Here is a 57671-nt window from a genome sequence, read left to right as displayed (position 1 = left end):
GGTGCAGAATCGCGTCACGACGCAATCGCAGTACACGTCTCTGCCATCCGATGCTCTCGAAGAGTATCTGCTGAACTATGGCCAGATCGGGGTGCATGACCTTGAAAGCCATGTTGCGGAATATCCGTCCGAGGGGATCCAGACCTGGCAAGACGCCGAGCGGACCTACAGCCTGATGAACTATGTGTCCAACTCGCTGGGCGTGAACTGCGTGTTCTGTCACAACAGCCGGGCATTTTATGATCCGGCCCAAGTGACACCGCAATGGGCAACAGAAATGCTTGGCATTTCGATGGTTCAGGAAATCAACAACGATTGGCTGGTTCCGCTCGAAGGCCTGTATCCGCCCGAACGTCTTGGTCCGGTTTTTGCCGATGCGCCGAAAGCGGCGTGCAAGACCTGCCACAAAGGCTATCAGCAACCGCTTCAGGGCCTGAATGTCATCGGCGAATGGCCCGAACTCGCCTTGGTAGAGTCTGACTGACCTTTGAAGAATAGCCCGAGCGGACTGCCTCTGCTCGGGTCGCCAGATCCGGTTGCTCTCAGGTTCCCAAAGCGAGAAGCCGGATACGGGGTCCAAAACCCCGGTTCCCTTCCTGTTGGCTACAGGAACTGGCGCCACGTTATCAAGACCTCTTGCTTGCGTGGCGCCTCTCTTACCTCTGGTTCCGAGGAGACGGCCACATGAGACATTCCACAACGCCCTACCTTGATCGCGTCGCCGGACCGGCGGATCTGAGATCGATGGACGACGACACGCTGACCCGCCTTGCCGGTGACGTCCGAACCGAGGTGATAAGCGCCGTATCGAAAACGGGGGGCCATTTGGGATCCAGCCTCGGGGTGGTCGAATTGGCGGTCGCACTCCACGCGGTTTTCAACACTCCGATGGACAAACTCGTTTGGGACGTGGGCCATCAATGTTATCCGCACAAGATTTTGACGGGCCGTCGTGAGGGCATGTCGACGCTCCGCCAAAAGGACGGGCTTTCAGGCTTCACCAAGCGCAGCGAGTCCGAGTATGACCCCTTCGGCGCGGCGCATTCCTCGACTTCGATCAGCGCGGCTCTGGGCTTTGCCGTGGGTCGTGACATGGGCCGTCCGACTGGCGATTCGATTGCCGTGATCGGCGACGGCGCAATCAGTGCCGGCATGGCGTATGAAGCGATGAACAACGCAGGCCATGAAGGCCGCCGCCTGTTCGTGATCCTGAATGACAACGAAATGAGCATCGCGCCACCCGTTGGGGCCATGTCCTCTTACTTGAGCCGGATGTACGCCAACGAGCCGTTGGCCAAGATGGCGTCCCTCGCCGAAGGGTTTGAATCCGCGCTCCCAACGCCGATGCGCGAAGGCGCAAAACGCGCGCGCCAGTTGGTGACCGGAAACCTGCAAGGATCCGGCACCTTGTTCGAAGAATTGGGCTTCGAGTATATCGGCCCGATCAACGGCCATGACATGGCACAGCTTTTGCCGGTCCTGCGTGCCGCACGTGCGCGGGCGACCGGGCCGGTCCTGATCCATTGCTGCACGGTGAAGGGCAAGGGGTATTCCCATGCCGAAAACAGTTCAGACAAATACCATGGCGTGTCGAAGTTTGACGTGGAATCGGGCGCACAGGCCAAATCGAAACCCAACGCACCGAGCTATACCAAGGTGTTCGGTGAAACGCTGACGGCAGAAGCAGCTCGCGATCCCAATATCGTTGGCGTAACCGCCGCGATGCCCGGCGGCACCGGGATCGACATTCTGGCAAAACGCTTTCCGTCCCGTGTGTTTGACGTTGGTATTGCCGAACAACATGCCGTGACCTTTGCCGCAGGTATGGCGGCATCGGGTCTCAAGCCGTTTTGCGCGATCTATTCGACATTCCTGCAACGCGGCTACGATCAGGTCGTGCATGACGTGGCGCTTCAAAATCTGCCAGTGCGCTTTGCCATCGACCGGGCCGGGCTTGTCGGGGCCGATGGGGCGACCCATGCGGGCGCGTTCGATGTCGGATACCTTGCCGCGTTGCCGAACATGACCGTGATGGCGGCTGCGGATGAGGCTGAATTGATGCATATGGTGGCCACCGCAGTTTCGCATGACAAAGGGCCGATCGCCTTCCGGTATCCACGGGGCTCCGGCAACGGTGTGCAGATGCCGGAACGCGGTGAGGTCTTGGAGATTGGCAAGGGCCGTGTCCTGCAAGAGGGCAATGATGTTGCGTTGTTGAGCTTCGGGGCGCATCTGGCCGAGGTAGAGGCTGCGGCACGCCTGCTCGAAAAAGACGGGATCAGCGTCACTGTCGCCGACGCACGTTTTGCGAAGCCGCTGGACATTGACCTTATCCTGAAGCTGGCCCGCGATCATGACGCGCTGATCACTGTCGAACAGGGAGCGCGCGGCGGGTTCGGCTCCATGGTTCTACACGAATTGGCTGACCATGGCGCGCTCGATGGCGGTGTGAAGGTACGTGCAGTGACATTGCCGGATCGTTTCATAGATCAGGCATCCCCCGACGAGATGTATGCCGACGCGGGGATGACCCGCTTTGATCTTTACAAGTTGGCGGTGTCCCTCACCTCCGCCGCGGGAAAGGTTGTGCCCCTGACGCGAGGCGCGTGAGGGTTACACCCAGTCCAGTGCGGTGTCGGCAAGCCCAGTCACGCTGATCGTGAATTCCATGTCGCCAGCCGTGGTCACCATCTCAACGTGATCGTCGATGATCTGTTTGGTCTCAACGACCGAGTCCAATGTACCGTTGTATGTCTGCATCGCGGTTTTGGCCATCGATCCGTTGTTCAGGCCATGAACCACTGCGTAATACGCACCGATCTCTGCCTTGGTTTCAAGGTGTTGTGCATCGGCTTCGCTGCCTGTCGCGGCCTTTGCTCCATCGATCATGGATAGGATGAACGATGCTTGATCCACCGTCTCGGAGTCCAGCGCGTTGACCCAATATTCCAACCCGTCTGTATCCGGGTCGCGACCCAGAACATTCGAGTAGACGGCGGTGACGAAATCCCCGGTATTTTCGATACCATCATAAAGCAAATTGGTTTCCGACGAGGTGTAGAACTGGCGGGCGATGTCGATCATGGACATGCCATCGGCCAGCTGGGACCCCCAGAACAGAAGGCCTGTGGCATCAGGCGCGCGGTTGAAATACGCGACGTATAATTCGCAAAACGCCAGCATGTCGGATTCGGTCAACGTGCTGACGTTGACGAATCTGTGCAGCTCGAACAAGGATCCGCTGAATTCGAGGTTTTCAATACTGTTCAGCGTGTCAATTCCATGGTCGCCGCTGCGGTCCTCGATCGTTATGGAGCCATCGCCGATGGTCAGGCCATAATTCGACATCTCGTTCATGTAGACGGCGGTATCGATGCCGTCGCCGCCGGAAATGATGTCATTCCCGCCAGAACCGGTGATCGTATCATCCCCCATCGTTCCGATAAGGTTCTCTGCTGTTGCTGTTCCCACCAAAAGCGCGGGCGCGTCCGTCTGTCCCGCGATGGTCTCCGGCGCGCGATCTTGTTGGCCTGGCACATCCGGTGTTGTCCGACCGCCGGTCATCGCAAAATTTTGCGTGACCATGACGGAAAAATACGTGCCGGAATCATAGGCAAAGGTGCCCGTCTGGATGCCGATCCCCACGACCTCCAGGTCCGGCCTCAGGATGTTTTCCCGGTGGCCATCGCTGTTCATCAGTGCGACGTGCAGTTCATACACGTCGTCAAAGAAACCTTGGTCGCCCCGCTCGCTCTGGGCGGCGATGTTTTCCGCAGTGCGCCAAGACCCGGAAAGGTCAAACCCTTCGGCTTTCATACGTTCTGTCGGCGTGGATCCGTCCACCCCTGTATGGCTGAAGACATTGGATTTCAGCATCCAATCCGAATGCGCATCGGCAGATGCATTCAACACCTTGTCGAGTACCAGACCATCCAAGCCGCGGCTTGTACGCTCTTCGTTCACAAGGTCCAACATGTACCGTTCCAGATTACTGGCGGTGGCAGCAGACATCTCAAACTCCCCAGTTCGAGCCCCAAATCGAAACTAGGAGGGAACTGGGGCAAGATACAGGAGTGATTGTGTCTAAATTTAGCTAATTAGCGCCAGCAAGCGGTTCAGGACCGTGCCAGGGCGCCGAAAATTTGGGGCGCGTAGGTGTCAAGGTAGATACGCAGCCACGGGGTAAAGCGGGTTGATTCGTTTTCGACTTCTTTGACCAAATCGCCAAATCGCACCCATCGGGTTGCCATCACCTCGTCCGGGTTCAAAGTCATCTCCGGTGTCTGGTCGACATTCGACACGAAGATGTCGACCACCTCGTGTTCGATCAGCCCGCCACCGACATTCGCTCTGTATTCCACACGGTCCCGGTAATCGAGAGCAAGCCCGGTGAGTCCCAGTTCCTCGTTCAACCGTCGTTCTGCGCAGTCGAGACTGGCCTCGCCCCAGTTCGGATGCGTGCAGCAGGTGTTCGCCCAAAGCCCCGGCGTGTGGTATTTTCCCATTGCGCGCTGCTGGACAAGAACGTCATCCCCGCGCAAGACGAAGACCGAAATCGCCTTATGCTTCAAGCCGCGTAGGTGCGCCTCGAGTTTTTCGACCGGCTCGAGCCTGTCACCACGCCATGCGGGGATAAGAGTTTCGGTCATACATGCGTCTCCCTTACCAGGCCAAGAAGGTGGCGCGCGTTTTTGAAGCCGATCTTCATATGCGCCATGGGCCGAGCCTTGACGAGCTTCTTGTTCATATACGCTTCGAAGGTGAGTTTTTGAACATCGACATCGTGACACAGGGAGACGAATCGTTCGCGCCGGGAATCGCTTTTGTAATAGGCGTCTTGCATCTGGCCGAGAACGCGGAAAACTGTCTTGTGTTCGCGCATGAAGAGCCGCCGCGCGAGCGCCAAATCGGTGATCCGTCCGGTTTTGAGCGTCGCTGCACAGGCCATCGCAGCAAAACGACCGCAGATCATCGCATAGTAGATGCCTTCTCCGCTGGACGGCGCAACAACACCCGCGGCATCGCCGGCCAGAACGACGTCACGCGCATTGTCCCAGAAGCGCAGCGGTTTCAGCGGGATCGGCGCGCCTTCGCGGCGAAGGGTTTCACACTCTCCAAGGCCGGACGCCTGACGCAGCGCGGCTGTCGCCTCTTTCAGGTTCACGCTTTGGATATACGTGCCCATCCCAACGGATGTCGTGCCACCATGCGGAAACACCCACCCATAGAAATCCGGGCTAATGGCGCCGTCATAGATCACGTCGCAGCGCATCGGGTCATAATCATCCGTTTTTTCCGGCGCGGCGATGATCTCGTGATAGGCGAAAACCAACGGCACCTTGTCGCCGCCTGGGATCTCGTCGCGGGCCACGCGGGAATTGGCACCGTCCGCACCGATGACCAGCTTGGTGGGCAGCGCGCGTTCTTCGCCGGTTTCCTTGTCTCGGTAGATCACTGACCGCGTTCTGGCTTTCTTGTCGCGGTCGATCCGGACATAGGTGCCGGTGAAGCGATCAGCCCCGGCTGCCTCGGCCCGGTTGCGCAGGAACGGGTCGAAATCCTTGCGATCCACCATGCCGACAAAGCCGTTTTCGATCGGAATATCGACATGGCGTCCAGTCGGAGAGATCATCCGCGCGGTGTTGACCTTGGCGACAAGCTGGTCGTCACCAATGTCGAAATCCTGCATCAGACGGGGCGGGATGGCTCCGCCGCAGGGTTTGATCCGACCTTCGCGATCCAGCAGTGCCACAGTATGGCCGGAGCGGGCCAGATCCTCGGCAGCGGTTGCACCGGATGGGCCACCGCCCACAATAACGACATCATACATGGTTATTCTCCTGCGATCAGTTGCGCATGGCGCGGTGTCCGGCCTTCCATGATTCGCAACGCCATGTAGGCGGCACAGAGGAAGAGCCCGGCTTCAAAGATGAACACGGCCCCGAAAGCGGGTGCGTCGGCGGCCAGGCTGCGCATGATATCCACGGCAGCTGCGCCGGTCAGCCCGCCGAACCCGGCGGCAATCGCCTGGGCAGCGCCCCAGAGGCCCATTCTCGTGCCTTCCCGTTTTTCCCGCCCATCCCCGGCCAACGCCATCATCGAGCCGATAGCCGCCACCGCGAATGTGCCGTTGAAAAAGCCAAGAGCGAACACGGCAGGCAACAACGTCTGCGGCAGGGCGGCACCGCCCAGCATGGCGATCATGCAAAGGCTGGCCGCAGAGCCAAGGCACCCGCCGATCACCCAATTGCGCAAACTGCCGAACCGCAGCGCGGTTGCGGCGATGCCAACGGTCAGCATGCCAAGGAATACGCCGCCATTCTGGATGCCCGACAGCGTGGTGCTTTCGCCCGGGGTGTAACCAAAGACGAGACCTGCATAAGGCTCGAGGATCAGTTCCTGCATGAAATAGGCGGTCATCGACAGGAAGACGAATATGGTGAACATCCGTGCCTTGGGTTCAGCCCATACTTCGGCCAGACCTTCGCGAAATGGAACAGGATCGGGTTCCGGTGCGGCCTCGACGCCACGTTCAATGCGCCAGGTGGCCAGAGCCGTGATCGCCAGTGCCGCCAGAGCGACGCCTGACACGACCCGGATCAGAACCGCCGGTGTATAGGGATCTAGGAGTTGTCCCACGACACCAGCTGTCATGGCGATGCCGAAGATCATCATCAGCCAGGTGATTGTTGCCGCAGCTGCTCTGCGATGCGGGGCCGTTGCCGTCGCCAGCAGCGCGAGGACAGAGGTTCCCGCCGCGCCCGCGCCACCGCCGATCAGCGCATAGGCCGCGACAGACATGAGCAGGCCGAGCCAATAGCTTGTTGCGAGCTGGACCACGCCAAGAGCGGCCAGCACGCCACCGACGGCTAGGATCACCATCCCACGCAGGATCCAGCGCGTGCGGTTTCCGCCCTTGTCGGACAGGAACCCCCAGTTTGGGCGCGTGATCTGAATTCCGTAATGCAGTCCGACCAGAAGGCCGGGCAGAATTGCTGGCAGTGAAAGTTCGACGACCATAAGACGGTTCAGCGTGGACGTCGTCAGCACAATGATCGCGCCAAGTGCCATCTGGACCAGTCCGAGACGGACAATGGAAAGCCAGCTGAGTCCCATCAGAACACCTCTATGGAACGGAGTGCAAAGGCCGACACCATCATGCCGGAGACGTACATCAGGACACCCGTGGCGTTGTACCAGGGGGCCTTGGCCTTGGGGTCGCGCAACAAGACGGACATCGCCCAAATCTGTCCCAAAACCAATGCAAGGATAAGGGCGGCGTGGGTCGGTTGACCCCAGTGCGCCAAGGCAAGCAGGACGAATATCTGGGGCACGATCATCACGATACAGGCCACCCTGGCCGCCCTCTCGGGGCCAAGCGTGACAGGCAGTGAGTTCACTCCCATCTGGGCATCGCCTTCGAGCGCCTTGAAATCGTTGAGCGTCATGATCCCGTGCGCGCCAATTCCATAGAGCACCGCAACCAGGACGATGGGTCCGGAGGGCATTGTCTGGCTCAGAACAGCGGCCCCGGTGAACCATGGCAGCGATTCATATGAAAGACCGACAAGGCCCGGACCAAGCCAGCCTGACCGTTTAAGGCGAATCGGCTCGACCGAATAGGCCCAAGCGGCAATCACGCCGATGACCGTCGCAATGAACCCCCACAGGCCCAGCAGGGCGCCAAGTCCAAGTGACAGGACCGACATGGCCAGCGCGATCCACAATCCCCATTTGCCCGGGATGCGCCCCGACGGGATCGGGCGGTTTGGTTCGTTGATCGCGTCCACATGGCGGTCACACCAGTCATTGGCCGCCTGGCTCATGCCGCAGACCACCGGCCCGGCAAGAATCATACCGACAATCAGAAGCCCGAGATGTTCATTGATCGCCACACCCGACGCGACAGCGCCGCAGGCATAGGCCCACATTGGCGGAAACCATGTCACGGGCTTGATCAGCTCCAGCATGGCCGAAGGGGCGGGATAACGGTTAGTGTGTAAACTTGCGCTGACAGTCATGTGTCAACTAAACACGACAACTCGCGTCTTATCAAGTGAAAGAGGTAGGGCCGAGTGGCATTGTCGCGCAGGGCGTCCGATCATGGCAGAGCGGCTCAATCGGTATCGTTGTCCTTGCTGAGAAGCCCGTATTTGCGAAGCTTGACGTAAAGGCTCTGTCGCGACAGTCCCAGCATCTCGGCGGCTGCAACGCGGTTGTTCCGGGTCAGATCCACCGCGGTTTCGATACACATCTTTTCGACCACATCCGTGGTTTCCGCGACGATCTCCTTGAGCGTGGCGGATCCGACAAGCTCCATCACATTGCGGGTCGAGTCCTCGGTTGCCTGAACCGGTGCTTTGCGCATGGCGTCGGCACGGCTGATGTCGCGGATCACAAACCCCATTGTCGGCTCGCTTTGATCGTCCAGGAAGGTGGCCGACATCTCCACCGGGGTCTTGGCCCCGTAATCGTTCAGCAGCTTGGTCGAATACATGCGCATCTGTCCAGTGCGGCGCGCGTTTTCGACCAGCACGCTCATGTCAATCTGGCCCCGACCCAGAAAATCCGAAAGGCCGCGCCCGCGCACGTCAACCGTGTGGGCCGCATCGACCAGGTCAAGGAACGCATCGTTGCAAACCTCGATCACACCGGTGACCGACGTGAAAACGATCGCGTCGGACCCACGTTCAAACATTGATGCGAGGTTGTGGCTCAGGGTGTCGCCATGGGCCGTGCTGTCCTCGGCAGAGGTCATGCGGCAGATCAGGATCCGCTCACCGCCTGCGCGGAACACTTGCGGATAGATCATGATGCGCTGGCGCGCGCGGCGGGGTTGGACCTCTACGCCGGTGTTGTTTTCCGAAATCGCGGCGTTGATCATGGCCTCTATGAATTCATCGCGGCGCTTTTCGCGGAACTCCTGTGCGAAAGATGCCCCGATCAGGTCCTCTCGGGACGAATGCAGCAAGGCGGCCGCGGGATCGTTCAGATCCTTGATCTTGCCATCGCTCACCGAAATGAAAACGACCGAGTCGCGCACTGTGCGCAAAAGCAGGCGATAGCGTGCATCGAATTCACGACGCGCCTCGTATCCCTGTTCGAGCGACATTTGCGCCTGAACCAGCTGCTGTTGGGTTTCGGCAACGGGGCGCAGATCGCGCCCCAGCATCAGGAAAGACCCGTCCAGGCCAAACGGGTGCAAGCTGTAGCGAACGGGAAATTCCCAGACCGCATTGTCGGAATGGTTCAGCTCGATGGATCGTTTCGGCAGATCGCCCTGTGCCATCGTGGCCATCGCCGCCTCGATCTTCGGACAGCTTTCGCGCGTCAGGAAGTCCATGAGAGGCCGGCCCTCCCAATGGTCCAACTTGCCAAAGGAGGTTTCATTCGGGTTCACGAGAACGGAAAGCACCTTGCCTTGCCGTGACACGACCAAGGCAATATCCGAGGCAACCGCGATGATGCTCGACAGAACTTCAGCGTCGATAATCGGAACGGAGCCACTGCTCCAGAAACTGGAACCACTGCTGTTCATTACGTTGCCGATGACCTGCCTTTTGACTTGCCCTTTTCGCACAGCTTGAGTGCAATCTTCACATCGTTTGTCACCAGGTCGACATCGGTCTTTTCCTTGACGTGGTCTTCAAGCTCGAGAACGATCCCCCCGAGAACGAGGGAGGGTGGTGTTGAGATACCTTCCCGAATGCGTATGACCAATTTTGCGATGGATGCAAGCGCATCCGGACGTGACCCTGAAAACAACACCATGTCGTAATCGTCTTCCGCCACCGCTTTCAGGATCGTCTCGTCGCGGGCGCCGAAGAGGATCCGAACCGATGCACCGGCCCTGCGCAACTGTGCCGTGGCGACATGTGGACCCAAGGTGTGGCTGTCATTCCCTTGCAGGACGAGTAGCACATTTGGACCGTAAGAAACATCCGATAGAGTTGCGGACCAAGGTGGAACCAGAAAGGTCAGCAGGCCTTGTAGCCGCGCGCTGGCGATCGTGACACTGGCAAAGCTTATCGTATCGTCGACCCACATCTGACCCAGATCGCTTGCAGCTTGGGGGATATAGATGTCGACCACCTGTTCGGAATTGATACGTCGGTCGCGGAGACTGTCCAACAGCGCTTCCGGGTCGAACGTACCGGGCTTCAGGACAGCCTCGACGAGCTTCTGGACCACACTGGTGCGGATCGTCTGCGCGCCCTCATCTCCCTTGTCGCTGAGAAACGACAAAACCGTCGACGCCAGGACCGATACTTCCGGGCGTCCCCTTTCGGTTAAAATTCGGTCCTTTGTAAGGTCATTCGCCATATCGTACCCTCACTTCCGATTCCGACCGACAGATGTCAGACATATCAGACAACCTTAGTGTCCGATTCTTAGCGCTTATTGTCAAAGATAATTGACAGTAGCCACTGTTCAGCTTTCCTTTCAACAGGCTAGAGCAGGACAAGTCCAAAGGAAACAGGCATTTCCCGAGGATTCACGAGAATCATGGAGCTTTGCCGGTGCGTGCCAATTGTCAGTTTGAAAGTGTAAGTTTTAGTTGACACTTCGCCCGGGCAGCGTCTATTTTTTTACCAGCAACCAACGGAATCGTGGACATGGCAAAGACGCAGCACGCCCCCAAGACGCCCGTGTTTCTTTATACAGAGGAACAGCGCGCGCGCCGGGACACCAGTATCTGGACGTTCATTCAAGGCGTGCTGGCGCCGTTGCAGTTTCTTGTGTTTCTCGTCTCGCTGGGTCTTGTGCTGCGGTATCTCTGGACCGGGGTTGGATATGACGCGGCGACGCTGTCGATCCTGATCAAGACCCTGTTCTTGCTTGCCATCATGGTGACAGGCGCGATCTGGGAAAAGGTTGTGTTCGGACAATACCTGTTTGCGCCCGCGTTCTTCTGGGAGGACGTGTTCTCTTTTCTCGTGATCGCACTTCATCTTGCCTATGTCTGGACGCTTTGGACCGGTGCGCTGACCCCGGTGCAGGAAATGTGGCTCGCTCTTGCGGCTTATGCTGCCTATGTCGTGAACGCCGGGCAGTTCATCTGGAAGCTGCGCGCCGCGCGGCTGCAATCAGCGACGTCTTCGATGGTCGATGAGGTGCCGGCATGACCGAACGGTTCGCTCCGCCGCCCGCGCATGGGTGCTCCAAGACACCTGTCCTGAAGGAGCGCGGACAGCACGAGGTGTTCTGCGGACTGACCGGGATCATCTGGCTGCATCGCAAGATGCAGGATGCATTCTTTCTTGTCGTGGGCAGCCGCACCTGTGCCCATCTTCTGCAATCGGCAGCCGGCGTCATGATCTTCGCCGAACCACGTTTTGCGACCGCGATCCTTGAGGAAACCGATCTGGCGGGCATGGCCGACGCGCAGCAGGAGCTGGATCGCGTGGTCAGCGAACTGCTCACCCGCCGCCCGGATATCAAGCAGCTCTTCCTTGTCGGGTCCTGCCCGTCCGAAGTCATCAAGCTGGATCTCGCGACCGCTGCCGAACGGATGAGCGCGCAATTTGCGCCGAACGTCCGCGTGCTCAGCTATTCCGGCTCCGGGATCGAAACGACATTCACCCAGGGGGAGGATGCCTGTCTCGCCGCGATGGTGCCGGTGCTTCCACAGACAGATGCGCGCGAACTTCTTTTGGTTGGCGCGCTGCCCGACGTGGTAGAGGAGCAGGCCGTCGGCTTGTTGGAGGCGATGGGCATCGGGCCGATTCGCATATTGCCAGCGTCGCGCGTCAGTGACGAGTATGGCATCGGGCCAAACACCCAGTATGCCCTGACCCAACCCTTCCTGAGCGACACCCACGAAGCGCTGCAACGGCGCGGCGCCAATCATATTGCCGCCCCATTCCCGCTTGGCGAAGAGGGCACTACACAATGGTTGCGTGCGGTCGCTGACCAGTTTGGCGTGTCGGATACAACATTCGCCGACGTCACCGAGGCGCCTCGCGCCCGCGCGCGGAAGGCGGTTGCACAAGCGTCCGAGGCGCTGCGCGACAAATCGGTATTCTTCTTCCCCGACAGCCAATTGGAAATTCCGCTCGCGCGTTTCCTGACCCGTGAATGCGGCATGGACGCGATCGAAGTCGGCGCACCGTTCATCCACAAAGCCGTTATGTCGCCGGACCTGAACCTCTTGGCAGAGGGCCCGACCATCGCGGAAGGACAGGACGTCGACAAGCAACTGGACCGCTGCCGCGCCGCGCGCCCGGACCTGACAGTCTGTGGCCTGGGCCTTGCCAACCCGCTCGAGGCAGAAGGCATGACGACCAAATGGGCCATCGAACTGGTCTTCACTCCCGTGCATTTCTACGAACAGGCGGGCGATCTGGCCGGGCTGTTCTCGCGGCCCGTGCGCCGCCGCGACCTCCTGAAGCTGGAGGCAGCGGAATGAAGCTCACAGTCTGGACATACGAAGGCCCGCCGCATGTCGGCGCGATGCGTGTCGCGACTGGAATGACGGATTTGCACTACGTGCTGCACGCGCCACAAGGTGACACCTACGCGGACCTGTTGTTTACCATGATCGAGCGGCGCAATCATCGCCCGCCGGTGACCTACACCACGTTCCAGGCCCGCGACCTGGGCGCAGACACCGCGTATTTGTTCAAGGACGCTGCGATGGCCGCCTACGAGCGGTTCAAGCCGGAAGCGATGATCGTTGGCGCGTCCTGCACGGCAGAGTTGATCCAGGATGACCCCGCAGGTCTTGCCGAAACGCTGGGCCTGCCTGTTCCGGCGATTCCGCTGGAGCTGCCCAGTTATCAGCGCAAGGAAAACTTCGGTGCGGACGAGACCTTTTTCCAGATCGTGCGGGCTTTGGCCAAGCCGATGGAAAAGACCGCGCGTGTGACCGCGAACCTGATCGGCCCCACCGGGCTTGGATTCCGGCATCGCGATGACATCGTCGAGGTCAGCGGTCTTCTGATGGAGATGGGGATCGAGGTGAATGTCGTGGCTCCGATGCCCGCGTCTCCGTCTGATATCGCGAAAATGGGGCAGGCGCATTTCAACGTTCTGATGTATCCCGAAACTGCAGAGACCGCCGCGCGCTACATGGAGCGCGAGTTTGACCAGCCCTATACGAAAACCGTTCCCATAGGTGTCGGGGCAACGCGTGATTTCGTCAACGAAGTGGCCGAGATCGCCGGGATAGCGCCCGTTCTGGACGACAGCCGCCTGCGGCTTCCCTGGTATTCGGCCAGCGTCGACAGCACCTACCTGACCGGCAAGCGCGTCTTCCTGTTTGGCGATGGCACGCATGTTGCTGCCTGCGCCCGTATCGCCCGCGACGAGATGGGGTTCGAGGTGGTCGGTCTGGGCTGCTACAACCGCGAACAGGCGCGTATGCTGCGCGGAGTCGCCAAGGAATACGGCGTCGAGGCACTGATTACCGACGATTACCTGGAGGTCGAACGCCGGATCGAGGAACTGGCCCCCGAGATGATCCTCGGCACCCAGATGGAGCGGCATATCGGCAAGCGTCTGGGCATTCCCTGCGCGGTGATTTCCGCGCCCGTGCATGTCCAGGATTTCCCGGCCCGCTACAGCCCGCAGATGGGTATCGAAGGCGCGAACGTGATCTTCGACACATGGGTGCATCCGCTGGTCATGGGCCTGGAAGAGCATCTTTTGACCATGTTCCGCGAGGATTTCGAATTCCACGACGATGCCGGTGCCAGCCATCACGGCCACAAGGCCAAGCTGCGCCAGGACGATCGGTCCAAAACAGAAACCCCTGCGCCGGACACTGTGCAGACCGGGACTGGACCGATCGAGATCGTCTGGCTGCCCGCTGCGGAAAAGGAGCTCAAGAAAATCCCGTTTTTCGTGCGCGGCAAGGCCAAGCGCAACACCGAAACCTTTGCATCCGAACGGGGTGTCTCTGAAATAAGCGTCGATACGCTTTACGAAGCGAAGGCACATTATGCGCGATAATTTCGATGAAACCCGGGCGTATAACATCGCCATCATCACCCTGGACAGCCATGCGGCCGGTCCGGTCGCGCGGGCCTCGCTGAACCTGGCCAAGGATTTTCCGGGTCTCAAGGTGACGGTCCACGCCGCTGCTGAATGGGCCGAAACACCCGAATCGCTTGTCGAGGCGAAACAGGCGATTGCCGATGCGGACATGATCGTGGCAAACCTGCTGTTCCTTGAAGAGCATATCCAGCCGGTTATGGACGACCTGCGCGCCGCCCGCGATCGGGTTGACGGAATGATCGGGGTTATCGCCGATGCCGAGATCATCAAGCTGACCAAGCTGGGCAAGCTCGACATGTCGAAGCCCGCGTCGGGCTTGATGAAGATTCTCAAGTCGCTCAAGCCGAAGTCCGACGACTCCGAGGTCGAGAAGGGCGAAAAGCGGATGCAGCAACTGCGCCGTCTGCCCAAGTTGCTCAAGATGGTGCCGGGCAAGGCCCAGGACCTGCGGTCGTGGTTCCTTGTCATGCAGTACTGGTTGGGCGGGTCCGATGACAACATCGAACAGATGGTGCGTTACCTCTTGGGCAAGTACGCCAAGGGCCGCGAGGAATGGCTGGGGGCCGAGGCGCAAGCGCCCATAGAGTACCCGGATGTAGCTTTGTATCATCCTGACCTGCCCCGGCGCATCACGACCGACATCTCGGATATGCCGCGCCCGCAAGAAGCAAAGGCCACCGTAGGCCTGTTGATGATGCGATCCTATGTCCTTGCTAATGACACGGCGCATTACGATGCCGTAATCCGTGCTTTCGAGGCCAAGGGTCTGGCGGTCCGTCCCGCGTTTGCCGGCGGTCTTGATGGTCGTCCCGCGATCGACGCGTTCTTTCGTGAAAACGATGGTACGACCATTGATGCCATGGTCTCCCTGACCGGTTTCAGCCTTGTTGGGGGTCCTGCCTATAACGACAGCGATGCGGCCGTTCGTGTCTTGCAAGACCTAGATGTGCCTTACATTGCCGCCCATCCGCTTGAATTTCAGACCCTGGGCCAGTGGGCCAATGGCGATCAGGGTCTTGGACCGATCGAAACCACCATGCTCATCGCGTTGCCGGAGCTGGATGGCGCGACCTGCCCGACCGTGTTTGGCGGTCGCCATGGACCTGAAGGGTGCAACGGATGCCAGCACCAATGCCCGTGTGACACGCAAACCAAGGCGATGTCCCCGTGCCGGGAGCGGATCGATAGCCTGGCTGAAAAAACCCTCCGGCAAGCGACCCTGCGGCGGACGGAAAACGCGGACAAGAAAGTCGGGATCGTCCTGTTCGGCTTCCCGCCCAATGCGGGTGCGGTCGGTACGGCAGCGTACCTGAACGTCTTTGAATCGCTGTTCAACACATTGCACCAGATGAAGGCGGACGGGTACGACCTCGAGCCACCCGAGACCGTCGATGCCCTCCGCACCGCCGTTCTTGAGGGTAATGCCAAGCAATACGGCCAAGAGGCCAATGTCGCGGCCCATGTGAGCGCCGACGAAATCGTGCGCAACACACCGCCTCTAAAGGCAATCGAGGCGGTTTGGGGGCCGGCCCCCGGCAAAATTCAATCCGACGGCCGCGGTGTCTTCGTGCTCGGTGCGCAGTTCGGCAAGGTCTTTGTCGGCGTGCAGCCCACCTTTGGCTACGAAGGCGACCCGATGCGGCTCTTGTTCGAGAAAGGCTTTGCGCCGACCCACGCGTTCTCGACCTTCTACCTTTGGATGCGCAACATGTTCAAAGCCGATGTTGTGTTGCATTTCGGCATGCACGGCGCGCTCGAATTCATGCCGGGCAAACAGGCTGGTCTGGGCGCCCGAGATTGGCCGGACCGCCTTATTGGCGAGATGCCGAACGTCTATCTCTATGCGTCCAACAACCCGTCCGAAGCGACGCTGGCCAAGCGCCGCTCCGGTGCAGTGACGGTCACGCATTTGACGCCGCCGCTCGCGCAATCGGGTCTCTACAAGGGTCTGCAAGAGCTGAAAGACAGCCTCACGCGCTGGCGGACCCTTGATCCGCAAAGCGACAAACGCGCCGAGTTGGAGACGCTTATCGCAGAACAGGCCGAGGCTGTGGACATGGGTGGACACCCGCCCGACGCGCTCTGGCTCAAGCTGCTTGAGACCGAAGATGCGCTGATCCCCGATGGCTTGCATATCGTCGGCAAGACGTTCAGCGATGATGCACGCGCCGACTACCTCAACCTCATCGAGGACGCGGATGACGAAACCCGCGCCAAGGTCGATGCGCTCTTGCAGCAAGAGACTGAGTTGGACGGGCTGATGCGGGCGTTGCAAGGCCGCTACACCGCGCCGGTGCCGGGTGGTGACTTGATCCGCTCGACCGACGTTTTGCCGACAGGACGGAATATCCACGCGTTCGATCCGTTCCGGATGCCGACCGAATACGCCTGCCGCGATGGTGCGAAACAGGCCGACCTGCTGCTGGCCACGCATGACACACTGCCGCGCACCGTTGCGTTGGTCCTGTGGGGATCCGACAACATCAAATCAGACGGTGCGCCGCTGGCGCAGGCTTTGGCCCTGATCGGCGCGAAACCACGCTTTGACAGCTTCGGCCGGATTTCCGGCGCGGATCTGATCCCGCTCGAGCAATTGGGCCGTCCGCGTGTGGATGTTGTGATGACGCTCTCGGGCATTTTCCGCGATCTCCTGCCGCTGCAGACCCGCATGCTGGCCGAAGCGGCGAAGAAAGCCGCCGAGGCGGATGAGCCGTTGGAGCTCAACTACATCCGCGCCCATGCCTGGGTCTATGCGCAGGAAAACGGCGTCGATCTCGAAACCGCTGCACTGCGTGTCTTCTCCAACGCCGAGGGGGCGTATGGGTCGAACGTCAATGCGTTGGTCGATAGCTCTGCTTTCGGGGACGAAGACGAACTCGCCGATGCCTACGAGACGCGCAAGTCCTTTGCCTATGGCGTGAATGGCAAGGCGTCCGCGAACCACGAACTGCTGCAAGAGACGCTCAAGACCGTCGACATTGCCTATCAGAACCTCGAATCTGTCGAGTTGGGTGTCACAACGGTCGATCACTACTTTGATACGCTGGGCGGGATCTCGCGCGCGGTGAAACGCGCCCGCGGTGGCCAAGAGGCGGCGATCTACATCTCCGACACCACGCGCGGTAACGGCAAGATCCGCAGCTTGCAGGACCAGGTCGCGCTTGAAACCCGGTCGCGCAGCCTGAACCCCAAGTGGTTCGAAGGCATGCTCAAGCATGGTGCCGAAGGTGTGCGCCAGATCGAAGCCCAAGTGACCAACACGATGGGATGGTCCGCGACGACCGGCAAAGTTGAACCGTGGGTCTACCAGCGCCTGAGCGAAACCTTCGTCCTCGATGACGACATGCGCGCCCGCCTTGCAGACCTGAACCCGACCGCGTCCAGCCGTATGGCAAACCGCCTCCTGGAAGCACACGATCGTAACTACTGGCAGCCCGACGAAGACACTCTGGCCGCGTTGCAAGACGCGGCGGACACGCTCGAAGATCGCCTTGAGGGGATCGCAGCCGAATGAGCGCGCAACACATGGATTGGAGCCTGACATGAGCCCACTGGACGCAAAAAGCCCACCCGCCGCCCGCGCATCTTTGCGTGAAGCAGCTGGACTGGAAAAACGAGGCCTCGGCGCGCCGCCCGTTCTGAAAGGACAGGACGGCGAAGGCTCGGTGCAGGTGCATCAGGACAATTCGATGAAAATCGAGGGAGCCAAGGTATTCGCTGTATACGGCAAAGGCGGTATCGGGAAATCGACCACCTCGTCCAACCTGTCCGCCGCGTTTTCCAAGCTGGGCAAGCGCGTGTTGCAGATCGGCTGCGACCCGAAGCATGACAGTACATTCACCCTGACAGGGCAGCTTCAACCGACGGTCATCGATATTCTCAAGGATGTCGATTTCCACGCCGAGGAACTGCGCCCCGAGGATTTCGTGGCCGAAGGGTTCAATGGCGTGAAATGTATCGAAGCCGGCGGCCCCCCCGCCGGGACCGGCTGCGGCGGCTACGTGGTTGGTCAGACGGTGAAACTGCTCAAGCAGCATCATCTGCTCGAAGATACCGATGTCGTTCTGTTCGACGTGCTGGGCGACGTGGTCTGCGGCGGGTTTGCCGCGCCATTGCAACACGCAGATCGCGCAGTGATCGTGACCGCCAATGATTTCGACAGCATCTATGCAATGAATCGCATCATCGCCGCCGTTCAGGCCAAGTCGGCCAACTACAAGGTGCGTCTGGCCGGATGTGTTGCGAACCGGTCCAAGGACACCGACGAGGTTGATCGCTTCTGTGATGAGGTTGGGTTCAAGCGGATCGCGCATATGCCCGATTACGACGCCATCCGCCGGTCCCGGCTCAAGAAAAAGACACTGTTCGAGATGCCGGACGAAGAAGACATCGTCATGGCGCGGAAGGAATATGTCCGCTTGGCCGAGGCAATGTTCAACGGAACCGAGGCTATGACGCCGAAGCCGCTGGAAGACCGTGATATCTTTGAACTCCTAGGGTTTGATTAAGTGACCTACGAACTCACCCGCGACCGGGTCGAACATTATTTCGACCGCACCGCCACCAAGGTTTGGGAGCGGCTGACCTCTGACGCGCCGGTGAGCCGTATTCGTGAAACCGTGCGCAAGGGCCGGGACAGGATGCGGGACACTCTGTTGTCGGCTCTGCCGACAGATTTGAGGGGCGCGCGCATTCTCGATGCAGGCTGCGGCGCGGGTCAGATGACGCAAGAACTGGCCCAGCGTGGCGCGGATGTGGTGGCTGTCGATATTTCGCCATCGCTTGTGCAGATTGCGGAAGACCGTTTGCCGAGCGCGCTGCATTCGCGCGTTACCTTTGCCAGTGGCGACATGTTGTCAGCAGACCTCGGCGCGTTCGACCACGTGATCGCAATGGACAGCCTGATCTACTACACCGAGTCCGACATCCGCCGCGCGCTGGAAAACTTTTCCGGGCGCACCGATGGTTCGGTGGTTTTCACCGTTGCCCCCCGGACACCGATGCTCATGGGCATGTGGTACGCGGGCAAAGCGTTTCCGAAGTCGGACCGATCGCCCACGATGATCCCGCATGGGCCGTCGCGCTTGTCAAAAACGGTTTCTGATATAGGGCGACTGACCGATTTGGGACGTGTGAATTCGGGCTTCTACATCAGCCAGGCACTGGAGTTCCGTCCATGATCGTGACGCGCTCTCAGGTCAAGTCTCTCGGCACGCGGCTGCTTCCGTTCTCGGATGCCGCATCGGATGACTTGCCTTTGGGCCAATTGCTTCGACTGGCGCTGTTCCAGGTGTCGGTGGGCATGGCGGGCGTCATGCTTCTGGGCACGCTGAACCGCGTGATGATCGTTGAACTCAGCGTGCCGGCCACGCTGGTCGCGATCATGGTCGCACTGCCGGTTCTCATCGCGCCGTTCCGCGCGTTCCTTGGCTTCAAATCCGACAATTACCGCTCTGCGATCGGATGGAAGCGCATCCCCTATCTCTGGTTCGGTACGCTGTGGCAGTTCGGTGGTTTGGCCATCATGCCCGCTTGCCTTCTGGTGCTGGGAGGTGATGTCACGCATGAGGTTCCGTTCGCCGGAGAGGTTCTGGCCGCCCTCGCATTCATCATGACCGGTCTCGGCATGCACATGACCCAGACAGCGGGTCTGGCGCTGGCTGCCGATCGTGCTACTGACGAAACGCGCCCTCGTGTCGTGGCGCTGCTTTACGTGATGTTCCTGATTGGTATCGGGCTGTCGGCAATCGTGATTGGCTGGCTCCTGCGCGATTTCACGCCGCTGCTTCTTATCCAGGTGGTGCAGGGCACGGCGGTTGTCACCATCGTTCTGAACACCGTCGCGTTGTGGAAGCAAGAACAGGTGAAGCCGCAATCCAACAAGGATCACGATGCCTCGCAACCGTCGTTCAAGGACGCCTGGGCGGACCTGACCAAGGGCGGGACCGCGGGTCGGCTGCTTGCCGTCGTGTTTCTCGGCACGATGGCGTTCAACATGCAGGATATACTGCTGGAGCCTTACGGGGGCGAGATCCTCGGGCTCAGCGTGTCGGTCACGACGCTGTTGACCGCGACTTGGGCCGCCGGCGCTCTGATCGGATTTGCTATTGCCGCGCGCGTCTTGGCCAACGGCGGCAACACCTATCGCATGGCGTCCGTTGGTCTTCTGGCCGGGATCGCAGCGTTCTGCATCGTGATCTTTGCAGCGCCGATGAACAGCACCGCGCTTTTCTTCGCGGGGGCGGGTATGATCGGGTTCGGCGGCGGCTATTTCGCCATATCGACGCTGACTGCCGCGATGACATTACCTGCCGAAGGGCTTGCCGGTCGCGGCCTTGCGCTGGGCGCGTGGGGTGCGGCACAAGCCACCGCGGCGGGTCTGTCCACGCTGATCGGCGGCGCAACACGCGACAGCGTCAATATGATCGCCATGTCCGGTGCGTGGGGTGAAGCCTTGCAGACGCCCACCACCGGGTATTCCGTTGTTTACCATCTCGAAATCGCGCTTTTGTTCGCGACGCTCATCGTCTTGGGCCGTCTCGTCAGCCAAAGCCGGAGCGCACCAACACTTAACCAGAAACCGACAGGGCTGGGCCTTGCCGATTTCCCGACCTGACCAAGGCCCATCAAGGAGAACTAAAGATGACCGAAGACTATATCCTTGGAAACCTAGACCTGGCGAGCATTTCGCTTTGGTTGTTTTTCATCTTTTTCGTAGGTCTCGTGATCTGGATCCAGCGCGAGAACCAGCGTGAAGGCTATCCGCTCGTGGACGAGGACGGCAGCCAGGCGGATGCCGGCAGCGTGTTCCCGAACCCGTCGGACAAGACGTTCAAGCTGCCGCATGGGCGGGGCGACTATACCGTGCCGTCGGGCCAGACGGCTGAACGCACAGATATCGATGGCAAGCTGACCAAGGAGTTCGACTCGGGCGGCTTCCCGTTCGATCCGAAAGGTGATCCGCTGGCTGACGGTGTCGGACCGGCAAGCTGGGCTCCGCGCCGCGATGAGCCGGAGCTGGACGGGCACGGTCATCCCAAGATCATCCCGATGTCGGGCAGCGAAAGCTTTCGCGTCTCTGCCGGGCGCGACCCCCGCGGTTTGCCTGTCGTTGCCGGCGATGGCGCGATCGTTGGCAAGATCACCGATATGTGGGTCGACGAGCCGGAACAGCTTGTCCGGTATCTCGAGATCGAGCTGGACGCGGAATACGGTGGTGGATCCCGGCTTGTCCCGATCACCTTCACACGCATTTGGGGCAACCGGGTAAAGGTTCGGTCGATCTTTGGTGAACATTTCGCCGGTGTGCCAAAGCTCGCGGCGGCGCAGCAGATCACCAAGCTCGAGGAAGACAAGATCAGTGCCTATTACGGCGGCGGAACGCTCTATGCGAGCCAGGCCCGTCTGGAGCCGCAGATCTGATTCGACCAGCCAGACCGATAAGGGGAACCACGATGCCACATGACGATTTTCAGGTAGAGCCGGTCAAGGGATTGCCAGAGACGCCGCCAGACGGAGAACAGATCCTCTGGCAAGGGAAGCCGGATTGGTGGGCCTTGTCGAAGGAATCGCTGAACCTGCTTTGGGTCGCGGGGTATTTCGTTTTCCTCGCCGGTTGGCGCTTCGTGGCCGTGGTGGACCTGATGCCCTTGGGACAGGCCATCTGGGCCTCGGTGCCGTTCCTGTTCCTTGGTGCCATCGTGTGTCTTCTTCTCGTGGCGATTGCCTGGGCGCAGGCGCATTACACCGTCTACACGGTTACCAACCGCCGTGTCGCGATGCGAATCGGTGCGGCGCTGACGGTAACGCTCAACCTGCCCTACACTCAGATCGGGTCTGCCAACCTCGATCTGCGCAAGGGCGGCACCGGGACAATCGCATTTGGCCTGCTCGGGGACACGCGGATCAGCTATCTTGTTTGCTGGCCACATGTGCGTCCCTGGAAAATCTCGCCGACGCAACCGGCGTTGCGCTGTATCCCGGAAGCTGAAAAGATCGCGGCAATGATTTCGGATGCCGCCGAAGCGCGTGTGTCCATGCCACAGGTCGAACGCCAAGGCGCCGCGCCCACGGCTGTCGCCGCGGAATAGGGAGGGGTCGAGATGCAAATGCAAACCGCAGACAAGGCGCGCATCCATGCCACCGAACGCGAACTGGTGCCGCGCATCTTTGTGCGGGCCATGTTCGGCATGGTGATGATTTGCCTTGCGATGGTCAGCGCCTATCGCTGGATGGATGGCCCGGTGCAATACACCGCCCCTGACTCACCTGTTGTCATAGAGCGGACGCTTTTCCTCGAAGGCGCAATGAGCGGCGCGGCCTCGGTCTATGACGCGGATCATGCGCTGATCGCTGAATACACACCGGAAGAGGGTGGGTTCCTCTCCGGTATGTGGCGCGTCCTGCAACGGGAACGCACCAAGGCACGTGTTGATCTGGATGGTCCGGTGATCATCCGCGCACGTGAAAACAACCGTTTTGAGATCTTTGATCCCAGCACGGGATGGGGGGCCGACCTCATGGGGTTCGGCGCCGACAACTCGGCAGCTTTCGCCAAGCTGCTGAAATAACCGAGAGGGAATCGGACTATGGGTTTGTTGACCAAGGATATCGAAAGGGCGCCTTGCACGGTGGAGATCAGTCATTGTTTCGAGAGCCTGCACGCGCATGTGCGCTTCAACAACGGCGCGGTGATCTATCCCGGTGACGAAGTAAAGGTTGAAGGGCCCGAGATAATGGCCCCGTTCGGAGAGATTGTCACCGAAGACCGCGAGGCCGTGATCGTGCGCGCATCCAAGCTCGAACAGATCTGGACCCGCATGACAGGGGATTTCGAGGTGATGGAGCTGTGTGAGTTCTCGTTCTCCGAGGAGGTGACGCTATGAACGTTCAGTCCAAACACACCGCCGACGCGACCACCGCAGAGGAGAGCTTTGCCATCCAAGAGGAGCAGGCAAAGTTCGATAGCAAGGCCGCGACCGACCTGGCGATGCAGAACACACTTCTGACGCCGCGATTTTACACCACGGATTTCGACGAACTTGATGCGATCAATGTCGACGGCATTCGCGAGGAATGGGACCAGCTGATCGACCAGATGGTTGCCGACCCCAACAAGGGCCATTTCAAGAAGAACGAAGACTGGGATCATGTCGATTGGGAGAACATGGACCCGGAGTTGAAGAAGGAATTCATCGACTTCCTGATTTCGAGCTGTACTGCCGAATTCTCCGGCTGCGTGCTTTACAAGGAGATGAAACGGCGCGGCAACAACAAGGACATCACCCAGCTGTTCCAGCTGATGGCGCGCGACGAGGCGCGTCATGCCGGGTTCATCAATGATGCGCTGCGCGAAGCGGGTGTGGCGGTGAACCTTGGGTTCCTGACGCAGAAGAAGAAATACACTTACTTCCGCCCCAAGTTCATCTACTACGCCACGTATCTGTCCGAAAAGATCGGCTATGCGCGCTATATCACGATCTTCCGTCACCTGGAGGCGCATCCGGAACACCGCTTTCACCCGATTTTCAAATGGTTTCACGAATGGTGCAACGACGAATTCAGCCATGGTGAGGCGTTCGCTCTGCTGATGAAGACCGACCCGAAGCTGACATCCGGCAAGAACGTCTACTGGATCAAGTTCTTCCTGACGGCCGTTTTTGCGACGATGTATGTCCGCGACCACCAGCGCCCCGCCTTTCACAAGGCGCTGGGTGTTGATCCAGACTGGTACGCGCATGAGGTCTTTACCAAGACGTCCGAGCTGACCAAGCAGATCTTCCCGATCACGCTGGATATCGATCACCCGCGCTGGCAATCGACGCTGGAGCGCCTGCAGCGTGCCAATGTCGAGATCGCCGATGCCAAGGCCGAGGGCGGGATTGGCGGCAAGTTGAAGGAGTGGGCCGGGAGCGCCAAGGCGGCGCTGTGTTTTGCGTCGCTTTACACGATCCCGGTAAAAAAGCACGAGGTCCCCGCCGTCACCCGTCTGGTGCCGTCGTACTAGGGATGGTGCCCGTTTGGGGGGCCAACCCCCCAGGCAGCGTTGATGAATTGCAACCAGAAGAAGGACAAACCCCGCGTGTTGAATGACCCTTGGATCGCTTCCCTTGTGGCGCTTTTTCTCTGGTGGTTTTCCACCGGGGTTATCCTCATGGTCGTGAAACACGCGGACCGTCGCGGACTGCGGTGCGGGCAAATCCTGACGCTGGCGACGTTTCCGGTTTTCCTTGTGGGGGCGTATGGCATCTGGGCCAGCGCGGGCGGTACGGATGTCCGGTCCGCGTATTTCGCGTTTCTTGCGGCGCTGGCCCTATGGGGCTGGATCGAACTGGCGTTTCTGACCGGGACGATCACCGGCCCGAACCGGCTCGTCTGTCGTGAGGACATTCCGGAATGGGAGCGGTTTCTCCGCGCCTGGGGCACGATCGCCTATCACGAGATACTCTTGGCAGGAACGCTGGTCGGGATCTGGATGTATACGTTCGGGGCAGAGAACATGTTCGGGTTCTGGACCTTTGCCATCCTTTTCTTTGCCCGTGTCTCGGCCAAGCTGAACCTGTTTTTGGGTGTTCCGAAGATCAATACGGAATTCCTGCCGCGTCCGCTTTCGCATCTGCCAAGTCATTTTCGCATCGCCAAGATGAACTGGCTGTTCCCGGTGTCGGTCACGGCGCTGACCTTTGCCGTCGCGTGCTGGCTGGAGCGGATTTACGCCGCTGGTTCACCAGGTGAGCTTGTGGGATTTGCCTTGCTGGCTGCCATGACGGCCCTTGCGCTTCTGGAGCATTGGTTCATGGTTCTGCCACTGCCCGATGAAAAACTCTGGCGCTGGATGTTGCCAGCGCCCAAACCAGAAAAACAAGACAAGACGATACGAACGGAGGACGCCCATGGACTTTGACAGCTTGTTCAATGCCCAGCTCGATACCCTGAAAGACGAGGGTAATTATCGTATTTTTGCCGAGTTGGAACGCAAGTGTGGCGCGTTTCCGAAGGCCAAAAGCCACGATGAGGACTGCCCCGAAGAGGTCACCGTCTGGTGCTCAAACGACTATCTTGGCATGGGCCAGCACCCCAAGGTGATCAAGTCCATGCAGGATGCGGTGGCCGAAAACGGCTGTGGTGCAGGTGGGACGCGGAATATTTCCGGGACCAACCACCAGCACAAGCTGCTCGAAGCCGAGCTCGCCGACTTGCATGGCAAGGAAAGTGCGCTGCTGTTCACCTCTGGCTACGTGTCGAACTGGGCTGCCTTGTCGACGCTGGGATCGCGCCTGCCCGATGCGGTGATCCTGTCTGACGAGTTGAACCATGCCTCGATGATCGAGGGCATCCGCCACGCGCGCTGCAACAAGGTGATCTGGAAGCACAACGATCCCGAGGACCTGGACCGCAAGCTGGCCGCTTTGCCATCGAATGCGACCAAGATCGTAGCCTTCGAATCGGTCTACTCGATGGACGGCGATATCTGTCCGATGCAGGAAATCGTGGAGGTGGCCGAAAAGCACGGCGCCATGACTTATCTGGACGAGGTTCATGCCGTTGGTATGTACGGTCCGCGCGGTGGCGGCGTGTCGGAACGCGAGGGGCTGGCCGATCGCATCACCCTGATCGAGGGCACGCTGGGCAAGGCCTTCGGGGTGATGGGTGGCTACATCACCGGATCCGAACCGATGTGCGATTTTATCCGGTCGTTTTCCAGCGGATTCATCTTCACCACTGCGTTGCCCCCTGCGGTTGCGGCGGCGGCGCGGACCTCGGTCGCGCATCTCAAGCAAAGTGACCAGGAGCGTGCAAACCAGAAAATCCAGGTAGAGCGGCTGCGCAAGCGGCTGGATGATTTCGGGATTCCGCATCTGGAGAATCCCAGCCATATCATCCCGGTGATGATAAAGGACCCGGTCAAATGCCGGATGCTCGCGGATATTCTGATGCAGGATTACGGAATTTACGTGCAGCCCATCAACTATCCGACGGTGCCCAAGGGAACGGAGCGCCTGCGCTTTACGCCGGGGCCGTTTCATTCCGATGGTGATATCGAACATCTTGTTCAAGCACTTGCGACCCTCTGGAAACAATGTGCCATTGCCCATCAGGTCGCTTGACTTGAAGGCAAACGCCGTTACGTTCCGCTAAAACCACTGGTCTGTTGATGGGTTTGCCTTTCAGAGACAAGACAGTGTTTTGATGAACACGATAGAGGAGTTCAGCAATGAAGTTGATGTTCGCAACCGCGGCCACGGCACTCACCCTCGGCGGCGCTGCGCTGGCGCAAAGCGACGGTGATGCCGAAGCCGGTGAAAGAGAATTCAACAAGTGTAAATCCTGCCACATGATCGTGGCTGATGACGACACGACGATTGTCCGGGGCGGCCGCACGGGTCCGAACCTCTACAACATCATCGGCCGTCAAGCCGGGTCCGTCGAAGATTTTCGTTATGGCGATAGCCTGGTCGAGGCCGGTGAAGCTGGCCTGGTCTGGGACGAAGAATCCTTTGTCGCATATGTTCAGGATCCAAAGGGATTTCTGGCCGAGTATCTGGATGACAGCGGCGCGCGATCCAAGATGTCGTATCGCCTGCGCAATGGCATGGAAGACGTCTATGCCTATCTCCTGACAGTCAGCCCGGATGCCGAGGCGAATATGGACGAGTCCGAAGCGGACTCCTGATCGCCGAAGACGGCAATCACCAGACATTGAAGGGGCGCGCTGTCACAGCGCGCTCTTTTCTTTTGAGGGCTCCAGGCTGAAGAGTTGACCGCCCCTGTTCGCTCACGCAAAAGATCAGCATAGCCGAAGGGGCAGTATTATGAAGATTGCAATGATCGGGACCGGGTATGTGGGTCTTGTGTCTGGCGTGTGTTTTTCCGACTTCGGCCACCACGTCGTGTGCGTCGACAAGGACCAGCGCAAGATCGATATGCTGGAACGTGGCGAGGTCCCCATTTTCGAACCGGGACTTGATGTTCTGATGTCAAAGAATGTCGAGGCCGGCCGGCTCGAGTTCACCCGTGATTTGCAGGCGGCGATTGAAGGGGCCGAGGCGGTTTTCATCGCCGTGGGCACACCGACGCGTCGGGGCGATGGCCATGCCGATCTGACTTATGTGATGGCTGCCGCCGAAGGAATCGCGAAGGCGTGCAAGGATTACGTCGTCATCGTGACCAAATCGACCGTGCCCGTCGGGACCAATCGAAAAGTATGGGAGGTGGTGGCAGCGGCGAATCCGGATTTGGATTTTGACGTTTCGTCGAACCCTGAGTTTCTGCGCGAAGGCGCAGCGATCGACGATTTCATGAAACCCGACCGCGTCATTGTCGGGGTAGAGACTGAGCGGGCCGCAGCGGTGATGTCCGACATATATCGCCCCCTCTATCTTCGAGATTTTCCGGTTGTCACAACCGACCTCGAATCCGCCGAGATGATCAAATATGCTGCCAATGCATTCCTGGCGACAAAGATCACGTTCATCAACGAAATCGCGGCGCTGTGCGAAAAGGTTGGCGCGGATGTGAAGCAGGTGTCCAAGGGCATGGGTATGGACAACCGGATCGGGAACAAGTTCCTGCATGCCGGGCCGGGATACGGGGGGTCGTGTTTTCCCAAGGACACAAAGGCGCTGGCACGGATTGGGCAGGAACATGCCAGTCCCATGCACATCACCGAAGCCGTGATTGCGGTGAACGAAGACATCAAGCGGCGCATGGTCAACAAGCTGCTTGACCTGTGCGATGGCTCCTTCAACGGAAAGACCGTGGCTATTCTGGGTGTTACGTTCAAACCCAACACGGATGACATGCGCGATGCGCCCTCCCTGACAATTGTGCCCGCGCTTGTCGGCGGCGGGGCCAAGGTGCGTGTTTGCGATCCTCAGGGGCGCCACGAAGGCGAGGCGTTGCTGCCCGGCGTTGAATGGCAGGAAGATCCGTATGCTACAGTCAGGGACGCTGACCTTTTGGTGTTGCTGACAGAATGGAACGAATTCCGCGCGCTGGACCTGTCACAGATCGCAGACAGCATGGCGCGCGCTGCCATGGCGGATTTACGCAACATCTACAACGCCGATTCAGTGCGCGACGCGGGTTTCGTCGCCTATGAAAGCGTTGGGCGAAACGGGTACTCCTGATTCTGTCATCGCGGCGCGGGGGCCACGCGTTTGTGGCGGGAATGCGGCAAGAATTGGACGGCGATTGCCGCAGAATCCCCGGCCATCGCGCAGATTGTTCGCGAAATGCCGTCATATTGTGGAAAAATGGCAAAAAGATTGGTGTGCCGCCACATTTCTGCCAAACCCGAAGCAGTCGGGCGGGGGCTCGATCACAGGTGCGCCCATGCGTCAGGTCTTCGACACTGTCAGTCTCGCTGCTTGCTCACGGGCACCGCGTCTTGCGGGGTCAAGATGCATGGCGACCGCACCCTTGCAGCGCAGGAGCTTCGAACCTAGTCACATTCCGGCATGCGTTTCGGCGTCGATTGGCAGCTACAACCAATCCAAGAGGTGAAGCCCTGAGTGCCGTGTGAGCGTCGGGGGGCGCGTTCGAACCTCCTGCCTGCCGTGGGTATGTACCCTGAGATGGGCCCTGAGGCCGGCCTCAGCCGGCGGTGTCCTGTGCAAGGATCGTGCGCAGAATGGCCTTGGCATTATCCGAGGCCCAGTCCGCATCGCCGCGCATCCGGGCCAATTCATCGCCCTGCGGGTTGAGTATCACGGTGATCGGCAGGCCCAGCACACCCATTTCCCGCGCAAGCCCCGATGTCGGGTCGCGGTGGAGCGGCAGGTTGTCGACGCCGATCTCGTCGAAGAAGGTTTCCATCGCGGGTGGCGGGTTCCGACCGGCAGCAACAGTGACCACGTCAAACTCCGGACCGCCAAATTCCGCCTGCAACTCGGACAGCATGGGCATTTCCTTGCGACAGGGGGCGCACCATGTGGCCCAGAAATTCAACAGCACCCATTTGCCCTCGTATTCACCAAGCGACAGCGGCTCGCCGTCGAACGTGATGAATTCCGTTGTGCCGGCGGGTTTCGGCTCGCTGTGGAACGTCAGCTTTTTCATATCCCCGTCGCGCATCGCCTCGGCTTTGGCGAGATCGGCAAAGGCCGGGTTTGCAAGCGCAACGAGGCCCGTATAGAGGATGGCGGCGAGTATATTCTTCATTTTCCCTCCGAAGGGCTAAGACCATGTCCGACAAATCCTCGAACCAGATGTGGGGTGGCCGCTTTGCTGCCGGACCCGATTCGATCATGGAGGCGATCAATGCCTCGATCGGGTTCGACAAACGCATGGCGGCACAGGATATCGCCGGTTCGAGGGCCCACGCCGCGATGCTGGCCGCGCAAGGCATTGTTACACCTAGCGATGCCGAGGCGATGCGGGAAGGCTTGCTCACCGTATTGTCAGAGATTGAAACAGGCGAATTCACGTTTTCGACCGAGTTGGAAGACATCCACATGAACGTGGAGGCGCGTCTGAAAGAGGTGATCGGAGAGCCGGCCGGGCGTTTGCACACGGGCCGGTCGCGTAACGATCAGGTTGCCACGGATTTTCGCCTTTGGGTCAGGGATCAGTTGGACGCAGCGTCTTCGGGTCTCACGGCTCTCATTCGGGCGCTTCTCACCCAAGCCGAGGCGGGCGCGGATTGGGTCATGCCGGGCTTTACCCATCTGCAAACGGCACAGCCGGTCACATGGGGCCACCACACGATGGCCTATGTCGAAATGTTCGCCCGCGATCTGAGCCGGGTCGAAGACGCGCGCAAGCGCATGAACGAATCGCCCCTGGGGGCGGCGGCGCTGGCAGGCACGTCCTTCCCGATCGACCGGGAGATGACGGCAGAGGCGCTGGGCTTTGACCGACCGATGGCGAATAGTCTGGATGCGGTGAGCGATCGGGATTTCGCGCTGGAATTCCTGGGCGCTGCGAGCATCAGCGCGATGCACCTGTCGCGGATGGCTGAAGAGCTGGTGATATGGTCTTCAGCGCAGTTCCGCTTTGTCACGCTGTCGGACCGGTTCTCGACCGGGTCGAGCATCATGCCGCAGAAGAAAAACCCCGATGCCGCGGAGCTGATCCGCGCAAAGATCGGGCGGATCTTCGGGGCACAAGTCGCGCTTATGATGGTCATGAAAGGGCTGCCTCTGGCCTACTCCAAGGACATGCAGGAGGACAAGGAACAGGTCTTCGATGCGGCCGACAACTGGATCCTCGCACTCGCGGCAATGGAGGGAATGGTCAAGGACATGACGGCGAACAGCGAAAACCTGGAGGCTGCGGCCTCCGCCGGGTTTTCGACCGCAACCGACCTGGCGGACTGGCTTGTGCGGACGCTCGACCTACCTTTCCGGGACGCGCATCACGTGACGGGGTCACTGGTGGCCTTGGCAGAAGAGAAGAAATGCGATTTGCCGGACCTGAGCCTGGAAGACATGCAAACGGTGCACGCGGAGATCACCGAGGACGTGTTCGAGGTGCTCGGCGTGCACAACTCGGTGGCCAGCCGGACAAGCTATGGAGGAACGGCTCCGCAGTGTGTGCGCGAACAGGTCGCTCGTTGGAAAAAGGTTATCGGATGAAGCGTTTCGTTGTGATCCTGGGACTGTTCACGCTGGCGGGATGCGGCGCGGACGGACCGCCCGTCACGCCGTCGCTCAACAGTTCCGTTTCGGTCGGCGCGGATGGTTTGCATAGCTCGACCGGTGTTTCGGTCAGCACCGGTCCCGTAACGGTCGGAGCGAGGTTCTGATGTCGGTCATGCGCTGGATTTACCTTGCCCTCGCGGTCTGGGGTGCTGTCCATCCGATGTATTATTTCGTGTCGTGGTTTCAGGAAAACGGCTGGAACCTGGGTGCGATGATCGATGCGTGGTACGTGAACGATGCGACCACGGGCCTGACCTGGGATCTGACCATCGCGGCGGTTTCGCTGACGATCTGGATTCTTGCCGAGGTTTTCGTGCGACGCAATTGGCACGCGCTGATTGCCATTCCGGCCACCTACTGCATTGGAGTCAGCTGCGGTTTGCCGCTTTACCTGTTCCTGCGGTCCAAACCGATTACCTGACCAAGCGGCGTGGGCGTGTCGCCCACGCCGGATATCTCGGCTGCGCCTCGCGAGGGATCATTGGGCGGGTGCGGTCCGTGTATCGGGGGGGGGAGCGCGCAGCGCGACGGCATGGCGTGGCATATTTTTAAAGAGAAGAAGCCGGGGGGTGGCACATACCCTGATGCTGCGCTACTGCGGCGCGGTCTGGTTTGGAGGCTGTCTTGGACCATTTTTTGTATCGTGATGGCGCACTTTATGCCGAGGACGTGCCGGTTGCAGAGATCGCGGCCTCGGTCGGCACGCCATTTTACCTGTATTCCACAGCGACCCTGACGCGGCATTTCCAGCTGTTCGACGAGGCGCTCGAGGGTATGGATCACCTGGTCTGCTATGCGATGAAGGCCGCGTCGAACCAGGCGATCCTGAAAACGCTGGCAGATCTGGGCGCTGGCATGGATGTCGTGTCTGGTGGAGAATACGCGCGGGCCAAGGCTGCGGGCGTGCCGGGCGAGCGGATCGTGTTTGCCGGTGTCGGCAAAACCCGCGCCGAAATCCGAATGGCCCTTGAGGGCGGGATTCGGCAGTTCAACGTCGAGAGCGAGCCGGAATTGCGGGTAATTTCGGAGATGGCGACGTCGCTTGGCACCGTGGCGCCGATCACGGTCCGGGTGAACCCGGACGTGGACGCCAAGACCCATGTCAAGATCGCCACAGGCAAGGCAGAGAACAAGTTCGGCATCCCGATTGGCAAGGCGCGCGAGGTGTACGCAGAGGCGGCGGCCTTGCCGGGGATCAAGGTGATCGGGATCGATGTGCATATCGGATCGCAGCTGACCGATCTGGAACCCTACGAGACGGCCTATCGCAAAGTCGCGGAATTGACCGAGCAATTGCGCGCGGACGGGCACAGCATCTCTCGGCTTGATCTGGGTGGCGGTCTGGGCATTCCCTATGCACCGTCCAACGAAGCGCCGCCGCTGCCGTCGGAGTATGGCGCGCTGATAAAGCGTACCGTGGGGCATCTGGGGTGCGAGATTGAAATCGAGCCGGGGCGCTTGATCGCGGGCAACGCGGGTCTTCTGGTGAGCCGGGTGATCTATGTGAAACAAGGCGAGGGCCGGCAATTCCTGATCCTTGATGCGGCGATGAACGACCTGATCCGTCCAGCGATGTATGATGCGTATCACGACATCGTGCCAGTGATCGAACCTGACGCCGGCGCCGAGCAGCAGCAATTTGATGTTGTCGGGCCGGTCTGCGAATCGGGTGACACCTTTGCCAGGGCGCGCATGATGCCGCCGGTCGAGTCGGGTGAACTTGTGGCGTTCCGATCGGCCGGGGCGTATGGCGCTGTCATGGCCAGCGAATACAACACCCGCCCTTTGGTGCCCGAAGTTTTGGCAAAGGGCGATCAATTCGCTGTCATCCGCCGCCGACCCGACTTTGACGAAATCATAAACCGAGATACCATCCCCCCATGGCTGTAGGGCGTCTCCTTGCGGTCAGACAACCGGGAGACTGGAATGACCGCACGGGATGACCTGCCCCAAGAAATCGACACTGCGCTGCGCTGGCCGCTGTTGCTGACCCGTTTGGGCATGGCTGCAGAGACAACGGTGCGTGCGTTCTGGCCGCTTTGGTCGATTGTTTTTGCGAGTCTGGCGTTCTTGATGCTCGGGCTGCACGATCTTTTGCGCATCGAAGTCGTCTGGGCAGTTGGTGTCGTTGCCATTTCTGGCGGCCTTTGGGCGCTTTTCCGCGGAAGACGGCTGTTTTCATGGCCCACCCGGACCGGCGCGCTTGCACGGCTTGATGCGACGCTGCCTGGCAGTCCGATTATGGCGTCGATGGACCGGCAAGCCACCGGGGCCGGCGATGAAGCTTCCTCTGCGGTATGGGCCGCGCACCAAGCGCGGATGGTGGCGCGGTTGAAAGAGGCCAAGGCGGCTGAGCCTGACTTGCGGGTGTCGCGCGCGGACCCCTTTGCACTCCGATATGTTGCTGTTCTTGCCCTGCTTGTCGCTGTTGTGTTCGGATCGGTCCTGCGGGTCCAGACGGTATCGGCAATGGGACCGGGCGGGTCGGACCTTGCTTCTGGGCCGGCATGGGAAGGATGGCTCGAGCCGCCGTATTACACGGGGCTTCCGGCCATATATCTCAACGACATCAAGAGCGCGCGTCTCGAAGCGCCCGAGGGCAGCCGGGTTACTCTGCGGTTTTACGGCGAGGTCGGGGCCTTGGGTGCGACAGAAACTGTCTCGGGCGCCGCGCCCTTGGAGGATGAGCCGGAGGATCTTGTCGCGGTATCGACGAGCACGGCGCAGGAATTCGTTGTCCGGCAATCGGGGCGGTTGGAAATCGACGGTCCGGGCGGCCGTGCATGGGACATCGTTGCGACACCGGATCGCGCGCCAGAGGTGGCGCGAGACGGTGAGATCGACGTGAGCTATGACGGGGAAGCGCAGATTCCCTTCGAGGCCCAGGACGATTACGGCGTGGAAAGCGGCACAGCGAGACTCAGTCTCGATGTGGATGAAGTGGATCGGCGCTACGGGCTTCGGATGGAGCCTGAACCGCGCCCGGCGATCGAACTCCCTTTGCCCATGCCGATTGCGGGCGACCGGGCTGAATTTACCGAAACACTGATCGACAATTTCTCACAGCATCCATGGGCCAATTTGCCGGTCACCATCCGTCTTTCCGTAACGGATGCGGCGGACCAGACGGCTCAAGCGCCAGTTGAAAGTATCAATCTTCCCGGTCGGCGGTTCTTTGACCCAATGGCGTCTGCCCTGATCGATCTGCGCCGGTCGCTGTTGTGGAACAGGGAGAATGCCGCAGACATCGCGCTTTTGTTGCGTGCGGTCTCGCATCGGCCGGATGACGTGTTCCGGTCCAGTACCGATTACCTGCGCATACGCACCATCATGCGGCGGATCGAAGCGTTGTCCCAGGTGACAATGACCGATGACCAACAGGCCGAGATTGCGCAAGCCATGTGGGATCTCGCACTCCGGTTCGAAGAAGGCGACCTGGACGACGCCCGTGAAAGGTTGCAACGGGCGCAGGACCGTTTGTCCGAGGCAATGCGCAACGGCGCGTCGGACCAGGAGATCGCGGAGTTGATGCAGGAGTTGCGCGAGGCGACAGACGACTACCTGCGCCAGCTGTCCCGCCAGGCGCAGCAGGAGTCGGAGCAGAACCCGGATCAGCAGATGAGCCAGAACCAGAACACGATGGAGATGAGCCAGAACGATCTTCAACAGATGATGGACCGAATCCAGGAGTTGATGGAAGAGGGCCGCATGGCCGAGGCGGAGGAGGCCTTGGAACAACTGCGCCAGATGATGGAAAACATGCAGGTGACCGAAGGGCAGGGCCAGCAGGGCCAATCGCCCGGTGAACAGGCGATGGAGGGGCTGGCCGAAACCTTGCGCGACCAGCAGGGTCTTTCGGATCAGGCGTTCCGTGACTTGCAGGAACAGTTCAATCCCGGGCAACAGGGCCAGCAAGGCCAGCAGCCCGGTCAGCAACCGGGCCAACAAGGTCAGGGCCAGCAGCAAGGGCAAGGCCAACAGCAAGGACAAGGCCAGCAGCCGGGTCAGGGCCAGGATGGGCAAGGGCAGAACCTTGAGGACAGTCTTGCGGATCGCCAGCGCGCGTTGCGGCAGGAATTGAACCGGCAGTCACAGAACCTGCCTGGTGCCGGAACCGAGGGCGGAGACGCGGCTCGTGATTCATTGGACCGTGCAGAAGACGCGATGGAAGGGGCCGAACAGGCGCTGCGCGAGGACGATCTGGCGGGGGCGATCGATAACCAGTCAGAGGCAATGGAGGCCCTTCGGGAAGGCATGCGCAACCTTGGTGAGGCGATGGCGCAGCAGCAGCAAGAAGGCCAAGGGCAGCAAGGTATGGCCGAAGGCGCCGATCCCGGTCAGCAACGTGATCCCTTGGGCCGCAGCGCTGGATCCAATGGTCAGATCGGGTCGAACGAGAACCTGTTGCAGGGCGAAGATGTATACCGCCGCGCGCGCGAGCTGCTGGATGAGATACGGCGTCGCTCGGGCGAGGGTGAACGCCCCGAAGACGAGCTGGAATACCTCGAACGCTTGCTGGATCGATTCTGATCGGACGAAACAGGGAGGCGCTGCCCAAATCCACGCGCAGCGTCCCTGTCAGGTTTCAGGATCGACTTTCCCGCGGAGCGATTTCACCTCGCCACGGACCTTCTTGGCCTTCAGGCGGCGCTTCTTGGACCCAAGCGTCGGCTTTGTCGCGACACGGCGTTTGCGCGGCGACAGCGCCTGAACGATCAACGCTTTCAGTCTGTCCTGCGCGATATCGCGGTTGCGGGCTTGTGACCGCGTTTCGTCCACCTGCAGGACAACCGCACCATCCTTTGTCCATTTCCGCCCCGCGATCTTTCGAAGGCGGGACTTGACCGGATCGGGCAGGTTGGGCGAGCGATCCGCCTCGAACCGAAGTTCCACGGCCGAAGACACCTTGTTGACGTTCTGCCCGCCAGGACCTGAGGCGCGGATGAACTGTTCTGTCAGCTCCCAGTCCTCGATTGTGATGCTATCCGAGATCTTGATCATACCCTGCACGATAGCGCCGCAGTCCGAATACAAAAAGGGTCGCCTCATGGGCGACCCTTCGAGACTTACGGAGGTGGGGTCCGGTTAGGTTCCACACCAATTCGATGGGTTCATCACCCAGGGACTGCCCTAGATGCGCGCCTCTCGAACTGTTCCGACACCTCTCTCCAATACCTCTCTCGACACTGGATCACCTCCTTTCAGCTGTTAAAAACGCACCACCAGCGTGACACGCTGAGCGCAGGAGGCAACACTTTTCTTACGTCACCGCTGCTTTTTCGCGAAATCGCAGCACGATGAGTCGGAAGGGAACCAATGCGATCAAGGCCAGCGTGATCTTGACCATCCAATCGGCCACGGCCAGCGAGACCCAAAGCGGCGATATCGGCCCCGCGCCCAGAAGTGGCAGCATCTCGCCGGCCCAGGACACGTCGTTTCCGGGCTCAAGAAAGGTCAGCGCGCCGGAAAATGCGATGGTGAAGAAAAGTGCCGTGTCCACCGAGGCCCCGATCAATGTCGAGGCCAGCGGTGCGCGCCACCAACGACCATCGCGCAGCTTGTCAAAGATCGCCACGTCAAGAAGCTGTGCCACAAGAAACGCCGTACCCGAGGCCATTGCAATGCGGAGCGTGACAAGCGGGCCGAAGTCACCCTGGATCTGCGTGCCGATCAGGGAACAGATCACGCCCACGATGAAGCCGGCGAAAACGACTTTTCGCGCTGGGCCGGGGCCATAGAGCCTGTTCATGAGGTCGGTTACAAGGAACGCGAACGGATAGGTGAACGCCCCCCAGGTCAGCCAATTGCCGAACAGGAACTGGACGAGGATGTTGGAGGCCAAAACAATGATGGCCATGGCAATAATGCCAGGAATATGTGCGCGGGTCATAAAGACTCCCGTTTTGCCAAGGTTGCGGGGACTTGATTCCCGATTTTTGGGAATGGCGCGACGGATATAGCGCGGCCCGGAAACAGGCAAGTCAAATGCCCACCGCGTACTCCACGATCTCGGTGCGCTGAAAAAAGAGGAAATTGTCGTCTGACACCATGGTCAGGCGCAATGTCCCGTCGTTGGCCTGCCAAACCGAGATCCCTTCGAGGTTGTCATGCCGCAGGATTTCGGTTCTCAGAAGGGTCTCACCCGTCACGGCACCCTTGCCTGTCAGATCAAATCGCCTGACCCGGCTATAGAACCCGAAGCCGGCAAATCCGCGTTCAAGCACATAAAGCCGTCCATCAGGCCCCACATCGGCGCCGACCGGCACGTGACCCTGGGTGCGTGTGATCGACATCGGTTGGTCCCAGCCCGCATCCGACCGGTAGCGAAACACAGGAAAGGGATCCAGCAACCCGTCAGACGATTCGGGAAGAGCATAGATCGTTTCGTCCGGAGCGATGGCGACCGCTTCGAGCCCCTTGTTCGGTGGCAGAGCGTCTATTGCGGGAAAGGGCGGAAGGATCGACCAGTCGCCGTCTTTCGTTCGGGAAATGATCCGGTTGTCGGATTCCAGCGAAATGTATATCCGCCCATCCCGGTCTCGGGCCAGCCCTTCTGTATCGCCGTGCGATTGTCGGCCAAGCAGTGCGTCCGGAATGCGGATGGGCTGAATCTCGCCGCTCCGTATGCCGATGATGCGCCCCTCGTGGCGGTGGATGGTCCCCTCGACCAGATGGGTCCGATCACTCATCATCACAAAGCCGGCCCCCTCCGGCGACAGGAGAATGGCGGAATAGCCGCCAAACCCGTCCCTGTCGCTTGTCCAGTGGTAAGAGGACAGGAACCGGGTGGCTGTTGCCGTCGGGACCACGTCGCGATCAGTGCTCAAGCCGAATCAATTCGATGACAGCACAGCGGCGCATTGTGCCGGAAGATCACCCATCGTCAACTCGGACCGCGGCGTCGGCGGTGGCGCGGTCGGATCGGGCGGTGGCGGGTCAAGGATGTTGTTCACCCAGGCCTGTGCATCGTCACACCCATCTCCGCGCGGTACGGGATCCTGATTGACGCATCCGCGCATCCCGTCCGGGCAGGTCAGACGCACATGGAAATGATAGTGGTGTCCCCACCACGGCCGAATTTTGCGCAAGTAGCTTCGATCTCCGGTCTCGGCGTTGCACATATCCACTTTTGCCCCCGGAAAGACAAAGATGCGGGCCACCCGGGGGTCACTTGCTGCCGCCTTCAGGATATTGCGGTGGGCCTGGGTCCACTTGCTGTTTACGAACGCGCCTTTGGACCGGCGCATCGACGTCGAAGACATGGTCTCGCGTTCGGTGCGGGTCAGGTTCAGCCGATCTGCGGGGCGCATCCAGATATCGGCATCCAGACCGTTTTGATGACTGCGGTGCCCGGTCAGCATGGGCCCGCCGCGTGGTTGGCTCAGATCGCCGATGTAGATGCCGTCCCAATCCGGCTCGCGCGCCGCAGCGCGCGACAGGTCCTTGAGGTAATCGATTGTGACCGGCAGGGCCCAGTTGCGGTTTCGGGACAGGCGCATCGCCTGCCATGTCGGACCTGTTTCCTCCAGTTGCACAGACCCAGCGGCACACCCCTTGGCATACCCACCATAGGCCGACGGGGATTGGCGCGATCCGGCCTCCAAGGCACCAAAGAGCTGTTTTGCCTGTTTTGTGCTCAGGATCCCTGTCACACGCGGGCTGGTCGCCGCGGAGTTGCTGTTGCCCGGGCCTTCAGCCCCGCTGCACGCACCCAAGAAAAGCGCGACCGCCATGCCCAGAGAAAACCGCTTCATACCGCTGCCCGCTGTCCGTTTGGTTTGACCCAGAGTAACAACACAAGGCCGATCAGGAAAAGGCCAATAACAGGGCTTACCCCCAGTTGCTGTGAGCCGGTCAGGTAGGTCGTCACCCCGATGAGCAAAGGAGCGAGGAAACTCGTCGCCTTGCCCGACAACGCATAAAGACCGAAGGCTTCGGTCATGCGGGCGGGATTGGCCTGACGCACCATCATGGTCCGGCTGGCCGATTGCAGAACACCGCCCGCCGCACCGATCAGCGCACCAATCAGATAGAACGCAATATCCGGCAGGGCCGAATCCGGCGCCAATGGCACCCCGAACATCGTCTCGCGCGAGATCAGGACAATCGAGACACCAACAAGGGTCAGAACACCGATACAGGTCACGATCACGGGCTTTGACCCGAACCGCGAATCTGCCATCCCGCCGAACCACGCCGCCACGGCCCCTGCGATTATTGCAATGATGCCGAAAATGCCGACATTTTGCACATCCCACCCAAGAACGCCCGCCGCGTAGATGCCGCCAAAGGCATACATGCCGTTGAGCGCGTCGCGGTAGAACATCGCAGAGCCAAGATAGGCAAAGAGCGACCGGTCGTCTGGCAGGTGGCGCAGTGTGGTTTTGAGCCCGATCAGGGCAAGCGTGACAGCGCCTTTCGGGGTCTTTTGCGCTTTGGGATCCCGCACGAACAGAAAGAACGGCACCATGAATAGCGCATACCAGATCGCGGTCAGCGGCCCGACAAAGCGGGTGCCTTCCCGCGCCTCGGCATCAAGCAGGCCGAAAGCGGGCTTCAGCCCGGCAAGAGTGCGCCCGGTGTCAGCGTTGTCTGCAAAGACGATCAGCATGATCACCAGGGCAACGAGACCGCCGGCATAGCCAAAGGCCCACCCGTTGCCGGAAATGCGGCCGATCTCGTCATGGGTCCCGAGATCCGGGAGCATGGAATTGGTAAAGGTTGTTGCGAACTCCATTCCGATCATCCCGATGGCAAAGAAGGTCAGGATCACGATCAGGTTGAAGTCGCCGGGCACGGCGAACCAAAGCCCGGCCGCTCCCACCACGTACATCAGGGAAAATAGCCATATCCATCGCAGACGATTGCCGCCTGTATCCGCCAGCGCCCCCAGGACAGGCGCCAGGAGCGCGATAACGACTCCGGCCGCGCCAATCCCGAACCCCCAAGCGGTTTGCGCCGCCGTGCCGTCACCCAACAGCTCCTTGACATATGGCGCAAAGATGAAGGTGATCAGCAGCGTGTTGTAGGGTTGGCTGGCCCAGTCGAAAAAGAACCATCCCCATATGCGCTTGCGCAATGTGCTGTCCGCCATGATGCCCCCTGCAACCGTCGGCGCGATAAGACCGTCAAAGCGGCCCGGTGGCAAGCAGTCGACCTGCTAGATGTCATCCTGCATGGGCGGCCATGGGCGCGCGGTCTCGGCCTCGAGCCAGAGTGCCACCCATTCGGGCATTTCGGGCGACGACCTGTCGTCCATCCCCATCGCGGCGATCACCTTTTCTGTGGGCACAATCCCGGTCTTGTCGGTGACAGCCGACCGATAGACCGCGTGATTGGCACAGTCTCCTGACTGCTTCCACATCGACTGTTCGATATAAAGGAACCTGTCGTCCCAGCAAATCAGCCTGCTGCGCATCTCGAAGGGCTCGAACGTACGGATGCGGCGCCTGTACCGTACAACAACCCCCGCCATTGTCAGGCCCCAGCGTTCTTTCCGGATCATGGCAAGCATGCCGTTGACCTGCGCCAGGGGGATGCGCCCCAGATCGTAGAGCGTCAGGGTGCGTCCGTTGTTCAGCTCCATCCAGATGTCGATGTCCCACGGCCAGCACCGGTGCCGGGTCACGAAGGTGTCGAACGGTCCAAGCTTCGGGGCAGAACGGGCTTTCCACAGCCCAAGGCCCATTCGGAAAAAAGGGTACATCACGTCTCTCCTTCATGCGGCAAGGTTGACCTGCGAGGTTCTTGCGTCAACCGCGACCTCGCGGAAGGCGCAGCACCTTGTTCTTGGGCGCAAGAGCGCCTAGGTCTTTGCGGGAAACGAAATTGGAAAGTCCTGCCGATGCAATCGCTCTACCAGATCCTCATGCTGCTTCTCGACGTGGTATGGTTCTTTATCATTGCCCACGTCATCATGAGCTGGTTGATCAATTTCCAGGTGCTCAATCTGCGGCAACCTCTGGTGTCACAGATATGGGACGGGCTGAACCGGATCCTTGAGCCGTTGTATTCGCAGTTGCGCCGGATCATTCCGCCGATGTCGGGGATCGACCTTGCGCCGCTGGTGGCGCTGATCGGCGTGTATATCCTGCGCATCATCCTGTCGAACAACGCCGGGTTCTTTTACGGCTTCTGATGTGTCGTGTCCTTGACGCGGCACATATGCGCTATCTGTGTCGCCGAAGGGCCAATACAATCTTGTTCACGCATCCTTAGTATGAGACTGTCAGGCCAAGAGCAGATATAGTTAAAAACCTGACAGGGTTCTCATGCCGCGCGATATGACCGACGCAGACACGATCCTGCGCGATGTCTTTGGATTCGACAGTTTCCGCCCCGGCCAGTCCGAGATCGTGGAGGCCGTGGCGCAGGGTGAAAACGTGTTGGCGATCATGCCGACAGGTGGCGGCAAATCGCTGTGTTTCCAGCTCCCGGCGCTGGTGCGTCATGGTGTGACGGTGGTGATATCGCCGCTCATCGCCCTCATGCGGGATCAGGTGCGCGGTTTGCGCGAAGCGGGTGTGGCTGCGGGGGCCCTGACTTCGGCCAATACCGAAGCAGAGAACGACGCGGTCTGGGACATGCTCCATTCCGGCGAACTGAAGCTTTTGTACCTCGCGCCGGAACGGCTTGCCTCTGGGGGCACGCAGCGGATGCTGCAGCAGGCGGGCGTGTCGCTCATCGCCGTGGACGAGGCGCATTGCGTCAGCCAGTGGGGCCATGATTTCCGCCCCGATTATCTGCGCATCGGTGAACTGCGGCGCGCGCTGGATGTGCCCCTGGCTGCCTTTACCGCGACGGCGGATGCCGAAACGCAGGAGGAAATCGTCACGCGGCTGTTCGATGGCGCCCCGCCGCGCGCATTCTTGCGGGGGTTCGACCGGCCCAACATCCACCTTATGTTCGCACCCAAGAACAAACCGCGCGACCAGATCATGCAGTTTGCCGCGTCGCGCAAGGGCCAGTCCGGGATCGTCTATTGCGGCACCCGAGCCAAGACGGAAACGCTGTCCCGCGCGCTCAATGGTGAAGGACATACAACTTGTTTCTATCACGGCGGCATGGAGGCCGAAGCGCGCCGCGACGTCGAATCCCGCTTCGCGACGGAAGATGGGCTCATCGTGGTGGCGACCGTCGCCTTTGGCATGGGGGTGGACAAGCCCGATATCCGTTGGGTGGCCCATGCGGATCTGCCCAAATCCATCGAAGCCTACTACCAGGAAATCGGCCGCGCCGGGCGCGATGGTGCACCGGCCGAAACGCTGACGCTCTATGGACCGGACGACATCCGCCTGCGCCGAACCCAGATCGACGAAGGTCTGGCCCCGCCGGAACGCAGGCAGGCGGATCATGGACGCCTGAATGCGCTACTCGGTCTGGCCGAGGCGCAGGAGTGCCGGCGCAGGACGCTGCTTGGCTATTTCGGAGAGTCCGACACCACATGCGGCAATTGCGATCTGTGCGACACTCCGGCAAAGGTCTTTGACGGCACTGAGGCGGTCCGCAAGGCGCTTTCGGCCGCGCTGCGCACCGGCGAGAGCTTTGGCGCCGGGCATCTGATCGACGTTCTGCTGGGCACGAAAACCGAAAAAGTCCTGCAACGCAGCCACGATTCCCTGCCGACCTTCGGTGTGGGCAAAGACCTGAAGCGCGGTGAGTGGCAGGCGGTGTTTCGCCAGATGATGGGCTTCGATCTCTTGCGTCCCGATGCCGAACGGCATGGCGCGCTGGTGATGACCGAAGCGGCGCGGCCCATCCTGCGGGGTGAGGCGACGATATCTCTGCGCCGCGATAGTATCGAGGCGGCCGGAGAGCGGCGTCCGAAAGTCCGCGCCCTGGTCAATGACGAGGATGCACCACTCATGTCGGCGCTGAAGGCGAAGCGGCGCGCATTGGCGGAGGAGCAATCGGTTCCCGCCTACGTCATTTTCCCGGATCGCACGCTGATCGAGATGGCCGAAACGCGGCCCAAGACACTGGATGATCTTGCACGCGTTAACGGAGTGGGGGCCAAGAAGCTCGAACGCTATGGCCGCGCCTTTCTTGAAGTCATCTCGGGGGATATGCCCGACACGCACCCTGCGCGGCGCAAACTGGCCACTGGTCAGTCGGGCGGGCTTTACGATGCGCTTTTGGCGTCGCAGGCGGACTTGGTGCGCGGGAATTGCGGAACGCTCAAACCGATGTCCTGCGAGGCGGGGCAATTGGCAAAACTGGCCCAGACCAGACCGAACGACGAAACCGGGATTGCGCGGATCATTGGCGACCGCCGGGCCGAACGGTTCGCCGAGAGGTTTCTGGACGTTTTGAGCAGGGCGGACTAAATCAACATCACCGCCAATTACCAAAGGTGCTGCCATGCTTGTCGTGATTTCCCCGGCCAAACGTCTGGACTGGTCAGAGCGCGATGTGACGATGACGCAACCGGTCTTCCAGGACGAGGCCAACCGTCTGGCCACGACCGCGCGCAACCTGACGCTCGGCGATCTCAAGGCTTTGATGGGTCTCAGCGACGATCTTGCCAAGCTGAACCGCGACAGGTTCCGCGACTTTGACGATACGCCCGGCGAGGATGATCTGCGCCCGGCCGCGCTGGCCTTTGCGGGGGACACCTACCAGGGGCTCGAAGCCGAAACGCTGGATGCGGACGAGATGCGCTGGGCCCAGGACCATCTGCGCATACTGTCCGGACTTTACGGTGTGCTGCGGCCGCTGGACGGGATCCAGCCGTATCGGCTGGAGATGGGCAGCCGGCTGAAGACGCGCCGCGGCGTGACCCTCTATGATTACTGGCGCGACCAGATCGCCAGGGCATTGCGCGATCAAGCCGATGCGGTGAACACCGACACCCTGGTCAACTGCGCCAGCCAGGAATATTTCGGCGCGGTGCCGCCAAAGGCGCTGTGCCTGCGGATTGTCACCCCGGTCTTCATGGAGGACAAGGGCGACGGCAAGGGACCAAAGATCGTCAGCTTCTACGCCAAGAAGGCACGCGGCGCCATGGCCCGGTTCGTGGTACAGAAGCGGTTGACCGACCCGGAGGGGATCGTGGAATTCGATCTGGGGGGATACGCCTATCGTGAAGACCTGTCGGAGCCACAGAAACCCGTGTTCGTGCGGTCCTACGACGCCAACTGACAGCGCGGGCAATAGAGCTCCAGCTTTTCCAGCAACGCGTCCTTGCGCAATGGCTTGGTAAGGTAATCTGTCAACCCGGCGTGCAGGATCGTATCGCGATCGCCATCCATCGCGTGCGCCGTGACGGCGATGATGGGAACCGGCGGTCCCTGGGTTTCCATTGCCCGGATGCGCGCGGTGGCTTCTTTGCCGTCCATTCCGGGCATGGAAATATCCATGAAAATCACATCGGGGCGATCCGCCTCGAAGGCTTCCACCGCTTCGAGCCCGTCATTGGCGACGCGCAGATCGATATCGAGTTTTCCGACCATCTTGCGAAACACGAGCTGGTTGGTGCGATTATCCTCGGCCAGAAGGATCTTTGGTGAAGTTGACCTTTGCGCCGGTGCGGCCGGATTGCGCGCCGCGCGCCGGATGGCGGTTGTGGTGATCGCCTCATGCAGCGCGGAGCGCGTAAACGGGCGTTGCGCCGTGTGGAGATTGGCCAGCCCCGATTTGGCGATGCGGCCTGGATCGTGGGACAGGGACAACACTGGCGCGGATGGCGCAATCGATTTCAAGGCGCTCGTCGCCAAATCGAACAAGGGGCTGCCGGGTTCGGGACCCAGGACGATCAGGTTGTAGGACGCGGCCTGTTCAGAGGTGAGGGTGGATGGATCCGTGCAGAGCACCGGTTTGCCGCCAAGCGCGCTGATCTGGTTGCGGAGCTGTATGGTGTCGGACGTATCGCAGGTGTCGATCACAAGCACATGCTGAAGCTCGGGATCGAGCCTTGGTGCCGCCTCGGTCTCGGTTCGATCCACAGGCAAGGTGATGGTAAAGCCGAAACAGCTTCCGACGCCTTCTTCGGAGTCGACCCAGACAGTGCCATCCATCATCTCGACCAGCCGCTTGGTGATGGCAAGGCCCAGGCCGGTTCCCTCGAACTGGCGGTTGCGGTCATCCTCGACCTGGTTGAACTCGCCGAACACGTGATCGACCTTGTCCGCCGCGATGCCGATCCCGGTGTCTTCGACCGTGATTCTCAGTCTGACGTTGTCCTTGTCTATCTCGGTCCCGAGCACGCGCAGGAGGACCTGCCCCTCCAGTGTGAACTTGACCGCGTTTCCCATCAGGTTCGTCACGATCTGGCGGATCCGGCCAGGGTCCGCCACGAAACGGGTAGGCTGTAGAATGTCGTAGTCGATCCGCAGTGCCAGCCCTTTGGCGCGCGCGGTGGGTTGCAAGAGCAGCACCACCTCGTGCAGGGATTTCTCAAGGTCGAACGGTTCGGGTTGCAGGACCAGCTTGTCCGCGTCGATCTTCGAATAATCCAGAACGTCGTTGATGATCACCAGAAGCGCCTCGCCGGAATGTTTGATAGTCTCGACAAACAGTCGCTGTTCGCTGTCCAATTCGGTTTCGGTCAACAGTTCGGCCATGCCGACCACGCCGTTCATCGGCGTTCGGATTTCGTGACTCATGTTGGCAAGAAAGGCGGATTTGGCGCGGTTCGCCGCCTCGGCGCGTTCCCGGGCATCTTGCAGTTTCTCCGCGTAGCGCACGCTTTCGGTGATGTTCAGCGCAAGGCTGACCACGTCGCCGGACGGGCCACGCCTGTCGATGATGCGGATATGTTGGCCGTTCCAGAGCGCGATCTCGACCGGTTCGGGGTGATCCTGCTGCCAACGGTCCTGCATCCGCGCGCGCCATTTTGCCGGGGCTTCGGAGCCGATATCGACGATGCCTTCTTCTGTCAGAAGTTGCAGGATGCGGGGATAGGTGATGCCTGGCTGCACTTCTTCGAGGTCGTCGAACACGGCCAGATAGGCCCGGTTTGCCACGATCATGCGGTTGTCGCTGTCGAAAAAGGCGAAGCCGTCCTGTATCGTTTCGATGGAGTGCCACAGGCGGCGTTCGGCAATCTGGATCTTTTCGTTGGCAACACCCAGTTCGGTTTTCACCCGCTGGTTTTCACCCCGTACCATTGCCACCTCGGCACGGGTTTCAACGATTTCATTGCTGAGTTGCTGGGCATGTGTGCCCAGTTTGCGATTGGCGGCAAACAGTTCTGCCTTCTTGAGTTCCAGCAGACGCTCCGCCGCCAGCCGCGCGCGACGTTCCTCGGCCATCTTGTTGGCGAAACTCATCCAGACCTCCGTCGTTCGTGACGGGGACTGTCGATGACCATGGTGAAAAAGGGATTAACCCGGCCATGCAAGCCTGGCCGGGTTTCGTTGTGCGTCAGAGTCGTTCGATTGCCAATGCGATGCCCTGACCGCCGCCGATGCACATGGTAATCAGCGCCTTGGATCCGCCGATCCGCTCAAGCTCGTAGAGCGCCTTGATCGTGATGATGGCCCCGGTTGCGCCAACCGGATGGCCCAGCGCGATGGCGCCGCCGTTCGGGTTGACCTTGACCGGGTCGAGACCAAGACCCTTGTTCACGGCAAGAGCCTGTGCCGCGAAGGCCTCGTTGGATTCGATCACGTCGAAATCGCCGATCGACAGACCGGTCCGGTCAAGCAGTTTTTCGACCGCTGGAACCGGGCCGATCCCCATGACTTGGGGGCGGACGCCAGAATGGGCATAGCCCAGGATACGCGCCTTCGGCTTCAATCCGGCCTTCTGGGCGGCCGAGGCCGTCGACAGCACCATGGCCGCAGCCCCGTCATTGATGCCGGATGCGTTGCCTGCGGTGACGGTGCCGTCCTTCTGGAACACCGTTTTCAGGCCGCCCAGCGTCTCTATCGTTGTTGCCTTTGCATGTTCATCGGTGTCGAACGCGACCATGTCGCGCTTTTTCCGGACCTCGATCGGCACAATCTGGCTTTTGAAACGCCCCTCTTCGATAGCATTGGCGGCGCGGGTCTGGCTTTCCAGCGCGAAGGTATCCTGCGCATCGCGGCTGATCTCATGCTCGGTCGCGACGTTTTCCGCGGTCACACCCATGTGCCCGGTGCCGAAAGGGCAAGTCAGCGCGCCCAGCATCATGTCCAGCGTGCGGACATCGCCCATCTTGGCGCCCCAGCGTTGATCCGGGACGATAAAGGGCGAGCGGCTCATGGATTCGGCGCCGCCGGCCAGGGCGTATTCGGCATCGCCCAGCATCAGGGACTGGATCGCTGACACGATGGCCTGCGCGCCCGATCCGCAGAGGCGATTCACATTCATCGCGGGCGCTGTGTCCGGGATCCCGGCCTGAATCGCGGCGACGCGCGACAGGTACATATCGCGTGGTTCCGTGTTGATGACATGGCCAAAGACGACATGGCCGATCTGCCCGCCCTCCACGCCCGAACGCTCCAGCGCCGCCTTGGCAACCTCTGTGCCGAGGTCTATGGGCGGTGTCGCGGCAAGCGATCCGCCGAATGTGCCGATTGCGGTGCGCGCACCGCCAAGAAGGACTATGTCGTCTGCCATGTGGGATTCCCTTTACTGTAGTGTCCGCAGTATGCGTGACCGAACCCGCGTTGTCAGCCGCAACCTGTCATCAGTCGGCGGGCCAGTTCGTCGACAGTTTCGACCCTTCGAGAAGTTTGACCTCGCGCTGCGGAAACGGGATCGAGATTCCGTTGTCCTGAAACGCGTCCCACAAGGCGAGATACACATTGCCCCGGATATTCGTGAGACCGCCGGAAGGGTCGCGAATCCAGAAGCGGAGGACATAGTCGACCGAGCTGTCGCCGAAGCCGACGATATGGCACACGGGCTCCTTGAAGCTGAGTACGCGGTCTACCGATGATGCCGCGTCTATGGCGATTTTTCGGACCTTGTGCGGATCATCGCCATAAGCGGTGCCGAAATAGATATCGAGCCGTACGAATTCGTTGGAATGGGACCAGTTCACCACCTGTCCGGTGATCAGGTCTTCATTCGGGATCAGGTATTCTTTCCCGTCGCGTGTGACGACGCTGACATAGCGCGCGCCCAGCGAATTGATCCATCCGAACGTGTCGCCCAGAGAGATCACGTCGCCGGGTTTGATCGATTTGTCGAGCAGGATTATGATCCCGGATACGAGGTTCGACACCACTTTTTGCAGCCCGAACCCAAGGCCAACGCCGATGGCGCCGGACAGAACGGCCAGCCCTGTCAGGTCCACACCGACAAGGCGCAACCCGAGAAAGAAGGCCGTTCCGAAAAGAGTGACTTGCAGGAACTTGATCGCCAACACCTGCATCGAGGGCGAGATGTTTTTGTTCTGGCGGATGGTGGCGGCCGTCGTGGCGGTGATCAGCCGTGCAATGGTCAGCAGCACCGCGACGATCACGACGGCCTGGATCAAAAGCCAAAGCGACAGGCGCGTTTCTCCGATGGTGATGGCGACACTGTCGAGAAGCAGTCGACTCTGTTCTGCCAGCCCCGTGATCGACAGCGTGACCCAGATCCAGGCGCCGTATCGCACGATGCCGCGCAGCAGCGTGTTCTGGATCAGCCGCGTGACGAAGGCGATCAGCAGCCATGCGGTGGCAAGGTTTGCGATGATCGACAGCAGGTAGGACCGGGATGGCCATGTCACCTCTTCCATCACGATGACAACGGTCCAGATCAGCCCGACATACAGCACCAGGCGCAACCGGCGGTGCAGCATCACCAGCACGCGCATCCGCCATTTCACCCACCCTTTTCGGGAGTGCATCCAGTTGTGCATGCGTGGTTTGACGATCACCGCAAGCAGGTGTGCGATGATAAAAAGGCCCAAAGCGATCAGGACCTGATAGACATTCCATGGCCGTATCAGGGTGTCGAGAAAGGCTTGCGCCCAAACCAGAAAACTGTCGGCGACCTGTGCCACGGCTTCGGGAGAAACGACTTCTGGATCCATCTTGCGTCCAACCGGGTGTTTTAAGTCAGCGTTACATCCCGCCGCTGCCAGTGCAACCGCTTGCGAACCGGTGAAAGGCAGGACCACTTGCGCCAGCCCCCTTCGGGCATCAGCCCCCGAAACGGGCTCGATCATGCCGTCGAACAGAGAAGTGATCATATCCACACCCGAACGATTTTTCCCGGGTTTCCCGCCTTGCGCCAGATCGTGGGTGGATCACATGGTGTTTCGCCGGGACGCGTTGGCCTTGCGACGGGGCCAATCGATGATGTATGATAACCGGATGGAAATGGTTTTTGATCTCGATGACCGCGCCCGCTTGCGGGAACGTTTTTTCGGCGTGACACACACCGTGCTCGCGCGGCTAAACCGGTGCGCCTGAGCCCGACCGTCACCACCATTACATCACCACAGTTCAGGGAGAGGACATATGTCCCCCAAAACGCTCTATGACAAGATCTGGGACGCCCATCTTGCCCACGAAGCCGAGGACGGCACCTGCCTTTTGTATATTGACCGTCACCTCGTTCACGAAGTGACCAGCCCACAGGCGTTCGAAGGGCTGCGCTTGGCCAAAAGAACAGTGCGCGCGCCAGACAAGACCATCGCGGTGCCCGACCACAACGTTCCGACGACGCCCGGTCGCGAGGACCCCAAGAACATGACCGAAGACAGCGCCATACAGGTGGCGGCGCTGGACAAGAATGCCAAGGATTTCGGAATCCACTATTACCCGGTTTCGGATGTCCGTCAGGGTATCGTGCATATCGTTGGCCCGGAACAGGGCTGGACGCTGCCGGGCATGACCGTGGTCTGCGGTGACAGCCACACCGCAACCCATGGTGCCTTTGGTGCGCTGGCGCATGGAATCGGAACATCCGAGGTGGAACACGTTCTGGCGACGCAGACGCTGATCCAGAAGAAGTCGAAGAACATGAAGGTGGAGATCACCGGCAAGCTTGCTCCCGGTGTGACTGCCAAGGACATCACGTTGTCAGTAATCGGCGAAACCGGGACCGCCGGTGGCACCGGCTATGTGATCGAGTATTGCGGTGAGGCGATCCGCGATTTGTCGATGGAAGGGCGCATGACGGTCTGTAACATGGCCATCGAAGGCGGAGCCCGCGCCGGTTTGATCGCACCGGACGAGAAGACCTTCGCATATGTCCAGGGCCGCCCGCATGCTCCGAAAGCTGCGCAGTGGGAGGCCGCGATGGCGTGGTGGAAAACCCTCCACTCGGACGAGGACGCGCATTGGGACAAGGTGATCACGATCAAAGGTGAGGATATCGCCCCTGTCGTGACATGGGGAACGTCACCCGAAGATGTTTTGCCGATTACCGCTGACGTGCCTGCCGCTGACAGCTTTGATGGCGGCAAGGTCGGGGCAGCCCAAAGGGCCCTGGAGTACATGGACCTGACACCGGGTCAGAAATTGTCGGATATCGAGATCGACACCGTCTTTATCGGTTCCTGCACCAACGGCCGGATAGAGGATTTGCGCGCCGCGGCCGAAGTGCTCAAGGGCAAGAAGATCGCCGTGAAACGGGCGATGGTCGTGCCGGGCTCCGGACTCGTAAGGGCGCAGGCTGAGGAAGAAGGTCTGGCAGATATCTTCACTCAAGCGGGATTTGAATGGCGCCTTGCGGGATGTTCCATGTGCCTTGCCATGAACCCCGATCAGCTTGCGCCCGGTGAACGCTGTGCCGCCACGTCGAACCGCAATTTCGAAGGGCGTCAGGGTCGGGGTGGCCGCACGCACCTGATGTCGCCGGCGATGGCGGCGGCGGCGGCGGTGACCGGAAAGCTGACCGATGTGCGGGACATGATGTAGCGATGCCGATGCAACCGGACACCGGCGGCGCGCGTTTCTCTTGCAAACCCTGTTTGCAAAAGGAGCTTTGGCATGGCCAATCGGATTCTGATGATAATTTCCGGCATCATCCTCATCACCGGAGGTGTGTTCGCGTTGCTGGCCCCTGTTCTGGCGTCGCTGACGGCAACGCTCATCGTCGGCTGGACATTTGTCTTCGCTGGGCTGTTGCACATCGTCCAGGCCTTTCGGTCCGGCGAAGACAGGTGGTGGAACGCGGGGTTCGGCCTGCTGGGATTGCTGCTGGGGGCGTCGTTCATCTTCAATCCGCTTGGCGGCATGATATCGCTGACGATTGTTCTGGGCGCGGCCTTCTTGGCGTATGGTCTCATGCAGCTTTATCTTGCCTGGAAGCGGCGCTCGATGGATTCTGTATGGATGCTTGGCCTGTCCGGCATCGTTTCGGTGGCCTTGGCGCTCGTGATCGCGTTCAACCTCTTTACCGCCTCGGTAACGGTCCCGGGCATCGTTCTCGCCGTCGAACTGATCTCCACCGGCGTGGCGTTGTTGCTCTTGAAACCGCGTTCGGACAGGGTGTCGTCCACGGGCGATACTCCCCCTGCAGAGCAATCGGCCTGAACGCATACGACCGTTTGCGTCGGCACCCCAACATCAAGAAAATGAAACACGGCCCCCGTTGTCCGGGGGTCGTTTCGTGTGAAGCAACCTTGCCCAACGGCAAGGGACATATGGGCGCGCGCTGACGCCACGAAGGAACATGAACATGGAAAAATTCGAGAAAGTCACCGGGATCGCGGCCCCCATGCCGCTTGTGAATATCGACACGGATATGATCATTCCGAAGCAGTTTCTGAAAACGATCAAGCGGTCCGGGTTGGGCGTGAATCTCTTTGATGAAATGCGGTATGACGACAACGGAAACGAGATTCCGGATTTCGTTTTGAACAAACCGCAATATCGCGACGCCGAGATCCTGATCGCAGGCGAAAACTTCGGTTGCGGATCGTCTCGGGAACACGCGCCCTGGGCGCTCAAGGATTTCGGTATACGCGCGGTGGTTTCGACCTCGTTCGCCGAGATTTTCTACAACAACTGCTTCAAGAACGGCATCCTGCCCATAGTTCTGCCGCAAGAGGCGGTGGATGTCCTGATGAAGGATGCCGAAAAGGGATCGAACGCGCGGATGACCATCGATCTGGAAAACCAGGTCGTGACCAGCTCTGATGGGGAAGAGTTTTCCTTCGAGGTCGACAGCTTTCGCAAGCATTGCCTGATGAACGGTCTGGACGATATCGGACTGACTTTGGAAAAAGCGGCGTCGATCGACAGTTTCGAGGCGAAGGCAACGCAGGCCCGTCCCTGGGTTTGAGTCCTTTGACCAGCGAGTGATAAAGGCCATCCGTCGGGGTGGCCTTTTTCATCCTTGGTGTGTTTAGATTTTACCCTACCAAATGTTGTGGTGCGGTTTTGCGCTGCCTCATTTATGCACGCTGCCTGATGTAATCGCGCACCAGTGTTTCCGCCAATCCAATGATTTCACTGGGATAAGGCAGAACCACAGTTGAGTGGCGGTCCGAACTTGGGCAAAACTGAGGCAATAATGAGGCAGGCCGTCATCTCCCGACGGCGCAAATACGGAACAAGGTCGCGGCATCGTATCGGGTCCGTCCGGTTTGAAGGGAAACCAGAGTGGTCAAGCGGATCATGGGATCAGCTGTGCGCGCCCTGTTGATGGCGATTATGATGGCGATACCGTCGCTCGTATTGCCGGATACGTCCAGCGATGCCGCGCAATTGGCCGCACTTGTTGCGCTGGTCGCGGCAGTGGTCACCTTCTCTGAATATTTCAGCGAATATCCCACCTTTCTTGAATTTCGCAACGCGCCGCCGTTCAACCGTTTGCGGTTCCTGGCGCTGTTCTTTTGTCTCCTGTTCGCTTCGATCCTGGTTGCCTCGGAAACCCGCCATGCGGATCTGCCGCCCATTTTGCTTGAACGCCTTGCCACCGGAGCACACGCCGTGCTCGACGTCCCGTTTTCCCCCGTGCGGCTGATGTCGATCGCGCTCGCCGAAGCGCCGGGATGGTTTGACCCTGTGGGTGCAACCCGGATCGCCAGCCTGCTGTTGACGGTGACCATGATTGCGTTCTTGCTGTTCTGGATACATGCGCGCTTTATTTTTTGGCCGATCCGTAAGCGGGCGTTCAATTTCTGGATCAACCTGCCGCTTTTCGATCCGACATCGGGGCGCGATGTGCTCTATCGGCTCAAAAGAGACGCACATTTTAACCTTGCCTTAGGATTTTTGCTGCCATTCCTGATCCCGGCCTTGTTGCGCTTCTGGATCAAGACATTCGATGCATCGCTTCTGGCCACCTCGGAAACCTTGATCTGGGTGTTGTGCGCTTGGGCGTTTTTGCCACTTACACTGATGATGCGCGGGGTCGCTCTTTTCCGGGTGGCGGCGCTGATCGAAGAAAAACGCCGCCGCGCCTATGCCCAGGACGACGATTTGCAAATGGTGTGACGGCAGGGCTATTGGCTCTGTCCGTTTTCGCGAACTCGGTGGCGGCACAAGACCTGCGGCTGGCCTTGTGGCATGTCCCGCTGTCGCGCAAAGGTCCTGGGCTTCTGCTGCGTGATCTGCAACGGAAAGAGCCTTCGCTTATGGCCATTGCGCAGGCGCTCCGGTCAGCGGATGCGGATATCATTGTCCTGACAAAGATGGATTATGACGCAACCGGCGCGGCCGTGACCGAACTTTCGAAAATGGTGGATGGGGGGTATACCGACGTCCTGCCATTGCGGTCCAATGCGGGCCTTCCGACCGGACTGGACCTGGACGGCGATGGACGTTTGGGAGAACCAGAAGATACCCAGGCATTCGGTTGGTTTCCGGGGCAGGAAGCCCTTGCCGTGTTGTCGCGGTTTTCCCTTTTGCGAAGCGAAATTCGGTCCTTCAATGAACTTCTTTGGCGCGACATTCCCGGCAGCCATGCTGAGCAAGTGGATAGCGGGCTGGGCGTGCAGCGTCTGTCGAGTGGCGGACATTGGGTCGTTCCCGTTCGGGTCCCGACAAATGCCGGTGGTGACCGGGTGTTGACCCTGTTGATCGGCCACGCCGGACCGCCGGTGTTCGACGGGCCGGAAGACCGAAACGGGCGCCGCAATCTTGATGAGCTGCGGCTGTGGCAACAAATCATGCACGGTGCGCAGGGGCCAGCGCCCGAGCCACCTTTCGCTTTCATGGCCAACACCAACCTCGATCCCGAGCGAGGCGAGGGCAACCGCTCTGCCATGGCGGAATTCCTGGCTGATCCCCGCGTCCAGGATCCGTTACCTGGCCAAATCACGGCTGAATGGGACAGGCCCGGGCCTATGCGGGTGTCCTATCTTTTGCCGTCCTCCGATGTGGGCGTCCGCGCCGCCGCCGTCTGGCCTTCGCTGCCCGAGGAGCAGCATCGGCTGATTACTCTGGACATCACTCTTCCCAACCGGCCCTCACCTTGACCCTAGAGGGCTGTGGCAGTAGCGAAGCATAACCCAATTGATCAAAGGACCCTGATGATGACCAACGCTTCGCTTTTGATATTGCCCGGTGACGGGATCGGCCCCGAGGTGATGACAGAGGTGCGCAAGGTCATCGATTGGTATGGTCCCAAGCGCGGCCTGACCTTCGATGTCAGCGAAGACCTTGTCGGCGGCGCAGCCTATGACACGCACGGCACGCCGCTGCATGATGATACGATGGCCAAGGCGCAAGAGGTGGATGCTGTCCTGCTGGGAGCCGTGGGGGGACCGAAATACGACGTGCTCGATTTCAGCGTGAAACCCGAACGGGGCCTTTTGCGCTTGCGCAAGGAAATGGACCTGTTCGCCAATTTGCGACCGGCCCAATGCTTCGATGCCTTGGCCGATTTTTCATCCCTGAAAAAGGACGTGGTCGCGGGCCTCGACATCATGATCGTGCGCGAACTGACGTCTGGTATCTATTTCGGAGAACCGCGCGGCATCATCGAAGAGGGGAATGAGCGCGTCGGCATCAATACACAGCGCTACACCGAGAGCGAGATCGACCGCGTCGCGCGCTCTGCGTTCGACCTGGCCCGCAAGCGGGGCAACAAGGTCTGTTCGATGGAAAAGGCGAATGTCATGGAATCCGGCATCCTCTGGCGCGAAGTGGTGCAACGGGTACATGACGAGGATTACCCGGATGTCGAGCTGTCGCATATGTATGCGGACGCCGGTGCGATGCAGCTCTGCCGCTGGCCCAAGCAGTTCGACGTCATCGTGACAGACAACCTGTTCGGAGACCTTTTGTCGGATGCCGCTGCGATGCTGACCGGCAGCCTAGGGATGCTTCCGTCGGCCAGCCTTGGCGCACCCATGTCCAACGGCCGCCCGAAAGCGCTTTATGAACCAGTGCACGGCTCGGCCCCGGATATTGCCGGTCAGGGCAAGGCAAACCCGATTGCCTGTATTCTCAGCTTTGCCATGGCGCTGCGCTACAGCTTTGATCAGGGAGAAGAGGCCACACGTCTCGAGGCCGCCGTCGAAACCGTTCTCGCCGATGGCGCGCGGACTGCCGACCTGATGGGACCGGATGGCGGCACGCCTATGTCGACCGCCAAAATGGGCGATGCGATTGTGGCGGCCCTCGACGCCAGCTTGTAAACCACCGGAAAGGGCCAGCAATGTCTTCGAATGTCAAAGGCGCGATGCTGGCCCTGGTCGCCTTTGGTCTGTTTGCCACCCATGACGTCTTTATCAAGACTCTGGGCGCCATCTATTCGCCGATCCAGATCGTGTTCTTCAGCGTTCTGCTCAGCTTTCCGCTGGCGACGCTCATGCTGATGCGCGACGGAAAACCCGGCACCCTGTTGCCTGTGCACCCATGGTGGATGGCTGTGCGGACCATCGGTGCGGTTGTGACCGGTGTTTCGGCATTCTATGCCTTCTCCAATCTTCCGCTGACACAAACCTATGCGATCCTTTTCGCGACGCCGCTCCTGATCACGGTGCTGTCGATCCCGATTTTGGGGGAAACCGTTCGCCTGCCCAGGTGGATGGCGGTGCTCGTCGGGTTCGTGGGTGTGATGGTTGTCCTGCGGCCCGGCACAACCGGACTGTCTCTGGGCCATGTCGCGGCAATTCTTGCGGCCATTGGCGGCGCGTTCGCCTCCATCGTCGTACGCAAGATCGGGGCCGAGGAACGCACCGTGGTGATGCTGCTCTACCCGATGGTCGCGAATTTCGTGGTCATGGGTGCGGCGCTGGCCTTTGTCTACAAGCCGATGCCGATCGAGCATCTCGGGCTTCTGGCGGTCATATCGCTGATGGCCTGGACTGCGGGGCGTGTCATCATCGCGGCCTACCAGACTGGTGAGGCGGCCATCGTCGCCCCGATGCAGTATTCACAGATTATCTGGGCGACCGGCTATGGCCTGATCTTTTTCGGCGAGACAACGGATCCCTACACGGCCATCGGCGCGGCAATCATCATTGCCTCAGGCCTTTTTATCGTGTTCCGCGAAAGCCGGGGAGGGGGGTCCAAGACCACGCCGGTTCTGCGGACGCGCAGCCGGATCGGAACACCATCGACCCTCCGCCTGAGCGGATTGATGACCTCGGGCCGCTTTCGCGACAAGATAAAGGCGCTACAAGAGCCGTCCTGATCGCGGGCATACCGACTTTCGGCAAATGAAGGCTTGTCAAATCGTCTGACGAGAAGTAGGTCCCCGTGCACGGTCGGGCTGTAGCGCAGCCTGGTAGCGCACCTGCTTCGGGAGCAGGGGGTCGGAGGTTCGAATCCTCTCAGCCCGACCAATTTCAAAAATTTGACCCGAGCGGGTCTGAGGCTTCACCCAGATTGCGCATCACGACGGTTGCGGGACGTGGATCACTCCGTTTCGGCGGCGGCCACGCCTCTGGAGGCGAACACGGGAACATAAGCCCCAAGCGCCAGCGCCTTCTCCGGGTTCGACGCTGTGCCGTCAAGCGCACGGCGCTTGACCCCCTGCAGAATCGCGGCCATCCGGAAAAAACTGAAGGCAAGATAAAAACCGAACTGCGTGATACCGGGCAGACCCATGCGCGCGCAATAGGCATCCAGGAACGCGTCATCTTCGGGGATCCCGAGTGCGCGCCGGTCGACGCCCTGCAATCCCCGGCCGGCCTCACCGGGGGGCAGGGACCATTGCATGATCACCGCCGCGAGGTCGGCGAACGGATGGCCCAGCGTGGATAATTCCCAATCCAGAACAGCAACACACCGCGGATCGTTTTCCGCAACGAGCAGATTGTCGATCCGGTAGTCTCCGTGGACAAGGGTCACCCACCCATCATCCGGCGGCATGTTGGCATCGAGCCAGTCGATGAGAGCGTCCATCTCCGGGATCGTTTCGGTTTCGCTTGCGTGATACTGCTTGGTCCAGCGGCCGACTTGCCGTTCATAGTAATTCCCGTGGGGGCCATAATCGGACAGGCCGGTTGCCACCAGATCGACCGAATGGATCGCCGTCAGACCGCGGTTCATGTCATCGATCAGCGCAGCTCTACGGTCGGCAGACAACCCCGGCAGGCGCGGATCAAGAAAATTCCGGCCCGGCACGTAATCCATGACGTAAAACATCGACCCGATGATGCTGTCATCTTCGCAGAGCGCGTGCATCCGCGCGACCGGAACATCCGTCGAGGCCAATGCCCGCTGGACCCGGAATTCACGATCCACGGCATGCGCAGATTTGAGCAACTGACCAGCCGGTTTGCGCCGCAGGACATAGTCTCCGGACCCGGCCTTCAGCCGAAACGTCGGGTTGGATTGCCCGGTCGCAAATTTCTCGACCGTGATCGGGCCGCGGAACCCCGGTACATTCGCGCCCATCCATGCTTCGACAGCGGTGGGATCAAAGGCTGCTGTGGTCATGCGTTGGTGTATTTGCGCAGTTCCGTGCGCGCGACCTGCCGGCGGTGGACCGCGTCCGGACCATCGGCAAACCGCAAGGTGCGCAGATGGGTCCACATCCGCCACAGCGGTGTGTCCTGGCTGATCCCCGTCCCACCGAAAACTTGCATCGCCTCATCCACGACACTGAGTGCCATCAGAGGTGCTACAACCTTGATCTGGCTGATCCAAGGTTGCGCGGCGCGTGTGCCCTGCGTGTCCATCACCCAGGCCGCCTTGAGACACAAAAGGCGCGCCTGTTCGATGTCCATGCGCGCGTTGGCGATGATGTCATAATTCGCGCCCA

At 60.2% G+C, this 57671-nt stretch carries 52 protein-coding genes and 1 tRNA gene (2 of these 53 running past the window's edge); 34 read left to right on the top strand and 19 right to left on the bottom strand.

Annotation, left to right across the window (positions count from 1 at the left end):
- Together pufC and dxs are read left to right on the top strand one after the other, a co-directional pair.
- On the top strand, positions 1–484 hold the 3' end of the coding sequence (gene pufC, locus LCF59_RS00520) for a photosynthetic reaction center cytochrome PufC (RefSeq protein ID WP_292284565.1). The gene continues 587 nt to the left of window position 1, outside the view; 484 of the gene's 1071 nt are visible here — the last part of the coding sequence; its start codon lies off the left edge, out of view; the stop codon is at positions 482–484.
- A 200-nt stretch (positions 485–684) separates the two neighbouring features.
- On the top strand, positions 685–2610 hold the full coding sequence (gene dxs, locus LCF59_RS00515) for a 1-deoxy-D-xylulose-5-phosphate synthase (protein ID WP_292284563.1): 1926 nt from the start codon (positions 685–687) through the stop codon (positions 2608–2610).
- 3 nt (positions 2611–2613) lie between these two features.
- On the opposite strand, the gene LCF59_RS00510 is transcribed toward dxs, so the two are convergent.
- From LCF59_RS00510 to LCF59_RS00480, 7 genes are all read right to left on the bottom strand, one after another.
- Positions 2614–4011 (bottom strand): DUF4214 domain-containing protein, encoded by a 1398-nt coding sequence (locus LCF59_RS00510; RefSeq protein ID WP_292284561.1) that lies wholly within the window; start codon positions 4009–4011, stop codon positions 2614–2616.
- 104 nt (positions 4012–4115) lie between these two features.
- A complete protein-coding gene (gene idi / locus LCF59_RS00505; protein WP_292284559.1) occupies positions 4116–4649 on the bottom strand; it encodes an isopentenyl-diphosphate Delta-isomerase in 534 nt (177 codons plus the stop codon).
- Complete coding sequence (locus LCF59_RS00500) at positions 4646–5830, bottom strand: geranylgeranyl diphosphate reductase (protein ID WP_292284557.1); 1185 nt, start codon at positions 5828–5830, stop codon at positions 4646–4648. Before LCF59_RS00500 ends, idi begins: the two co-directional genes overlap by 4 nt.
- Positions 5831–5832: 2 nt before the next feature.
- Complete coding sequence (locus LCF59_RS00495; protein WP_292284555.1) at positions 5833–7116, bottom strand: BCD family MFS transporter; 1284 nt, start codon at positions 7114–7116, stop codon at positions 5833–5835.
- Positions 7116–8021: a chlorophyll synthase ChlG gene (chlG, locus tag LCF59_RS00490; protein ID WP_292284554.1), complete on the bottom strand. Its 906-nt coding sequence runs from the start codon at positions 8019–8021 to the stop codon at positions 7116–7118. Before chlG ends, LCF59_RS00495 begins: the two co-directional genes overlap by 1 nt.
- A 95-nt stretch (positions 8022–8116) precedes the next feature.
- A complete protein-coding gene (ppsR, locus tag LCF59_RS00485; RefSeq protein ID WP_292284552.1) occupies positions 8117–9538 on the bottom strand; it encodes a transcriptional regulator PpsR in 1422 nt (473 codons plus the stop codon).
- Complete coding sequence (locus LCF59_RS00480; protein ID WP_292284550.1) at positions 9538–10323, bottom strand: hypothetical protein; 786 nt, start codon at positions 10321–10323, stop codon at positions 9538–9540. Before LCF59_RS00480 ends, ppsR begins: the two co-directional genes overlap by 1 nt.
- Before the next feature lie 293 nt (positions 10324–10616).
- Here LCF59_RS00480 and bchF point away from each other — a divergent pair, with 293 nt between their 5' ends.
- The 16 genes from bchF to LCF59_RS00400 all read left to right on the top strand — a co-directional run bounded on the left by bchF (position 10617) and on the right by LCF59_RS00400 (position 28127).
- Complete coding sequence (bchF, locus tag LCF59_RS00475; RefSeq protein ID WP_292284548.1) at positions 10617–11126, top strand: 2-vinyl bacteriochlorophyllide hydratase; 510 nt, start codon at positions 10617–10619, stop codon at positions 11124–11126.
- A complete protein-coding gene (locus tag LCF59_RS00470) occupies positions 11123–12409 on the top strand; it encodes a ferredoxin:protochlorophyllide reductase (ATP-dependent) subunit N (RefSeq protein WP_292284546.1) in 1287 nt (428 codons plus the stop codon). The genes bchF and LCF59_RS00470 overlap by 4 nt, the downstream gene beginning before the upstream one ends.
- Complete coding sequence (gene bchB, locus LCF59_RS00465) at positions 12406–13953, top strand: ferredoxin:protochlorophyllide reductase (ATP-dependent) subunit B (protein ID WP_292284544.1); 1548 nt, start codon at positions 12406–12408, stop codon at positions 13951–13953. The genes LCF59_RS00470 and bchB overlap by 4 nt, the downstream gene beginning before the upstream one ends.
- The gene (locus LCF59_RS00460) at positions 13943–17512 is read left to right on the top strand and encodes a magnesium chelatase subunit H (protein ID WP_292284543.1); all 3570 of its coding nucleotides are present in this window, start codon (positions 13943–13945) and stop codon (positions 17510–17512) included. Before bchB ends, LCF59_RS00460 begins: the two co-directional genes overlap by 11 nt.
- Positions 17513–17687: 175 nt before the next feature.
- The gene (bchL, locus tag LCF59_RS00455; protein WP_292285001.1) at positions 17688–18506 is read left to right on the top strand and encodes a ferredoxin:protochlorophyllide reductase (ATP-dependent) iron-sulfur ATP-binding protein; all 819 of its coding nucleotides are present in this window, start codon (positions 17688–17690) and stop codon (positions 18504–18506) included.
- On the top strand, positions 18507–19178 hold the full coding sequence (bchM, locus tag LCF59_RS00450) for a magnesium protoporphyrin IX methyltransferase (protein ID WP_292284542.1): 672 nt from the start codon (positions 18507–18509) through the stop codon (positions 19176–19178).
- A complete protein-coding gene (locus LCF59_RS00445) occupies positions 19175–20614 on the top strand; it encodes an MFS transporter (protein ID WP_292284540.1) in 1440 nt (479 codons plus the stop codon). Before bchM ends, LCF59_RS00445 begins: the two co-directional genes overlap by 4 nt.
- 26 nt (positions 20615–20640) lie before the next feature.
- Entirely contained in the window at positions 20641–21420 is a 780-nt protein-coding gene (puhA, locus tag LCF59_RS00440) for a photosynthetic reaction center subunit H (RefSeq protein ID WP_292284538.1), read from the top strand.
- Between the two features lie 32 nt (positions 21421–21452).
- Entirely contained in the window at positions 21453–22088 is a 636-nt protein-coding gene (gene puhB, locus LCF59_RS00435; RefSeq protein WP_292284537.1) for a photosynthetic complex putative assembly protein PuhB, read from the top strand.
- A gap of 12 nt (positions 22089–22100) precedes the next feature.
- Positions 22101–22568: a photosynthetic complex assembly protein PuhC gene (puhC, locus tag LCF59_RS00430; protein ID WP_292284536.1), complete on the top strand. Its 468-nt coding sequence runs from the start codon at positions 22101–22103 to the stop codon at positions 22566–22568.
- 18 nt (positions 22569–22586) lie between these two features.
- The gene (locus tag LCF59_RS00425) at positions 22587–22883 is read left to right on the top strand and encodes a hypothetical protein (protein WP_292284535.1); all 297 of its coding nucleotides are present in this window, start codon (positions 22587–22589) and stop codon (positions 22881–22883) included.
- Positions 22880–24004 carry a magnesium-protoporphyrin IX monomethyl ester (oxidative) cyclase gene (gene acsF, locus LCF59_RS00420; RefSeq protein ID WP_292284533.1) on the top strand — a complete coding sequence of 375 codons (1125 nt, stop codon included), beginning with the start codon at positions 22880–22882 and terminating at the stop codon, positions 24002–24004. The genes LCF59_RS00425 and acsF overlap by 4 nt, the downstream gene beginning before the upstream one ends.
- Positions 24005–24079: 75 nt before the next feature.
- Entirely contained in the window at positions 24080–24901 is an 822-nt protein-coding gene (gene puhE / locus LCF59_RS00415) for a putative photosynthetic complex assembly protein PuhE (RefSeq protein WP_292284531.1), read from the top strand.
- Positions 24891–26105 carry a 5-aminolevulinate synthase gene (hemA, locus tag LCF59_RS00410; protein ID WP_292284530.1) on the top strand — a complete coding sequence of 405 codons (1215 nt, stop codon included), beginning with the start codon at positions 24891–24893 and terminating at the stop codon, positions 26103–26105. Before puhE ends, hemA begins: the two co-directional genes overlap by 11 nt.
- Positions 26106–26212: 107 nt before the next feature.
- Complete coding sequence (locus LCF59_RS00405; RefSeq protein WP_292284529.1) at positions 26213–26671, top strand: cytochrome C; 459 nt, start codon at positions 26213–26215, stop codon at positions 26669–26671.
- Between the two features lie 139 nt (positions 26672–26810).
- Positions 26811–28127, top strand: a complete 1317-nt coding sequence (locus LCF59_RS00400) for a UDP-glucose/GDP-mannose dehydrogenase family protein (RefSeq protein ID WP_292284528.1) — start codon at positions 26811–26813, stop codon at positions 28125–28127.
- A 466-nt stretch (positions 28128–28593) separates the two neighbouring features.
- Here LCF59_RS00400 and LCF59_RS00395 read toward each other — a convergent pair whose 3' ends face one another.
- Positions 28594–29160 carry a TlpA disulfide reductase family protein gene (locus LCF59_RS00395; RefSeq protein ID WP_292284527.1) on the bottom strand — a complete coding sequence of 189 codons (567 nt, stop codon included), beginning with the start codon at positions 29158–29160 and terminating at the stop codon, positions 28594–28596.
- A gap of 23 nt (positions 29161–29183) precedes the next feature.
- On the opposite strand from LCF59_RS00395, the gene argH reads away from it, so the two are divergent.
- The 5 genes from argH (at position 29184) to LCF59_RS00370 (ending at position 35171) form a co-directional block, all read left to right on the top strand.
- On the top strand, positions 29184–30575 hold the full coding sequence (gene argH / locus LCF59_RS00390) for an argininosuccinate lyase (RefSeq protein WP_292284525.1): 1392 nt from the start codon (positions 29184–29186) through the stop codon (positions 30573–30575).
- Positions 30572–30745 (top strand): hypothetical protein, encoded by a 174-nt coding sequence (locus LCF59_RS00385; protein WP_292284522.1) that lies wholly within the window; start codon positions 30572–30574, stop codon positions 30743–30745. Before argH ends, LCF59_RS00385 begins: the two co-directional genes overlap by 4 nt.
- Complete coding sequence (locus LCF59_RS00380; protein WP_292284521.1) at positions 30745–31062, top strand: DUF2834 domain-containing protein; 318 nt, start codon at positions 30745–30747, stop codon at positions 31060–31062. Before LCF59_RS00385 ends, LCF59_RS00380 begins: the two co-directional genes overlap by 1 nt.
- 203 nt (positions 31063–31265) lie before the next feature.
- Positions 31266–32531 (top strand): diaminopimelate decarboxylase, encoded by a 1266-nt coding sequence (lysA, locus tag LCF59_RS00375; RefSeq protein ID WP_292284519.1) that lies wholly within the window; start codon positions 31266–31268, stop codon positions 32529–32531.
- A 36-nt stretch (positions 32532–32567) separates the two neighbouring features.
- Complete coding sequence (locus tag LCF59_RS00370) at positions 32568–35171, top strand: TIGR02302 family protein (RefSeq protein WP_292284517.1); 2604 nt, start codon at positions 32568–32570, stop codon at positions 35169–35171.
- 48 nt (positions 35172–35219) lie between these two features.
- Here LCF59_RS00370 and arfB read toward each other — a convergent pair whose 3' ends face one another.
- The 6 genes from arfB to LCF59_RS00340 all read right to left on the bottom strand — a co-directional run bounded on the left by arfB (position 35220) and on the right by LCF59_RS00340 (position 40347).
- Positions 35220–35642: an alternative ribosome rescue aminoacyl-tRNA hydrolase ArfB gene (gene arfB / locus LCF59_RS00365; RefSeq protein WP_292284516.1), complete on the bottom strand. Its 423-nt coding sequence runs from the start codon at positions 35640–35642 to the stop codon at positions 35220–35222.
- Between the two features lie 259 nt (positions 35643–35901).
- Positions 35902–36531 carry a queuosine precursor transporter gene (locus tag LCF59_RS00360; protein ID WP_292284514.1) on the bottom strand — a complete coding sequence of 210 codons (630 nt, stop codon included), beginning with the start codon at positions 36529–36531 and terminating at the stop codon, positions 35902–35904.
- 91 nt (positions 36532–36622) lie between these two features.
- Positions 36623–37468: an esterase-like activity of phytase family protein gene (locus LCF59_RS00355; protein WP_292284512.1), complete on the bottom strand. Its 846-nt coding sequence runs from the start codon at positions 37466–37468 to the stop codon at positions 36623–36625.
- Positions 37469–37474: 6 nt separating this feature from the next.
- Positions 37475–38395 (bottom strand): penicillin-insensitive murein endopeptidase, encoded by a 921-nt coding sequence (gene mepA, locus LCF59_RS00350; protein ID WP_292284510.1) that lies wholly within the window; start codon positions 38393–38395, stop codon positions 37475–37477.
- A complete protein-coding gene (locus LCF59_RS00345; protein ID WP_292284509.1) occupies positions 38392–39735 on the bottom strand; it encodes an MFS transporter in 1344 nt (447 codons plus the stop codon). Before LCF59_RS00345 ends, mepA begins: the two co-directional genes overlap by 4 nt.
- A gap of 66 nt (positions 39736–39801) precedes the next feature.
- Positions 39802–40347: a thioesterase family protein gene (locus tag LCF59_RS00340; protein ID WP_292284507.1), complete on the bottom strand. Its 546-nt coding sequence runs from the start codon at positions 40345–40347 to the stop codon at positions 39802–39804.
- Between the two features lie 138 nt (positions 40348–40485).
- Between LCF59_RS00340 and LCF59_RS00335 the strand changes: the two genes are divergently transcribed.
- The 3 genes from LCF59_RS00335 to yaaA all read left to right on the top strand — a co-directional run bounded on the left by LCF59_RS00335 (position 40486) and on the right by yaaA (position 43781).
- Positions 40486–40779 carry a YggT family protein gene (locus LCF59_RS00335; protein ID WP_292284506.1) on the top strand — a complete coding sequence of 98 codons (294 nt, stop codon included), beginning with the start codon at positions 40486–40488 and terminating at the stop codon, positions 40777–40779.
- A 145-nt stretch (positions 40780–40924) separates the two neighbouring features.
- Positions 40925–42967 (top strand): DNA helicase RecQ, encoded by a 2043-nt coding sequence (gene recQ, locus LCF59_RS00330; RefSeq protein ID WP_292284504.1) that lies wholly within the window; start codon positions 40925–40927, stop codon positions 42965–42967.
- A gap of 34 nt (positions 42968–43001) precedes the next feature.
- Entirely contained in the window at positions 43002–43781 is a 780-nt protein-coding gene (yaaA, locus tag LCF59_RS00325) for a peroxide stress protein YaaA (protein ID WP_292284502.1), read from the top strand.
- Here yaaA and LCF59_RS00320 read toward each other — a convergent pair.
- The 3 genes from LCF59_RS00320 to LCF59_RS00310 form a co-directional block, all read right to left on the bottom strand.
- Positions 43766–45910, bottom strand: a complete 2145-nt coding sequence (locus LCF59_RS00320; RefSeq protein WP_292284500.1) for an ATP-binding protein — start codon at positions 45908–45910, stop codon at positions 43766–43768. The two genes, yaaA and LCF59_RS00320, sit on opposite strands and share 16 nt — an antisense overlap.
- 94 nt (positions 45911–46004) lie before the next feature.
- A complete protein-coding gene (locus LCF59_RS00315; protein ID WP_292284498.1) occupies positions 46005–47183 on the bottom strand; it encodes an acetyl-CoA C-acyltransferase family protein in 1179 nt (392 codons plus the stop codon).
- Positions 47184–47253: 70 nt separating this feature from the next.
- A complete protein-coding gene (locus LCF59_RS00310) occupies positions 47254–48588 on the bottom strand; it encodes a mechanosensitive ion channel domain-containing protein (protein WP_292284999.1) in 1335 nt (444 codons plus the stop codon).
- A gap of 430 nt (positions 48589–49018) precedes the next feature.
- On the opposite strand from LCF59_RS00310, the gene leuC reads away from it, so the two are divergent.
- From leuC to LCF59_RS00270, 8 genes are all read left to right on the top strand, one after another.
- Positions 49019–50422, top strand: coding sequence for a 3-isopropylmalate dehydratase large subunit (gene leuC / locus LCF59_RS00305; protein WP_292284496.1), 1404 nt, complete (start codon positions 49019–49021; stop codon positions 50420–50422).
- 72 nt (positions 50423–50494) lie between these two features.
- The gene (locus tag LCF59_RS00300) at positions 50495–51040 is read left to right on the top strand and encodes an HdeD family acid-resistance protein (RefSeq protein ID WP_292284493.1); all 546 of its coding nucleotides are present in this window, start codon (positions 50495–50497) and stop codon (positions 51038–51040) included.
- A gap of 145 nt (positions 51041–51185) precedes the next feature.
- The gene (gene leuD / locus LCF59_RS00295; protein WP_292284491.1) at positions 51186–51791 is read left to right on the top strand and encodes a 3-isopropylmalate dehydratase small subunit; all 606 of its coding nucleotides are present in this window, start codon (positions 51186–51188) and stop codon (positions 51789–51791) included.
- 320 nt (positions 51792–52111) lie between these two features.
- Positions 52112–52948: a hypothetical protein gene (locus LCF59_RS00290; protein ID WP_292284489.1), complete on the top strand. Its 837-nt coding sequence runs from the start codon at positions 52112–52114 to the stop codon at positions 52946–52948.
- Between the two features lie 11 nt (positions 52949–52959).
- Positions 52960–53931: an endonuclease/exonuclease/phosphatase family protein gene (locus LCF59_RS00285; RefSeq protein WP_292284487.1), complete on the top strand. Its 972-nt coding sequence runs from the start codon at positions 52960–52962 to the stop codon at positions 53929–53931.
- Positions 53932–53988: 57 nt separating this feature from the next.
- A complete protein-coding gene (gene leuB, locus LCF59_RS00280) occupies positions 53989–55095 on the top strand; it encodes a 3-isopropylmalate dehydrogenase (protein WP_292284485.1) in 1107 nt (368 codons plus the stop codon).
- A gap of 20 nt (positions 55096–55115) precedes the next feature.
- Complete coding sequence (locus tag LCF59_RS00275; protein WP_292284483.1) at positions 55116–56096, top strand: DMT family transporter; 981 nt, start codon at positions 55116–55118, stop codon at positions 56094–56096.
- A gap of 74 nt (positions 56097–56170) precedes the next feature.
- Positions 56171–56247: transfer RNA gene (locus LCF59_RS00270), tRNA-Pro, on the top strand.
- A gap of 73 nt (positions 56248–56320) precedes the next feature.
- On the opposite strand, the gene LCF59_RS00265 is transcribed toward LCF59_RS00270, so the two are convergent.
- Both LCF59_RS00265 and LCF59_RS00260 read right to left on the bottom strand, forming a co-directional pair.
- On the bottom strand, positions 56321–57346 hold the full coding sequence (locus tag LCF59_RS00265; RefSeq protein WP_292284482.1) for a phosphotransferase family protein: 1026 nt from the start codon (positions 57344–57346) through the stop codon (positions 56321–56323).
- Positions 57343–57671, bottom strand: the 3' end of a protein-coding gene (locus LCF59_RS00260) for an acyl-CoA dehydrogenase family protein (RefSeq protein WP_292284480.1). Its footprint extends 901 nt past the window's final position; the window shows 329 of its 1230 coding nt (coding positions 902–1230); its start codon lies beyond the right edge, outside the window — the gene reads right to left on this strand; it ends in the stop codon at positions 57343–57345. The genes LCF59_RS00265 and LCF59_RS00260 overlap by 4 nt, the downstream gene beginning before the upstream one ends.

Origin of the sequence: Marivita sp., from assembly GCF_020055675.1 — a bacterium.
Lineage (GTDB): Bacteria > Pseudomonadota > Alphaproteobacteria > Rhodobacterales > Rhodobacteraceae > Marivita.
Note: the sequence above shows the minus strand (reverse complement) of the source record. Positions and strands in the feature narration are given on the sequence as shown.

Coding starts and splice junctions, on each gene's coding strand:
- bchL (WP_292285001.1), top strand. CDS start 17,688: ATGAAAATCGAGGGAGCCAAGGTATTCGCTGTATACGGCAAAGGCGGT.
- LCF59_RS00395 (WP_292284527.1), bottom strand. CDS start 29,160: ATGAAGAATATACTCGCCGCCATCCTCTATACGGGCCTCGTTGCGCTT.
- LCF59_RS00480 (WP_292284550.1), bottom strand. CDS start 10,323: ATGGCGAATGACCTTACAAAGGACCGAATTTTAACCGAAAGGGGACGC.
- LCF59_RS00275 (WP_292284483.1), top strand. CDS start 55,116: ATGTCTTCGAATGTCAAAGGCGCGATGCTGGCCCTGGTCGCCTTTGGT.
- LCF59_RS00320 (WP_292284500.1), bottom strand. CDS start 45,910: ATGAGTTTCGCCAACAAGATGGCCGAGGAACGTCGCGCGCGGCTGGCG.
- LCF59_RS00310 (WP_292284999.1), bottom strand. CDS start 48,588: ATGGATCCAGAAGTCGTTTCTCCCGAAGCCGTGGCACAGGTCGCCGAC.
- bchF (WP_292284548.1), top strand. CDS start 10,617: ATGGCAAAGACGCAGCACGCCCCCAAGACGCCCGTGTTTCTTTATACA.
- dxs (WP_292284563.1), top strand. CDS start 685: ATGAGACATTCCACAACGCCCTACCTTGATCGCGTCGCCGGACCGGCG.
- ppsR (WP_292284552.1), bottom strand. CDS start 9,538: ATGAACAGCAGTGGTTCCAGTTTCTGGAGCAGTGGCTCCGTTCCGATT.
- leuB (WP_292284485.1), top strand. CDS start 53,989: ATGACCAACGCTTCGCTTTTGATATTGCCCGGTGACGGGATCGGCCCC.
- LCF59_RS00380 (WP_292284521.1), top strand. CDS start 30,745: ATGTCGGTCATGCGCTGGATTTACCTTGCCCTCGCGGTCTGGGGTGCT.
- LCF59_RS00445 (WP_292284540.1), top strand. CDS start 19,175: ATGATCGTGACGCGCTCTCAGGTCAAGTCTCTCGGCACGCGGCTGCTT.
- LCF59_RS00405 (WP_292284529.1), top strand. CDS start 26,213: ATGAAGTTGATGTTCGCAACCGCGGCCACGGCACTCACCCTCGGCGGC.
- LCF59_RS00470 (WP_292284546.1), top strand. CDS start 11,123: ATGACCGAACGGTTCGCTCCGCCGCCCGCGCATGGGTGCTCCAAGACA.
- LCF59_RS00340 (WP_292284507.1), bottom strand. CDS start 40,347: ATGTACCCTTTTTTCCGAATGGGCCTTGGGCTGTGGAAAGCCCGTTCT.
- LCF59_RS00510 (WP_292284561.1), bottom strand. CDS start 4,011: ATGTCTGCTGCCACCGCCAGTAATCTGGAACGGTACATGTTGGACCTT.
- bchB (WP_292284544.1), top strand. CDS start 12,406: ATGAAGCTCACAGTCTGGACATACGAAGGCCCGCCGCATGTCGGCGCG.
- LCF59_RS00370 (WP_292284517.1), top strand. CDS start 32,568: ATGACCGCACGGGATGACCTGCCCCAAGAAATCGACACTGCGCTGCGC.
- recQ (WP_292284504.1), top strand. CDS start 40,925: ATGACCGACGCAGACACGATCCTGCGCGATGTCTTTGGATTCGACAGT.
- puhC (WP_292284536.1), top strand. CDS start 22,101: ATGCAAATGCAAACCGCAGACAAGGCGCGCATCCATGCCACCGAACGC.
- LCF59_RS00335 (WP_292284506.1), top strand. CDS start 40,486: ATGCAATCGCTCTACCAGATCCTCATGCTGCTTCTCGACGTGGTATGG.
- puhB (WP_292284537.1), top strand. CDS start 21,453: ATGCCACATGACGATTTTCAGGTAGAGCCGGTCAAGGGATTGCCAGAG.
- LCF59_RS00425 (WP_292284535.1), top strand. CDS start 22,587: ATGGGTTTGTTGACCAAGGATATCGAAAGGGCGCCTTGCACGGTGGAG.
- LCF59_RS00400 (WP_292284528.1), top strand. CDS start 26,811: ATGAAGATTGCAATGATCGGGACCGGGTATGTGGGTCTTGTGTCTGGC.
- argH (WP_292284525.1), top strand. CDS start 29,184: ATGTCCGACAAATCCTCGAACCAGATGTGGGGTGGCCGCTTTGCTGCC.
- LCF59_RS00300 (WP_292284493.1), top strand. CDS start 50,495: ATGGCCAATCGGATTCTGATGATAATTTCCGGCATCATCCTCATCACC.
- chlG (WP_292284554.1), bottom strand. CDS start 8,021: ATGACTGTCAGCGCAAGTTTACACACTAACCGTTATCCCGCCCCTTCG.
- LCF59_RS00460 (WP_292284543.1), top strand. CDS start 13,943: ATGCGCGATAATTTCGATGAAACCCGGGCGTATAACATCGCCATCATC.
- yaaA (WP_292284502.1), top strand. CDS start 43,002: ATGCTTGTCGTGATTTCCCCGGCCAAACGTCTGGACTGGTCAGAGCGC.
- LCF59_RS00315 (WP_292284498.1), bottom strand. CDS start 47,183: ATGGCAGACGACATAGTCCTTCTTGGCGGTGCGCGCACCGCAATCGGC.
- leuC (WP_292284496.1), top strand. CDS start 49,019: ATGTCCCCCAAAACGCTCTATGACAAGATCTGGGACGCCCATCTTGCC.
- LCF59_RS00385 (WP_292284522.1), top strand. CDS start 30,572: ATGAAGCGTTTCGTTGTGATCCTGGGACTGTTCACGCTGGCGGGATGC.
- LCF59_RS00360 (WP_292284514.1), bottom strand. CDS start 36,531: ATGACCCGCGCACATATTCCTGGCATTATTGCCATGGCCATCATTGTT.
- LCF59_RS00495 (WP_292284555.1), bottom strand. CDS start 7,116: ATGGGACTCAGCTGGCTTTCCATTGTCCGTCTCGGACTGGTCCAGATG.
- mepA (WP_292284510.1), bottom strand. CDS start 38,395: ATGAAGCGGTTTTCTCTGGGCATGGCGGTCGCGCTTTTCTTGGGTGCG.
- acsF (WP_292284533.1), top strand. CDS start 22,880: ATGAACGTTCAGTCCAAACACACCGCCGACGCGACCACCGCAGAGGAG.
- puhA (WP_292284538.1), top strand. CDS start 20,641: ATGACCGAAGACTATATCCTTGGAAACCTAGACCTGGCGAGCATTTCG.
- idi (WP_292284559.1), bottom strand. CDS start 4,649: ATGACCGAAACTCTTATCCCCGCATGGCGTGGTGACAGGCTCGAGCCG.
- arfB (WP_292284516.1), bottom strand. CDS start 35,642: ATGATCAAGATCTCGGATAGCATCACAATCGAGGACTGGGAGCTGACA.
- leuD (WP_292284491.1), top strand. CDS start 51,186: ATGGAAAAATTCGAGAAAGTCACCGGGATCGCGGCCCCCATGCCGCTT.
- LCF59_RS00345 (WP_292284509.1), bottom strand. CDS start 39,735: ATGGCGGACAGCACATTGCGCAAGCGCATATGGGGATGGTTCTTTTTC.
- LCF59_RS00265 (WP_292284482.1), bottom strand. CDS start 57,346: ATGACCACAGCAGCCTTTGATCCCACCGCTGTCGAAGCATGGATGGGC.
- LCF59_RS00500 (WP_292284557.1), bottom strand. CDS start 5,830: ATGTATGATGTCGTTATTGTGGGCGGTGGCCCATCCGGTGCAACCGCT.
- hemA (WP_292284530.1), top strand. CDS start 24,891: ATGGACTTTGACAGCTTGTTCAATGCCCAGCTCGATACCCTGAAAGAC.